This is a genomic window from Rhizobium croatiense, assembly GCF_019793465.1.
Classification (GTDB): domain Bacteria; phylum Pseudomonadota; class Alphaproteobacteria; order Rhizobiales; family Rhizobiaceae; genus Rhizobium; species Rhizobium croatiense.
Genome location: NZ_JAILYJ010000017.1, coordinates 1 through 55769 on the forward strand (window position 1 = coordinate 1; position 55769 = coordinate 55769).

Genomic DNA, 55769 nt, shown 5'->3' on the forward strand with positions numbered 1-55769 from the left:
CACGGGCTTGGGGTCCCAAAGGTGCAACGGTCTTCCATCCGCCACCGCAACAGGCAGTACTACGCCAATAGCGGGTAAAGGGAAGTTACAAAGGTGCCGGCAGGCGGATGAGGGGGCCGCTCGGCACAAGCCTCACATCAATCCCAAACTCCATACCGCGCCGCCCAGCGCGGTTGAAGCCGCGGGGCTATTAAGACCGGCATGACCGGCCCCCTCATCCGCCCTACGGGCCCCTTCTCCCCTCGGGGAGAAGGGGGAATCGAGAGCCTGAGCTTAAAGCCCGATCTCATGCGCCCAGGGCGGGTTGGCGCCGGCGCGGGAGACGGTGATGGCGGCGGCTTTGGCGCCGAGGGTCAGGGCGTTGCGTACCGCCTGTTCGTCGAGCGAGGCGACCTGCGCCTTGGTCAGCAGGCCATCCCTCTTCAGCGAGGCCAGAACGCCGGCATCGAAAGTGTCGCCGGCGCCGACCGTGTCGACAACCGTGACGCGCTGGCTCGGCACCGTCACCTTGCGCTCCCTTGTATAGCCGGAGGCGCCTTCGGCACCCTTGGTGATAACGACGAGCTTGGCGCCGTGGGCGAGCCAGTGGGCGGCGAGCGCGTCGTGGTCGCCCGAAAGGCCGAACCAGTCGAGATCCTCATCGGAGAATTTGACGATGTCGGATTTGGCGGCCATGCGCTCAATGCGGGCCATATGCGCCGGCTTGTCCTTGATGAAGCCGGGGCGGATGTTGGGATCGAGCGAGATGACGCGCTGTTCGGCTTCGCGGTCGAGCAGCGCCTCGTAGGTCTCACCGCAGGGGCTCGGGATCAGGCTGATCGCGCCGAAATGCAGTGCTTCGCAATCATCGCCGAGGACGGGCAGGTCGGCCTCGGTGATCATCCGGCCGGCCGTACCCTCGTCGTAGAAGGCATAGGTCGCCTGGCCGTTGACGAGCTTGACGAAGGCGATCGTCGACGGGCGCTGCGTGATGGCGCAGGGGCTGTAGTCGACATTGGCGGCCTTCAGCGTCGCAAGCAGGATTTCACCCATCATGTCGTCGGCAATGCCGGTGAAGAAGGCCGTCGGTATGCCGAGGCGGCCGAGCGCGATCGCGGTGTTGAAGATCGCGCCGCCGGCATAGGGGGCAAAGCCCTTTTCGCCAAGGGTCGTGTCCCTCGGCAGCATGTCGATCAAGGCTTCGCCGCAACACAAAATCATCGGATTCCTCCCAACAGGACTTACGCGTTCTTCAATCGATTAAGCGAGCTTTTGTCAAAAGGCTAGAGCGAAAGCTCACTGACGCCACCATTCCTTCCCGACCAGGCGAGCGGCGCATCGAGGAAGGCCTCGACTTCTTCGAGCGTCTTGTCGTCGAACAGCTTCTGCGCCTTGGCGACCGCCAGAACATTGCGCCAGGTGGCGATATGATGCAGCCGGACCTTGCCGTCGGTAAAGCGCTGCTGGCCGAAGATGTCGTAGAAGAACAGCGCGATGCCGTGATCGACGATGCCGCCGGCGGCGCGGACCGCATCGATGAACTTGAACATGCTGCCGCCGGCCGTGGTCAGGTCCTCGATGACGAGCACACGTGAACCTTCCGGCATGTTGCCTTCGATCTGGGCATTGCGGCCATGCCCCTTCGGCTGCTTGCGGACATAGATCATCGGCAGGCCGAGGCGGTCGGCGAGCAGGGCGGCGAAGGGAATGCCGGCGGTCTCGCCGCCGGCGATGCAGTCGAATTGCTCGAAACCGGCGTCACGCATCAGCGTGCTGGCGGCGAAATCCATCACCGTCGAACGGATGCGCGGGTAGGAGAGCAGCTTGCGGCAATCGATATAGACCGGGCTCGCCATGCCGGAGGAGAGTTTATAGGGCTGAGCGGCATTGAAATGCACCGCCTTGATCTCCCAGAGCATCTTGGCCAGCAATTCGGCCATCGCGTCGCGGTCGGGAAATGTGGTCTGGATCATGCGGCTCTCCTTCGGCTTGGATCCCTGCGGGAATAGCAGCAAGAGCCCGCCGTTTCCAGACGAAAGGCGGGCTATTGCTGCAGCAGGCGGCCGATATCAACGATCTGCATCTTCTTGAAGAGAGCGACTGCCTGAGCGCCCTCCTCCGCATCCAGCGAAACGGCATAACGCACGGCGGCGGTAAGCAGCTGCATCGACAGCCGGGCAATCGCGAGAAGCTCCTTCCGGTCGCGATCCGGCCATAGGCGGATAAGCACCGCGAGAAATGCCTGGGCATGGAATTCCATATCCTCGGCATCGACCTGTTGCAGCAGCTTGTCGGTATGGGTCGCATGCCAGATGTCGCGCATGACGGGCTCGCGGCGGAAAAAGGCGTAATATTCGTCGACGATATTGGCGAGTGCGCCCTGCAGGGCCGCAGCGTCGGTCACCTTCGCCAGTTCCTCTTCAACGCACCGCCTGCCCTCTTCGTTGAAGCGCTCAGCCAATGTGCGGATGATTGAGGTCTTGTCCGAGAAATACTGGTAGAGAGCGCCGAAGGAGAGACCGGCCTTTTCGACGATCTCGCTCATCTTCAAGCCGTCGCTGCCATGGCTTTCGATCAGCTCGGCGGCCACGGTGAGGATCTTTTCGAAGCGCTCCCGGCCGCGCTGCTGGCTGGGAATGCGGCGCAGCTGGCCGGTAGCCTCCTGCTGGCGTCTGCGCGTTGCGACCGGCTGTTCCGACATGCTCTCTCCTTTTCCACATTGACAAACAAAATAAGAGAGATTATCGCATTTTGCAAATAAGAGAGTTTCTCTTGTTTGCGAAGTTTGGGAGGAGCTTTGACATGCAGACTTCCGAAATCGTCCTCGTCGGGGGATCGGGAAAGACCGGCGGCCGCATCATCAAGCGCCTGGAAGAGCGCGGCCTCACCATTCGTGCGGCATCACGCTCAAGCGCACGGCCCTTCGACTGGGAGGACAGGTCGACCTGGCACGGCGCGCTTGAGGGGGCATCGAGCGCCTATGTCGCCTTCCAGCCGGACCTTGCCGTCGCCTGGGCGGCGGAAGCGATCGAAGCGCTTGCGAAGGTCGCTGTGGAATGCAGCCTCGACCATATCGTGCTGCTTTCTGGCCGCGGAGAAGAAGGCGCGCAGCGGAGCGAGGCGGCGCTGAAAGCTTCCGGCATTAACACCACCATCCTGCGTGCCTCCTGGTTCTGCCAAAATTTCAGCGAGGGCGCCTTTGTCGAGCAGATCATTGGCGGCCGGCTGCAATTGCCGGCGGGCGAGATCGGGGAACCTTTCATCGATGCCGACGACATTGCCGATGCAGCGGTCGCCGCTTTGACCGATCCCGGCCACCGCAACAATATTTACGAACTGACCGGCCCGCGAGCGCTGACATTCCGCCAGGCGGTCGCCGAAATCGCCGCGGCCACTGGGCGGCCGATCGAATATGAGCAGGTGTCGATGGCGGATTTCACCGGCGGGCTTGCGGCTGCCGGCCTGCCGCAGGGCCTGATCGGTCTTCTGGAGGAGCTCTTCGGCCAGGTGCTCGATGGGCGCAACTCCGGCACCGCGGGCGGTGTCGCCGAAATTCTTGGCCGCCCCGCCACCGATTTCAGCGAATATGCCCGCCGGACCGCGGCAACCGGAATATGGAGCGTCTGACCATGCAGATCATTCTCATCATCTCCCTCGTGGCCGCGGCGATCGGCAGCGGTCTCGTCGCCGGCATCTTCTTCGCCTTCTCGACCTTCATCATGACTGCCTTCTCGCGGATCCCGGCGGAGCAAGGCATTGCGGCGATGAACTCGATCAACGTGACGATCGTCCGCTCGCCCTTCATGGGCCTCTTCGTGCCGACGGCGATCCTCTGCCTCGTCATCGCCGTGCTCGCCCTGATCGACTGGCGCGGCGCGGCATCCTTTCTAATGCTGGCGGGTGCGGCCCTCTATATCTTCGCCGCCTTCCTCTCGACCATCATCTTCAACGTGCCGATGAACGATGCGCTGGCAAAGATCGGCGGCAACGGGACGGAAGCGGTTCAGCTCTGGACCGCCTATCACAGGGACTGGACGTGGTGGAACCATGTGAGAACGATCGCCTCGCTGCTTGCCTCGGTGGCCTTCGTGCGGGCGTTGATGATCAGTTGAGAAGCAAGCGGAAGAGCTGGCCGCTCCAGCTTATTTGCCAGCATCCCGGTTCCGGAAAGCGCGCCAGGCGGAGATCACCGCGAGCAGCAAGAACAAGCCTGCCAAACCCGCCCACAGAGAACCGCCTTGCGTCAGGTTGTCACCGTCGGGAGTGAGGCAGCTGGATAGGGCCTGCGATATGCAATCTCGGAACTTCCAGTACCTTTCATAGAATAACCATCCGAAGACAATCGACAGAAGCGTTAGGACGAAGGCTGGAAGGTATTTCATTTTGTTCCTCTCGGCAGGCATGCCCCGCGACCTCATGGCACCCACGCCAACCGCCCCAGGGCGCCGGCATTCAAGAGAGCCTCATCCTGAGGTGCCCCGCAAGGGGCCTCGAAGGACGAGGCGGGCGTTCCGGCGTTGGATCTATGCGGGAAGCAGCGTTGCGGCGTGTCCTTCGAGGCTTCGCCCTGCGGGCTGCGCACCTCAGGATGAGGTACGTTGGAGGGAGCCGTGGCTTGGCTTTCTCTCGGGAACGGCGCTCACCCCACCCTCATTCCTGTGCCTGTCACAGGAATCCAGTGCGCCCAAGTCCTTGGGCGCGTGAGACTCTTTTGACGGCCGCAGAGAGTCACTCACCGCGCCGACGCGCGGTGGCTGGATTCCTGTGACGAGCACAGGAATGAGGGTGGGGATATGGCGGCGCCTCGCGGCAGCGGCGGCGTGCGTCGCCACAAATCCATTCAGCAACGCTCAGCCTTGAAACAAATTGGAACATGAAGAAAAGAGTTTGCCGGCTTTGTCAGCGGTCGGAGGCAGAGGAGCAATTTCCCCCGCCCTCTTCCGCTATCTCTGCTCGCAAAAGGCGATGCGGTTGCTGAAGGGGTCGGTGACGGTCATCTCCAGCCCCCAGGGCGCTTCCTCGACGCCGGGCTTCATGTAGCGGTAGTCCTTGCCTGAGAGTTCGGCGTGATAGGCCCGGACATTGGCGACTCGGACGAAGGCCTTGGCGCCGGGGCTGGCGTCGCCGGAATGTTCGCTCAGGTGCAGCGTCATGCCGTCGCGCGAGACCTGGCAATAGAGCGGGAAATTCTCGCCGAAGCGGTGCTCCCAATCGAGATGGAAGCCGAGAAAGCCGCAATAGAAGTCCATGGCCTTTTCCACGGAGAAGATGCGGAAGATCGGCGTCGGCGGCTCGATGCCGACCGCGGAGCGTGCGGCATCCGCCGCATCGATCTTCGCCGAGAGGATATTCCATTGCTCGAGCCCGAATTGCCGGGCGACGATTTCGAGGGTTTCACTGTGGGTGAGGGAAACGTCGCGGTCGGCAAGGGCCTGCCGTAATGTCTTTGCCATGAGCTTGGCATCGCGAAAATCGCGCATGATGTCATCCTTTCGTTGGCGGCAAACAGGAAGATCAGTGCCCGCGTCTGCTGACCCGTTCGCCATCGATCGCCAAACGGCAAGGGATGTGAAGGATGGCATCTGGATGCGTTCACCATAACGCCGAAACGTCGCGGGGCGGCTGGCCGCATCCGGCCGAAGGCGAGGTTAGGAGAGGATGCATCCGGAATCAAGACGCCGCGCGCTACCTCGGCCGGAACCGCTCTGAGGTAGGCAGCAAGCTCGACGCGATTGCGGCCGCCGCGCTTGGCAGCGTAGAGTGCCTTGTCGGCAGCACTTAGCATGGTGTCGAAATCCAGCATCTGCGCGCGGCCGGGCGCGACGCCGATGCTGACCGTGCATTTCAGAATCTGGCCGTCGATATCGATCTCGCGCGCCTCGAAGGCCCTGCGGATGCGCTCGGCGGTCAGTTCGGCCCGGCCGGGCATGATCTCTTTCAGCACCAACGCGAACTCTTCGCCACCGAGCCGGGCGGCGGTGTCGCCGGCGTGGCAACTGGCCTGGAGTTGCTCGGCGAAGACCGTGAGCACGCGGTCGCCGGCGGCCTGGCCGAAGCGGTCGTTGACGGATTTGAAATGGTCGATATCGAAGACGATGACTGCGGTGGTCGAACCCATGGGGCGCGTGCCGTATTGGTCGAAGATGGCGCGGCGGTTGAGCAGGCCCGTCAGCGGATCGGTGATCGCCTCGAGACGATGGCGCGCGGCAAGCCGCCATTGATGCAGCGCCAGCGACAGGGCGCCGATCCCGGTCATGCCGACGATGCAGACGGCGAGGCTCAGATCTTCGGCCCAATTGTTGGGTGCTGCGCCGAGCACCAGCTTGCCGTCGGAGATCAGCACCCCGGCACAGAGCACGAAAGAGATCGCCGTCAGCGTATAGAGAGCGGCGATGCCGAGGATCGGCGCCAGCGCCTCGGCGCGGGCGAGCCAATATTGCCGGGCGGTGGCAAAGAGCAGGAGGGCAATGGCAAGATTATCGGCGATGAAGGCCAGGCCGTCATAACCTGCCAGCATCGGCACGACGGAAAAGATCGTCGCGGCCAGCGCGCGGATGGCAATGGCCGGGATCGACAGCCGACTGGTGAGGAACTGCTTGCCGGCGCCCCAGATGGTGGCGAAACCGGCGTGGAAAAGGCCAAAGCTGGCGATGCCAAGCCATTTCTCCGGCGTGTTCACATAGGCGCTGTAGACGAAGATGCCGCTGACGACCAGGACGAGGCCGATGGTGGCGGTCAGCAGCACGGTTTCGGCCCGACGGACCAGCCAGCTTCCCATCAGGGTCACGGCAAGGCATGCCGCGGAAACACCGAGCGCCAGCAGGAGGGAGTTATAGTCAAGCGTCATGCTTTTCAGTCTCCGCAGCTGTTGCCGCGCCGGAATGTTGGCAGCTTATGGGGCCGCGACGAGGACTGTCTTATGCATCCGTTAACAAATGATGCACCGCACAATGCAAATGTTACGCGTTTAACCTCGCGCCGAAATTTAAAATGAATTTTCGATTTAAAATTGAAAACCTGAGCGCTTACGCCTCAGGCATCAACCTGCCAATGCAGGGGAAACATCGGGTCGAAGACGGTCACCGGTCCGGCGCCCGTTTCAATCCTGGCGGGAAAGACGACCGGCTCGGCCTGCCTTGAGAGCGTGATGCGCTCTTCGTTTGACTGAAGCCCGTACCAGGCGGGACCGTTCAGCGACGCGAAGGCTTCGAGCTTGGCCAGCGCGCCCTCCTCCTCGAAGACATGGGCGAGGCAGCTCATCGTGTTGATCGAGGTATAGATGCCGGCGCAGCCGCAGGCGCATTCCTTCAGGGGATCGACATGCGGGGCGGAATCCGTGCCGAGGAAGAAGCGGGCGTCGCCGCTGACGGCGGCGGCGCGCAAAGCCAGGCGGTGGTTCTCGCGCTTGGCGACCGGCAGGCAGTAATAATGCGGCCGGATGCCGCCGACGAGGATGGCGTTGCGGTTGATGATCAGATGGTGGGTGGTAATCGAGCCGGCGAGATTGCCCTTGGCGGCCTTGATGTAATCGATGCCATCCGATGTCGTCACATGCTCCATCGTCACCTTCAGCTCCGGCAGGCGCCGGCGCAGCGGATCGAGCACGGTGTCGATGAAGACGGCCTCGCGATCGAAAATATCGACGTCAGGCGTCGTCACCTCGCCGTGGACGCAAAGCGGCATGCCAATCTTCGCCATGCGCTCCAGCACCGGCATCGCCTTTTCCATGTCGCGCACGCCACCATGCGAATTGGTGGTGGCGCCGGCCGGATAAAGCTTGACGGCGGTGACGAGGCCGCTTTCGGCGCCGGCTTCGACATCGTCGGGGCTGGTGTGCTCGGTGAGATAAAGCGTCATCAGCGGCTGGAATCGATGGCCGTCCGGCAGGGCCTTGAGGATGCGCTCGCGATAGGCCGCCGCATCCGATGTGGTGACAACAGGCGGCACCAGATTGGGCATGATGATGGCGCGGGCGAAGGTGCGGCTCGTATCGGCGATCACGCCTTCCAGCATGGCGCCGTCGCGCAGATGCAGGTGCCAGTCGTCGGGACGGCGGATGGTGATCGATTGCATGGCAGACCTCCGAAGCGATGCGTCTGCGGCCTCGATAGCACTAAAGCGGGCCGCATTGAAATCGATTCATGCGCCGCGGCATTACGCCAGCGCGATCTCCAGCGTCACATCGGCCGGGCGGCGGTTTTCGAGGATCAGCCTTCCGTTCGGCAGGTCGTTGCCGTAGACCTTGGCGCTGGCCGCTTCTTCGCTGAGATTATAGCCGCGCCAGCGTTCCCAGAGGCGCTCCTCGAGCACTTCGATCGGCGGCGCCAGCATGATGGTGAAATCGAAGATGCCGTCGAGTTCGGCCCATTTGCCCTGGGTGAACAGCAGATAATTGCCTTCGACGATGATGAAGCGATCCTTGGGATCGATCGGCCGGGCCGAGGCAATGGCGAGTTCGCGCGCGCGGTCGAAGACCGGCACCAGCACCTCCTGATCGGCCGGCCTGACGGCGCGGACGATGTCGAGGAAGCCGCGGACATCGAAGGTTTCGGGAATGCCCTTGCGGGCCAGCAGGCCGCGTTCGATCAGGATGGCATTGTCCATGTGGAAGCCATCCATCGGCAGGACCGCAGCACTTTCGCCCTTGGCTTTCAGCGCCGTCGCCAGATTGTCGGCCATGGTCGATTTGCCCGAACCCGGCGGCCCGGCAATGCCGATCAGGAATCTTCTAGCATCGCCGGCGCGGTTAAGAACCTCGCCGGCGATTTCGTCGATGCGTGCACTCATGCAGCAACGGGCTCCGTCGGCACCGCCTTGGCGCCGGTCATGAAGGCGACCGCGTCCGACATGGTGTATTCCTTCGGATTGATCACCGTCAGGCGCCGGCCGAGGCGGTGAATATGGATCCGGTCGGCCACTTCGAAGACATGCGGCATGTTGTGCGAGATCAGCACGATCGGCAGGCCGCGGGCGCGCACATCGAGGATCAGCTCCAGCACCTTGCGGCTTTCCTTGACGCCGAGCGCCGCGGTCGGCTCGTCCATGATGATGACCTTCGAGCCGAAGGCGGCGGCGCGGGCGACGGCGACACCCTGGCGCTGGCCGCCCGACAGCGTCTCCACCGCCTGGTTGATGTTCTGGATGGTCATCAGGCCGAGTTCGGAAAGCTTGTTGCGCGCCAGCCTTTCCATCGCCGGCCGGTCGAGCATGCGGAACAGCGAACCGAGCGGGCCCTTTTTGCGGATCTCGCGGCCGAGGAACATGTTGTCGGCGATCGAGAGCGCCGGCGACAGAGCGAGGTTCTGGTAGACAGTCTCGATGCCGGCCTCACGCGCTTCCATCGGCGAGCGGAAATGCACCTGCCGCCCTTCGAGCGTGATCACCCCCTCATCGGGCGTGACAGCGCCTGAAATCGCCTTGATCAGCGAGGACTTGCCGGCGCCGTTATCGCCGATGACGGCGAGGATTTCACCCGGGTAGAGGTCGAAATCGGCATTGTCGAGCGCGGTCACGCGTCCATAGCGCTTGACGAGACCGCGGGCGGTGAGAATGGGTTCGACAGTCATGATCACACCGAAACCTTTCTGATCCACTGATCGATAGCGACGGCGGCGATGATCAGCACGCCCGTCAACAGGACTTTCCATTGCGGATCGGCGCCGAGCATGTTGAGGCCCATCGACACGACGCCGACGATCATGGCGCCGAAGAGGGTGCCGAGAATGGAGCCGCGGCCGCCGAAGAGCGAGATGCCTCCGATCACGGTCGCGGTGATCGCCTGGAGGTTATAATCGGTGACCGCCGAGGACGGCGAGATCGAGCCATTGCGGCCGATCGAAACCCAGGCGGCGAAGGCGGCGATGACGCCCGATATGGTGTAGACGGTGAGCAGCACCTTCTTGGTCTGAATGCCGGAGAGCTTGGCCGCCTCCGGATCGTCGCCCACCGCATAGACATGCCGGCCCCAGGCGGTGTGATTGAGCACATACCAGAGCAGCAGGACGAGCAACACCATGGCGATGACGCCGAGGGTGAGCACAGCGGTTCCGAGCCTGAAGCTCATGGCGAAAAGATGCAGCAGCGGCGCCTGTGCGTCGACATCGGCGTCGCGGATCGTCTCATTGGCGGAATAGATAAAATTCGTCGCCATGACGATATTCCAGGTGCCGAGCGTGACGATGAACGGCGGCAGCTTCATGAAGGCGACGAGGAAGCCGTTCAGCAAGCCGCAGAGACCGCCGACAAGCATGCCGGCTGCGACCGCGATCGGCGTCGGGATGCCATAGGTGATGGCGACATTGCCCATGATGACGGCCGAGATCACCATGATGACGCCGATCGAAAGATCGATGCCGGCCGTCAGGATGACCAGCGTCTGGGCGGCACCCAGAATGCCAACGATGGCGATCTGCTGCAGGATCAGTGTCAGGGTGTAGGACGAGAAGAAGCGTCCGCCGATCGTTGCCCCGAAGATGATGATCGCCAGCACCAGCACGATCAGCGGCACGGCGGCCGGCGTCGAGTGCAGAAAATGCTGGGCGCGCTTGATCAGCGGGACGTTCTGGTGCTCGAAGGAGGCGACGTTCTTGTCGCTGCCGTCGAGAACGCGTTCGAATTCCTGTGCTCCGGTCATGGTTCCTCCTCCGCATCCGCGCGCCGAACCCGCGCGGAGGCCGTCACTCCTGTTCATCCGTTCGTTGCTTAGCCGGCGGAGTAACGGCACATCGTCCGTCCAAAACGGCCGGGGATCAAGCCCCGGCCGTTTTCCGATTCAAAAGCGCGGGCTTAGCCCCAGCACTTGTCCGTGCCTTCCTTGGTGTCGATCGACTTGACGCCTGAAACCGGCTTGTCGGTGACGAGCGAGACGCCGGTGTCGAAGAAGGACTTGCCTTCCGTCGGCTTCGGCTTCTCACCGCTATCGGCGAACTTCTTGATCGCCTCGATGCCGAGCGACGCCATCAGCAGCGGGTATTGCTGCGAGGTGGCGCCGATGACGCCTTCCTGGACCGACTTGACGCCCGGGCAGCCGCCGTCAACCGAGACGATCAGCACGTTCTTTTCCATGCCGACAGCCTTCAGCGCCTGATAGGCGCCGACAGCGGCCGGCTCGTTGATCGTGTGGATGACGTTGATGCCAGGATCCTTCTGCAGAAGGTTTTCCATGGCCTTGCGGCCGCCTTCCTCGTTGCCGTTGGTCACGTCATGGCCGACGATGCGCGTGTCGTCTTCGTCGCCGATCTTGTCCGGGTTCTTCGGGTCGATCCCGAAGCCCATCATGAAGCCCTGGTCGCGCAGGACGTCGACCGTCGGCTGCGACGGCGTCAGGTCGAGGAAGCCGACCTTGGCGTCCTTGGCCTTGTCGCCTAGCGTTTCCTTGGCCCACTGGCCGATCAGCTTGCCGGCGAGCAGGTTGTCGGTGGCGAAGGTGGCGTCGGCGGCATCGGCCGGCTCGAGCGGCGTGTCGAGCGCGATGACCAGCACGCCGGCATCACGCGCCTTCTTGACCGAAGAGACGATACCCTTGGTGTCCGAGGCGGTCAGCAGAATGCCCTTGGCGCCGTCGGCGATGCAGCTTTCGATCGCCGCAACCTGGCTTTCGCTGTCACCGTCGACCTTGCCGGCATAGGACTTCAGCGAAACGCCGAGTTCCTTGGCCTTGGCCGTCGCACCTTCCTTCATCTTGACGAAGAAGGGATTGGTGTCGGTCTTGGTGATGAGGCAGGCGGAAACGTCGGCGGCCATGGCCGGCGCGGAAAAGGCGACGCCGACTGCGAGCGCGCCGAAAGCGAGAACTGATTTCTTCATGAACTCCTCCCAGAGTTTGCCGGCGCCGCCCGTGCGGGCCGGAATTTTCGAGATGTGACACTTCGCTTCGGTCGCTGCCGCTTCCGAAGCCGCCTCGTGCCCTTGACGAGGGCAATTAAGAGCGAAAGAAATCGGCTTGTCAATAAATAAATCCAATTGAATTATTAATTCGATGTGGCATGCTCAATCGCATTAGGATGTACGGCATTGCGCCTTTTCAAACGCAGAGAAGGCCGCCGTACCGCTTTCAGCTGCTGCGTAATCCCCCTTGGATCGCTTCCGATCCGGGGGAACCATGCAAGAGGCCAACGCTCGGGAGGAGCGGCCATGTCGTCTTTGGATGGGCCGGAACACACACCGGTCCCGCCGCCCATTCTCAATCCGGCCGGGGGCGCGAACCAGGTCAGGGTGCGCGCCTATAACGAACGGCTCGTGCTGTCGCTGGTGCGCCTCTACGGCGCGTTGTCGAAGGCCGATATCGCGCGCCGCAGCGGGCTGTCGGCGCAGACCGTCTCGGTCATCATGCGGGTGCTGGAAAAAGAAGGGCTGCTGTCGCGCGGGGCGCCGGTGCGCGGCCGGGTCGGCCAGCCGTCGATCCCGATGCATCTCAACCCCGACGCCGTCTATTCCTTCGGCCTCAAGATGGGCCGGCGCAGCGCCGATCTGGTACTGATGGATTTCGTCGGCCGCATCCGCATGCAGCTGCACCAGACCTATGCCTATCCGCTGCCGCACGAAATCCTCGCCTTCGTCACGGCTGGCATCGAGGAGATCGAAAGCCGGCTCGACGACAAGCAGCGCGGCCGCATTGCCGGCCTCGGCATCGCCGCCCCGTTCGAGCTGTGGAACTGGGCCGAGGAAGTCGGCGCACCGCCCGGTGCCATGGAGGTCTGGCGGGATGTCGACCTGCAGGCCGATATCGCCGCGCGTGTCTCCCATCCTGTTTTTCTGCAGAACGATGCGACCAGCGCCTGCGGCGCCGAGCTCGTCTTCGGCGTCGGCCCCTCCTATCCCGACTTCGTCTATTTCTTCATCGGCTCCTTCATCGGCGGCGGCATCGTGTTGAATTCGGCGATCTTTTCCGGCCGTACCGGCACGGCGGGCGCCATCGGACCGCTGCCCGTGCGCGACAGGAACGGCGAAACCAAGCAGCTGCTCGAGATCGCCTCGATCTTCGTATTGGAAAACATGCTGCGCGAACGCGGCATCGATCCCGAGCCGCTGTGGTATTCCGCCGACGACTGGGTGGATTTCGGCGAGCCGATGGAGATCTGGATCCAGGATAGCGCCAAGGCGCTGGCCCAGGCGATCGTCGCGGCCGCCTCGATCGTCGATTTCAGCGCTGCCGTCATCGACGGCGGCTTTCCCCATTGGGTGCGCAGCCGCGTCGTGCAGGCGACGATCGACGAAGCCGCCAAGCTCGACCTGCAGGGCGTCGTCATGCCGGAGATCATTGAGGGCGCTGTCGGCGCGCAGGCCCGCGCCATCGGCGGCGCCAGCCTGCCGATCTTTGCGCGTTACCTCACAGACCAGAACGTACTCTTCAAGGAGGTAGACCATGCTGAAGGGACTTGATCCGCTGTTGAGCCCGGAGTTGCTTTTCACGCTTCGGGCGATGGGCCACGGCGACGAGATCGCCATCGTCGACGGCAATTATCCCGGTGTCGAACATGCCCGCCGGCTGATCCGGCTCGACGGCCACCGTCTCATTCCGGTGCTCAACGCCGTGCTCAGCGTGCTGCCGATCGACGATTTCGTGCCCGAGGCGATTTTCCGCTCGACCGTCAAGGCCGAGCGCGACAAGCTCGATCCGGTGCATGAGGAGATGATCGACTGCTGTGCGCTGCACGAGCCGCACCGGCAGGTGGTGCCGCTCGTCGGCCAGGATTTCTACGGCCGGGTGCGGGCCGCCCATGCGCTGATCCAGACCAGCGAGCCCAGGCTCTATGCCAACATCATCCTGCGCAAGGGCGTGATCTATCCGAAAGAGCCGGGCGCACAGTCGGCGGCCGGGGTGGATCCGTTCGTCTACTAGCCAAGAGTCTGGTTCCTGCCGTGCAAGCCACGATAGCCTTCGCTGCGCGGCTGAGTAGGCGCGTGGCGCTCCCCAACCCGTGCTGATCCCGCCACGCCGGAGATGCTAAAGCTGCCGATCCGGCCAGCCGCGGCCGTCCGCATTCCCACACCCTAGTGGCCGCGCCAGTATCGATGATCTCGTTGAAGAGGCGACCATGTGATGGGCTCCTGATCGATGGGTACGTCTGGCACGGGCCGGTGTGAGCTGATGTCGAACGCCAATCCGATGCGCCAGCAGCAGCCACGGATGGGGAACATTCCCGCGATAAGTCGGTTAGTCGGCATCCAACCAGGAGGATGCGCAATGTATCACCATGTAAAGAAGCTCATGTATACCGTTCGGGTTGACGAACCTGATCCAAAATTCGGCAATATGCTGCTTGAGCAGTTTGGTGGCGCAAACGGTGAACTTGCGGCGGCCATGCAATACTCTGTTCAAGGTTTGAATTGTGAGGATCCCGGTCGGAAGGATCTCCTGATGGACATCGGGACCGAAGAACTCAGTCACCTCGAGATCGTCGGGACTCTTGCGCGGATGCACCTCAAGCCGCTGAAGTCAGTCAGAGAGGAGGCGGAAGCCGACCCGTTGATCGCCATTGCAGGCGGCGGTGGCGTGAACCTTTTCAATTCGATGGGAAACCCCTGGACTGCCGATTATCTCAAAATAACGGGCGAGTTGGATGTGGATCTGCGAAGCAACATAGCCGCGGAGGCACGCGCCAAGATCGTCTACGAACGCCTGATCGACTTCTGCCGCGATCCCGGGACCAAGGATGCGCTGCAGTTCCTGATGACCAGAGAGATTACCCACATGCGTGCTTTCGCCCTGGCTCTCGAAAGCATGGGCAAGCCGCCGCTGAGCGTCGGCAGGATTGCGCCGACCGCAGGACTGGTCGATCAGTTCTTCAACGATTCCACGGGTGAAGGGTATTTAGGTGAGGTTGACACTCGCGGTCCATGGAATGAAGGAGAACCCTGGGAATTTGTCGAGGCGCCGGCCTTCCAGGATCTCCCGGGAGTCGAAAACGGGGGAATTGCAATCCGCGCTCAAAGCGCCCCCCCTGAAGGGGCAGAAGCGATTCAGGAAGTCCTTGTGGATGAGCTCCGTGACCTCCTGCATGCGGAAAAGCAGCTGTTGAAGGCGCTCCCCAAGATGCAGAAAGCCGCACGCACTCAGCAGCTCCAGACCTTGCTGCGGAACCATCTTGTCGAGACAGAGGGGCAGGTCGAGCGCTTGAACGAATGCCTGCGCATCCTTGGCACGTCGGCTCGTGCAAAGCCATGCAAGGGCATGGCCGGCCTGGTAGAGGAAGGCGAGGAAGTGATGGCGGAGGGCAAGAAAAAGAAAGACGCTCCCGCTGATCTGGCTTTGATCGGAGCGGCGTTGCGGGTGGAGCACTACGAGATTGCCGCTTACACCACCGCTCGCAATCTGGCACTCCAACTTGCGCAGCCGGCGGTCGCTCAATTGCTAACACTTTCGCTGGGTGAAGAGCAGAATGCGGGCCAATTGCTGGATCAGGTTGCCCAACCCCTGATGTCGGCGGCGAGAATGCCAATTAGCGTCCTCTGACAGTTTAGTCCGCGGAGCAAGAAACGCGTGGCGGCCCCCTACGGGGTGGCAACGATCTAAAGCCGATGTCCAGGGGCGCCTGCTTCGCGTCAATGATGCGCTGTGTGAGATGTTGTGCCGCCTGCGTGCAAGCGCATCTCCGCCACAGGGCCTGCTTTTGTTGACCGGCAATATTAATGATACACATCATCAATAACTTGAGCTATAATGACGGCTGACATCATAGTTTCAAATGGCCGTCGAAAGGATCGTGACGTGCGGATCACGAAGGAAAAGAAGCAGGAAAACTACGACCGGATTATCGCAACGGCGTCAGAGCTGTTTCGCGAGCGCGGTTTCGATGGCGTCGGGGTGGCGGAATTGATGGAGCGCGCGGGGCTCACCCATGGCGGCTTCTACAATCACTTCCGCTCCAAGGAGGAGTTGATCGCGGAATCGACCGAGAATGGTTTGAGCGAGACCTTGCAGCGCTATGCCGGTTATGACGTCCTCGATGTCATGGAGCTTTATCTTGCACGCGAACACCGGGATGGGCGCGGCCAAGGGTGCACGGCCGCGGCACTGAGTTGCGATGCCGCTCGACAGCCTGAGGAAACCAAGGCCGTTTTCGCTGCCGGAATAGATAAGCTGGTGCGCGCGGTGGAGGGTGGCATTGCTCAACATCACGCTTCCGACGCCGGCGGGCGGGCGCAAGCCATCGCCATCCTCGCTCAGGCTGTTGGCGCAATCGTGCTTTCGAGGGCATGCCCGGACGATTCCCCGCTGGCGGACGAACTGCTCGACGCCTGCCGGACGGATTGTCGCGACGCGATCGAAAATCGGTCGCGCAAGCAATGAGGGCCGCGTATGCGCGGCCCTTATTGTCTTCAGGCCACGGCCGGCGCCAAGGTGGGATAGTCCGTATAGCCCGCCGTGCCTCCGCCATAGAGCGTCGACATATCGAGGTTGGCCAGCGGCGCACCGACCTTCAGGCGCTCGACGAAATCCGGGTTGGCGATGAATGGCCTGCCGAAGGCGAACAGATCCGCCAGCCCATGCTCCAGCCTGGTCGTCGCGAGTTCCAGATCGTAGCCGTTGTTGGCAATGTAGGTGCTCCTGAATCTGCGGCGAAGCGCTTCATAATCGAAGGGTGCAACGTCCCGCGGCCCGCCAGTGGCGCCTTCCACGACATGGAGATAGGCAATTCCCATCTCATCGAGCTTCTCGACGATGTAGTTGAACTGCGCCTGCGGATCGCTTGCCGATATGCCGTTGGCCGGCGATACCGGTGAAATCCGAACGCCGGTTCGTTCCGCTCCCACCTCCTCTGCGACCGCGGCGGTCACTTCGAGCGTCAGCCGCGCGCGATTTTCGATCGAACCGCCATAGGCGTCGCTGCGGCAGTTGGCCCCGTCCCTGGCGAACTGGTCCAGCAGGTAGCCGTTTGCGCCATGCACTTCGACACCATCGAAACCAGCGGCAATCGCATTGGCGGCGGCGCGACGAAAATCTTCGATGATGCCGGCAATCTCACGCAGTTCGAGCGCTCGTGGGGCCGAAACGTCAACGAAAGCATTATTCACAAACGTCTTTGTTTCAGCCCTGATGGCCGAGGGCGCCACTGGGCGCTGTCCATCCGGCTGCAGGTCGACATGCGAAACCCGACCCACGTGCCAAAGCTGCAGGAAGATATGGCCGCCCTTGGCATGCACCGCGTTGGTGACCTTGCGCCAGCCGTCGATCTGCGCCTCTGTGTAAATGCCGGGCGTGTCTTGATAGCCTTGGCCCTGCTGCGAAATCTGGGTCGCCTCCGAGATGATCAGGCCTGCCGAGGCCCGTTGCGCATAATATTCGGCAACGAGGTCGCCCGGCACGAAGCCGACGCCTGCTCTGTTGCGCGTCAATGGGGCCATGACGACGCGGTTGGATAGCGTGAGAGAGCCGAGTGCGGAGGGCTCAAAGAGTGTCTTGCTGGTCATTTGTCACTTTCACTTGGGGGTTAAAAATATTCCCGGGGTTCGTCTCGCAACAAACGCCACTCAGGTCAGGTCGACCTCCGTCTAGACTTGCATGTGGTTGATATCGCTGGGATCGGGGCTAGTCTGCGACTGCGATGACCACCTTGCCCTTGGCACGCCCGGTCTCGAGATAGGCCAGCGCATCCCCGGTCTTCTCAAACGGGAACACCTTGTCGACGACCGGCCGGATCACGCCTTGCTCGATCAGGCGGGCAATCTCACCCAGCTGCCGCCCCTCGGCGCGCATGAACAGGAATGAATAAGCGATGCCGAGACGCTTTGCCTTTTTGCGAACTCCTCGGCTGAGCAGCCGCAGCACCAGTTTCAGGAACAGGTTCAGGCCGAGTTCTTTGGCGAATGCAGGATCGGGCGGACCGGAAATAGAGATGAGCCGGCCACCCGGTTTCAGCACGCCCAGCGATTTTTCGAGTGTCTTCGGATCCTGGCTGTTCAGCACGAGATCGTAGCCCGACAGGATCTTTTCGAAGTCCTGCGTCTTGTAGTCGATGACCACATCCGCCCCGAGACTTCTCGCCAGCTCGACATTTTTAGCGCTCGTCGTCGTCGCAACCGTCGCGCCGAGGTGTTTGGCGAGCTGAATGGCGAACGTGCCGACACCACCGGAACCGGCCTGAATGAAGACCTTCTGGCCCGGCTTTACCTTGCCCACCTCGACCAGCGCCTGCCACGCGGTCAGCCCCACCAGCGGGATGGACGCCGCTTCGCTCATGCTGAGGTTGCTCGGCTTCAACGCCACATCGGCTTCATCGATGGCAATATATTCGGCGAATGTCCCAACCCGATGATCGCGCGGTCGTGCATAGACCTCGTCACCCACCCTGAACCGCTTCACCCTGGATCCGACTTTGGCAACCGTCCCGGCAAGGTCATGCCCGAGGACGAAGGGCGGACGATAGGGAAGAATAAGCTTGAACTCCCCCTCCCGGACCTTGGAGTCCAGCTGGTTCACGGCCGTGGCCTGAATCCGCACGAGGATATCATTGTCCTTCAATTGCGGTTCCGGCAGGTTGGCCAGGCGCAGAGCGCCTTTCTTCTTGTACTTATCAACGACAAATGCCTTCACGGGGCTTTCTCCTGTTGCGCCGTCAGGTGTCAAGGAAACGATAAAGCCATAGGCACAAATCGGCGGGCAATGTGGTAGAGGAGGCCCCAGTTCCGTCAGCGGCTTTTTAATGACGTTTATCATTATAAATGATTAATGATACTGTCATCAAAGTTGTCAAGGGTTTCTGAACCAGCGCCTCATCCGATTTGCGGCAAAGCTATCCGTTGTGCGCAGCGAAACGCCAGCACCCTTGTCAGGTCAACTCACCGTTAACCTTCCACGCGCAAAAGTCTTTCGACTTGTCTGCGCGCTTGGTCGGCGACCGCAAGCCGGCCCCTTTCAATGCCGCCCGAATGATTTGTGGCGGTCTTCGATTACCGCCAAGGACGATGCGGTCCTGCGAACTGGCCATGATGGCTCTTCACACAACGGGAGCCTGTTCATATGCCTCGCATCCGACCAACCAGACCCCAGATGGAGATAGTGGGCTGGCTCGCGATCTTCCTGCTTCTCTTCGGCCTCTCCTGGCGCTTCGATTGGCATGAGGGGCTGGATGACTTTGTCGACCAGCATCACGACTATCCGCTGGACCACGCGCTGCTTGCCCTGAATATCTCCGGGTTTCTCGGGCTCATTTATTCCGCGCTAAGGATCCGGGACCTTTCGCGGGAGGTTCATCGCAGGCTGCAGGCCGAAAAGCACGTCGACTGGATTGCCTGTCATGACACGCTGACCGAGCTCCCGAACCGCAGATTCCTGGATTCCATATGTGCGCAGGCGATGACCGATCAAAGGGCACAAGATACCTATGCCGTGTTCAGCATCGATCTCGACGGTTTCAAGAAGGTCAATGATCTCCTGGGGCACGATCACGGTGATGCGGTGCTGAAGACCGTTGCTCAGCGGCTCTCCTCGCTCTTTCCCCGTGAGCATGTGTTCCGCCTTGGTGGAGACGAGTTTGTGGTTCTGGCGCGGCGCATCGGAAATCCCGATCTTGTCGCATTGGGAAACCGCATCGTCAGCACGATCGGCAAGCCGTTCACATTCAATGGTGTCGCCGTCGACCTCGGCGCCAGCGTCGGCTTCGCACTTTATCCGGAGGACGGCGATGAGCTCGGTCAGGTCATCCGGTATTCGGACTGTGCGATGTATGTGGCGAAGAAGCAGGGGCGCAATCTGGTGAAGCCCTTCGTGCCGTCGATGCAGGACGAGCTGGCGAAACGGGTCAGAATGGAAGGGGATCTGCGCGCGGCCATCCGGAAGGCCGAGATTATTCCCTATTATCAACCGCTCGTGGACCTGAAGGCGAACAAGATCATCGGCTTCGAGGCGCTGGCGCGCTGGAAAACGGCGGCCGGCGAATTCATCCCGCCGAGCGAATTTATTCCAGTGGCGGAGGAAGCCGGTCTGATCGTCGAATTGACGGACCAACTGCTGCGCTGCGCCTGCACCGATGCGCTTTCCTGGCCGAGCGAGCTCGTCCTGTCGTTCAACCTTTCTCCGATCCAACTGAGCGACCGGCTGCTGGGCCTCAGAATTCTCAAGATATTGGGCGATGTCGGCCTGCCCGCGCAAAGGGTCGAGCTAGAGGTAACGGAGAGCGCCATCATTCAAGACGCCGTCACGGCCCGCATTGTCCTCGACGATCTGGTGAATGCTGGGGTCAGGATCGCGCTCGACGATTTTGGGACAGGCTATTCCAGCCTCTCGCAACTGTCCAACTACCGGTTCGACAAGATCAAGATCGACAGGAGTTTCGTCGCTTCCTTCGAGACCAATGACAAGCAGGACAAGGTGATCAAGGCCATCATCGCCCTCGGCGCCGGGCTTGGTGTGACGATAACGGCCGAAGGCATCGAAGAGGAGAGCCAACTTCAGCGGCTTCAGGATCTGGGTTGCGACATCGGTCAAGGATATCTGCTGGGCAGACCGGCGCCGATCGAGGAGATCGCAGCAGATCAGGTCAGCAACAGGATTCGGCAGCGCCGTTGATGGGACGGGCGCCCTGCCCTGCCTCCGACCTCGTCCTTCGCGGCTCCGGCCCGCGGCCTGCGCACCTCAGGACGAGGGCTGATCGATGTGCCTCACGCGGCTCGTCGGTCTACCGGCCGCCCCTTGCGCTGATCCAGACCAGCGAGCCCAGGCTTTATGCCAGCATCATCCTGCGCAAGGGCGTGATCTATCCCAGGGAGGGCACCAGGCCGAGGTCGATCCCTTCGTCCATGAGGAATCAGCCGTCAATTTCGACTTCCGCTTCGCAGTTTACGGGCGCATTCAATGGGATGGCCATGCCGATGGACGAGCGGGCGTGCGCGCCGATGTCGGGACCATACAGTTCCAGGATCAGATCGGAATAGCCGTTTGTGACCAGGGGCGTCTCATTGAAACCTGGAGCAACATTCACCATGGCGAAGACGCGCAGCCAGGCCGTGACCCGATCGAGGTCTCCGAGAGCTCGCTTGAGGCTGGCGAGATGGGCGAGGGCAACCAGCCGCGCCGACGCGTAACCCTGCTGCGGCGAAACCTCGGCGCCGACCTTGCCAAGAGGGTTGGCCAATGTGCCATCGCGGTTGCACGCGACGTGACCTGAGATATAGGCGCGGGCGCCGCGCACCCGAACCCAGACAAAGGGCAGCAGCAGGCCGCCGCGAACCTTTAAAGGCTCGGGCAATTCGAGGCCCATTTCGGCGAGACGTTGTTCGATGATGGCCATGATGCACCTCCCGACGTGTTTGGAGCGTGGATAAAAGCAAAGACTTCGTGCGCACCATGCGAACAAGGATCGCGCCTTACGGCACGATGTGGTCAAGCTCCGGCATCAGAATGACGCTCTCGTTCGCCGCGGGATCGTTGCGGGCCCCGAGGAATTCGGCGTCTTCCTGGCTGCGATTGACGGCCACGTGCGGAACGCCGGCCGGAATGAACAGGTAGTCACCGGGGCGGACCATTTCGCAGCGTTCGAGCTTCGGCCCTGACCAGATCTCGATCTCCTGGCCTGCAGTCATGAGAAGGGCGGTTTCGTGTCCCTCATGGCGATGAGCGCCGGTTCGTCTGCCTGCGGGCAGCGAAATCGCCCCGAGCCACAGCATATTTGATCCGACGCTCTGTGCGGAGACGCCCGACCGATACACAGATCCCTGCTTGGCAAGCTGGCTGCCGCTCCCGCTTACGACTTTCGCGGTTAATGCAGGAGGGTTTTTCGGCTGCGCTGCTTCGTTCTTCATGGCTCTCACCATTTCCATTTCTGCGATGAAACAGACTCTGCGCGCCCGGCCGGCGCAAGTCCTGAAGAGAGACCGAAAAGTTCCGAAAAACTGCGAAATCGGCGTATCATGGCCGGCCATGAACACTCCGCACCTTGCATTCGGCCACTTCGAGTTCATTGCCGATAACGGATGCCTGCTTCGTGACGATCGGCCTGTCGCCATTGGCGCCCGCGGCGCTTCGCTGCTTGCCACTCTGCTTGCGGCACAAGGGGGCGTCGTTTCCAAATCGGCCCTGATGGATGCCGTTTGGCCGGGACTGGCCGTCGAGGAGAGTAATCTTTCCGTTCAGATTGCGGCCCTTCGCAAGCTGCTCGGCCCCGCATCCGACGGCGGCGAATGGATCGTCACCGTCCCACGGGTCGGCTACAGGTTTTCCGGCCGGGTGGAGAGCTTGACCGACGGAGCCGACAGCGGGTGGCATGCGCGAGCCGAAGCCAACCCCGGTATTGCAGTCCTGCCGTTTGAAAATCTGGGCGGCGATGCCGAGAAACAATATCTGGCCGACGGTATCGCCGACGACCTGATCGTCGCGCTCACCCGGTTCAGATGGCTGCGCGTCGCGTCACGCGGAGCGAGTTTCGCACGATGGAATAGCTCCAGGGACCCGCGCGCCGTCGGGCTCGAACTCGGTGTCAATTTTCTGGTGGATGGGGCTATCCGGTATACCGGCGACCGGATCCGGATCTCGGTGCACCTCGCCGACGCGGCCAAGGGCGCGACCGTCTGGTCGGAGCATTACGACCTTCAGCTGGCCGAGATATTCGCGGTGCAAGACGCTATCGCCGAGCGGATCGCCGCGGCGGTCGAACCGGAGCTGCTGTTGCGCCACGGGCTTGCGGTCGCTCCCCACACCGGCAACATCACGGCCTGGGACCTTGTCCGGCAAGGCACATTCAATTTCCACAAGGTCTCACAGCCAACCCACCTTCTGGCAAGACGATTTTTCCGCGAGGCCGCCGAGCTCGACCCGATGCTTCCAGAGGCGCAGATCTGGCGGGCGCGGGTCAATGCCGGCCTCATCGCCTATGGCTGGACGGACGATCCCGCCGCGGATGGTCAGGAAGGGCTAACTGCCGCCTTGCGGGCGATCTATCTCGACCCGCGAAACCCGTATTCGCATTATGCGCTGGCGATCGTGTCGGCCTACACAGGCCGAGCCGACCAGGCGATCCTCGCCGCGGAACGGTCGATCGAGCTCGGTTCGAGCTTCGCCCTGGGGCATCTCGTCCTTGGCATGGCGCGGCTCTTTTCGGGCGATGCCGCCGGCGCACGCAAACCTTTGTCTCGCGGCCTCGAACTCAATCCGCATGATCCGCAGAATGGGGTCTGGTTCAGTCTCATGATGCTCGCGCGGTTCTTTTCGGACGATGTCGAGGGCGCCCTCGACATCGGGCACACGGCATTAAAGGCGCGGCCCGACCGGCCGGCGCTCATGCGCATTCAGGCCTGCTGCCACATGGCCGCGGGGAATATCCAGCAGGCTCGCCGCCTCGCTGCTGCTGCCAACGGTCTTCCGGAATCTGCGGGAGATGCGCTTGGGCCCTTCAGAGATGGCAATCAGGAATGGGCGACCCGCCTCGAGGGGTTGCTGCGGGAGGCGGAAGATTAACACCGTCGCTCCGACCATCGGTTGCCGCCAAACACTTCCACCAGTTAACCAGAATTACCGTTGCCACGCTGGGTTGCCCGGAAGGCTCAGATCTCCCCCGCCGACGGCCCCCAGACATCCGTCAGCGCGAAGCCTGCGGGATGCGGGTCGAAGGGGTCAAGCGCCACCTGGGTGAGGCCGAAGGTGAAGCCGCGGCCGGTGATGGTGGGGATGACCGCCGGGCGGCCGGCCACTTCGGTCACCGCCTGCAGGCCGACCTCGAACTGCGAGCCGATGATTGATTTCGAGGTGAAGACGTCGCCGACTTTCGCCTTGCCGCGGGCATGGAGCGCGGCGAGATTGGCGGAATTGCCGGTTCCGCAGGGCGAGCGGTCGGCCCGGCCCGGCCACATGGTGGTGCAGGTGCGCACCGTGCCGTCGGCCTCGGTATCGCGGAACATGACATAGGCGACACCTGAAATTGCCGGGATTTGGGGATGGACGACCTCGATGTCGCGGTTGATCAGCTCCTTGAGAATCATGCCGGCCTGAACGAGGCCGGCGGCATTGGCCTTCTCGATCGTCAGATTGATCTGGCCGACATCGACGAGGGCATAGAAGATGCCGCCATAGCATAGATCGGCTTTGATCTTCCCCCAATGCGGCGTGTCGATCTCGACGTCGAGTTCATGCACGAAGGACGGCACCATGGTGAGCTTGACCTTCTCGCAGCGCCCGTCGCGGCAAGTCGCCGTCGCCTTGACGAGGCCGGCTGCGGTTTCCAGCGTCACGATCGTCTCCGGCTCCTGCATCTCGACGATGCCGGCTTCGAGCAGCGCCGTCGTCACGCAGATCGAGTTCGAGCCGGAGCTCGCATGCGCCTGGTCGGGCTGCAGGATGATGAAGGCAGCGTCCGCTTCCGGATGACGCGGCGGCAGCAGCAGATTGACCGAGCCGATCGGGGCGCCGCGCGGCTCCAGGCACAGGAAGCGGCGCAGCTCGTCGCCCTTCGGATCGGTGTTCAGCCAATGCAGCTGGGCGGCGATGGTCTCGCCCGGGATCTTCGGCACGCCGCCGATCGCGACGCGGCCGATCTCGCCTTCGGCATGGACATCCAGCAGCTGGATCGTGCGCTTCCATCTCATATCGAAAACTCCGGTTCCAAGGTAACGGTTCTCATTCAGTATCGGTCGATGCGGAACGGGGTCAGGTCGACCGGCGGCTTAGTGCCGCTCACCATATCGCCGATCAGCCGCGCTGTCGTCGCGGCATAGGTCAGGCCGAGATGGCCGTGGCCGGTCGCATAGAAAACACCCGGCATCTTCGACGACGGCGAAATGATCGGGATCGTATCGGGCAGCGCCGGGCGATGGCCCATCCAGTCCGTCGCCTCCTCGAGTTTCAGCCCGGGCACCGCGCGCTGGGCGTGGCGCACCAGCACGCGCGGGCGGCGGAAGTCCGGTGCGGCATCGAGACCGGCGAGTTCGACATTGCCGCCGACGCGGATGCCGCCGGCCGTCGGCGTCACCATGAAGGCGCGCGCCGGCCAGATTACCGAATAGCGCATGGAGATGCCCGGCTTCATGATCTGCGTGTGATAGCCGCGCTCGGTTTCGAGCGGGATCGGCTCACCGAGCTTTTCGGCCAGAAAACGGGTGTGGACGCCGGCGGCGAGCACGACGGAATCGGCCTCGAGACGGCGGCCATCGTCCAGGAGGACGACGACGGCGCCATCGCCCCTGCGCTCGATGTTCCTGACGGCGCCGGAGACAAAGGCCGCGCCCGCGGCCTTGGCCGCCTCGGCCAGTTTGACCACCAGCCTATAGGGATCGCGGATCGACTTGTTGTCGGGCAGCAGAACGGCCTTGGCGATGACAGGCGAAAGAGCCGGCTCATAATATTGGATGGCGCCGTTGCTCAACACCTCGAATTCGAAGCCGTAACGCTGCATCATGGCGAGATGGCCGCGGTCGGCGGCAAATTCGGCCTCGGTCTCATAGATCGCCAGGCACCCCTCCTCCGTCATCAGTTCGGAGGCGCCGATCGCTTGCAGCATCTCCCTGAAATCGTCGAGCGCGCGCTGCGACAGGCTCATGCCGGCATCTTCGATTTCTCTGAGGCGCGACGGGCGGCCGGCGGCGAGGAAACGCAGGAACCAGGGCAGGATTCTCGCTGCATAGGAGGGCCGCAACCAGACCGGGCCTTCGGGATCGATGAGCCAGCCGGGGATCTTCTTCCAGGTCGAAGGGCCGGAACCGGCAGCAAAATCGAGCGCGATGCTCGCCATATTGCCGAAAGAGGTGCCGCGTCCCGGCTCACCCTTGTCGACCAGCGTCACATGAAAGCCACGTCGCTGCAAGTCGAAAGCAATGGAGGCGCCGATCACCCCCGCGCCGACGACAACAACCCTCTTCTTGGTATCTTCAGCCATGCCATCAACCCAACCGCACGGCAGACAAGACCGCCGCTTCGCCAGCCTGATATATCAGATCAGCGGCGATTGCCTACGAAATTTTCACTGGCTTGCGGGCAGGCCGGCGCCGACGCTGTCGCCGACCGAGCCGACGGTATTGTTCATCGACTGGCCGAGACGTTTCAGCTGGGCATCGTAATTTCGGCGGGTGCGCGGATCGAAGATCGCAATCGGCGTGCTGACGGCGACGCCGACGGCACTTCCGGCGGTCTGGGCAGCGCCCATCGCCACGGCGCCGACCGCTTCGCCAAGACCGACATTGGAATCGGTGATCGTCTGACCGGCAATCAGCCGGTCGCCGATCAGCTTCACCACTTCGGGGCTTTCGGCGAATTTGCCATGGTTCAGCCGGTCGCCGCCCTTGAGCTTGGTGAGATCGAGAACGGTGATGCCGGCCGCTTCGAGCTTGCTGCGATAGGGCTCGGCCGACGGGTCGATCTGGCCGAGCCGATCGATATTCCCCGAGATGCGCCGCGACAATGCGAGCGCCCGGTCGTCCTGCGAGACGAAGATGGTGAAATGCGGCCTGTCCTTGCCGAGGCTTGCGAACTGGCGGCCGAAGACGTCGACATCGAGATCGGGCGAAGCGAGGATGACATTGTTGATCTTGGAGGCCACGTGACCGTTGCGGATCGCCATCTGCCTGAGCGCTTCGACGGTGAGCCAGGTGCCCATCGAATGCGCCATGATGGTGACATCGCTGACGGCGGGATTGGCGGCGGTTCGGGTGAGCAGCTCCTCCAGCGCGTCGCGGGAATAGTTGGTGCTTTCCTTGTCGTAATTGTAATCGAAGATACTGGCGCGTGAGGGCCAGGTGAAGACGACGGGGGCGACGTCGGCATGGGAATCATGGACGATCTGGGCGAAGCGGTAGACGGCATCCTCATAACGATTGTTGAAGCCGTGCACGAAGACCAGCACGCGGCGGCTCTTCGGCATATGGGTTTTCAGCCAGGTCTCGCCCGCCCGCTCGCCCTCGAGCGGATCGACGGACACGGTGACGAAATCGCGTAAGGGGTCGGCCGGCAGCCGCCTTGGCCATTGCACCTGGCCGATCTTGCGATTGGCATCCGGCGGGATGGAGACATCGACGGCATTGACCGTGAGCCCGGTGCCGCGTTCGCCGGAGAAAAGCACGGCGGGATTGTCATCGGCAGCCCGCGTCGTCGCCACCAGCAGATCGACCTTCGAGGTCCCAGGCGGCACCGTGCCGGCCGCCTGCATGACGCCGACCGGTCTGCCGCCGCAGCCGGCGAGCACCAGCGCTACCAGAAGACCTGTCAGGGCCGCATGCGGGGCGCGCCATCTGCCGATCATGATCAAACTCCAACCGGTGCGCGCACCGGACAGGGGCGCCCGTTCAAATAGTCCGTCGACGCCTGCCGAGTCAAACCGCGGTGAAAACTTGGGGGGGGGAAAAAGAAAAGAGCCTGGCGCGGGAGGAGGTGCGCCAGGCTCTTGATCCTGACTGACAACTGGGAGGAGGAGTGTTGTCAGTCCGATGTAAGAGCGCTGGGAGGAGGAGTGCGCTGCTTACGAAGATATTGATAACCCATTCATTTGATCGGGAATAGCGAAAATACCGCAATGCAGCAATGCATCCAGCGCAATGCTCGCCCTTAAAATAACAGATCAGCGCCTCATTTTGCGGCATGTTTGACCAAATGGTCAAATTCCGCTGAAAAATGAGGCCCCGCTGATCGCGGATGGCTCGCCCAGTCCAAGACCCCTCCCCAAACCCCTCCCCACAAGGGGGAGGGGTTAAGCTGCGGCACCCTGCGGCGACCCAAACAAGTATTGCCGGATGTTCCCGTTCTACGGATTGGCTTGATGGAGGTATGTGAACGGTGCGGCATCCTAGCCCTCCCCCTTGTGGGGAGGGGTTGGGGAGGGGTCTTGGACTGGGCGCATCGGCGGCAGTCGCCCCCTCAAGCCGCCTTGAACACCCTCCGGCCCTCAGCATCCAGCGCCGAAAACTCCTCGTCCGACAGGGTGATGTCGACGGCCGCGACGTTTTCTTCCAGATGCTTGACCTTCGACGTGCCGGGGATCGGCAGCATGACAGGGCTGCGCTTCAGCACCCAGGCGAGTGCGATCTGGCTCGGCGCGGCATCGTGCTTCCTGGCGATCGTATCGAGCAACGAGCCGGGCTTGGCGAGATCGCCGGCGGCGAGCGGATACCAGGGGATGAAGCCGATATTGTGCTTGGCGCAATAATCGAGCACATCCTCGCTGGTGCGATCGACGAGATTGTAGCGGTTCTGGACGGTGGCGACCTTGAAGTGCTTCGAGGCCGCCTCGATATCGGCGACGGAGACCTCGCTCAAGCCGGCATGGCGGATGAGGCCGGCATCGAGCAGCGATCTGATCGCATCGAACTGTTCCCTGGCCGGCAATTTCGGATCGATCCGGTGAAGCTGCCAGAGATCGATGCACTCGACACCGAGATTGCGCAGGCTCTTATGCGCCTGCTGGATCAGATATTCGGGCCGGCCCACCGGCAGCCAGATGTCGGGGCCGTGGCGGGTCAGGCCGCCCTTGGTGGCGACGACGGACTTGCCGCCATAGGGATGCAGCGCCTCCTTGATCAGCCATTCGGAGACGTCGGGACCGTAGGAATCGGCCGTATCGATGAAATTGACGCCAAGCTCCGGCAGGCGCTTCAGGGTGCGGACGGATTCGGCGTGATCTTCGGGCTCGCCCCAGATGCCCTTGCCGGTGACGCGCATGGCGCCGAAACCGAGACGATTGACCTCGATCTCGCCGCCGATCTTGAAGGTGCCTGACTTGGCTGCGTTGTAACTGGCCATGATCTTTCCTCTCTTGGTCAATGAAATGGTTTGAAGTCTGCGGGACGGCGGAAAGCCGCCCCGGTCGCCGCGGCTGGTGGCGGCGGCGTTTGAAACGCGAATGTCTGCCCGCTCTGGCGATGCCGCTGAGCCGCCCGTCGCCGCGGCATCGGGAAGCAGCCACCGCGACGCTTGAGATATAGGATGGTGCCACTGACATAACAGGGATGGCGCCGGAAACATGGCGTCAAAGCGATGCCGGCGTTCCTATGTTAACGCCTGCTGTTCAGCCGCCCGTTTCGCCGGAAAAGGCGGCGACGTCGACTTCGGCGTCGCTGCCGCGGTATCGCAGGCGCTCGCGGGAAAGCTCGAGCGGCTTGCGGCGGGAAATCCGGTAGACGGAGGCCGGCGGCAGGTTGCGCACCGTGCCGCCGATGCGCACGGCCTTCAGGCCGAGGCGATCGAGGATCGGCCGCGGCACCGGACAGCGCGGGCCGTAGGTGAACTGATAGATCGCCCCGCCCGGCCGCATATAGGTGAAGACGCCGGCAAGGATCGAGGCGATCTTGCGCGGCGACATGGACAGAAGCGGCAGGCCGCTGATGACGGCGCCGACCGGTTCGTCCTCGAAAATATCGGCCTGGGCAAGGTGGGCGGCATCCATCTGCAATACGCGCGCCGCCGGGAAACGCGCCTGCAGCGCATCGATAAATTCGGGCCCATATTCGATCAGGGTGAGATCCGCCTCGCTGACGCCGCGGGCAAGCAGCGCCCGGGTGAACACGCCGGTGCCCGGGCCGAGCTCGATGATCGGCCCATCAAGTGCGGCAATTTCGCTGGTCATGATTCTGGCCAGGGAATCCCCCGACGGCGCGATGGCCGCCACCCGAAGCGGATTGCTGATCCAGGAGCGGAAAAAATGCAGGAAATCGGAGCGTGCAGCCTTTGCGGTCATGACTGTTCCACCTGTCTGAAATTCAATTGAGTATCAATGCGACCATCGCGGCCAGCATGGCAATTCCAAGGCAGAGACGTCAATCGCCTGTGTGAGCCGGCGTTTGCGACGATTTTTTAATCGGCGTCCGGCCTGTTTGCGCATCCATGGCTGGTGCTCGCGCGAATCGCTGGCGCCGTTGCGGCCACCGTCCACATGGAAAGGGCGGCCCGGAAGCCGCCCCTCAGCCCGATCGCGAAGCCTCAATAGTTGCAGCTGGAGCTGCTTGTCGGGTTGAAGCCGAGCTTGCAACCCATGTTCAGCGGCTTCTTCGGGTTCATCATGTAGGGTGAAGCCATGGTATTAGGGCCGCGCTCGCCGATCGAACCAGTGGTGCGCCTGTCGTGCTGCCCCTGGGTTTTTTCCTGGGCAACCGGCTGCTTGACCGCGCCCTGCTCCGTCACACTCGACTGGAGGGGAGCCGCTTCGGCCGAGAACGCGGAAAGGCCGAGCATTGCGCCGAGGGCCGCGGCCGCCAGGCCTCTCTTGAATGTCGTGATCATGATCGTCTCCTTGGGAGGATTTCAGGGAATTTACGCCGAGGAGTTAGGAAGCGGATCTGTCACATACTACCGCAGCGCAACAGGGGTCACGAACATGTGAGCGGCGCCCCGAGCGAGAAAAAGGCGGCTCGTCGCCGCCTCTTTCCTTCGCCGGCTCAATAGCCGTTATCGCAGCATGCTGCCGGGACCAATCGATCCCGAGAACGGAGGGTTGCACATTGTCGGAGTCGCCGACCTGTTACAGGCTGGCGGATGATCGAAGCGGTCGTGCCGGCTTCGACGCCGAATGCGGCCAGCGGACACCAATAACCATCGGAATGGCGGCGGGTGCCGGCACGTTCCGTGGCAAAGCCCTGATAGCCGTGCCAGGTGCCGGCATGTGCCTTATATTGCACTGCTTTCACCTCCGAGACGATTGGCCGGCCGAAGCGTGGGAAGGGGTTCGGCCTCAGCCGGAACGATCGCCCCCATGGCGACAAGGGTGCCAGGGGCGCTGGTCAAAGGGATAGGACTGAATATCTTCACGATAAACCCTCCTTCGTGGATTTACCCTGCGTAAATGCCTTTACGACCGGCGGGGTTCCGCGATCACGTGCGACTTCCAAAACTCTTGGTTGCAGGCGATCGGGCGTGACCTTCTCGCGAAAAATTGTGAAAAGTCGCAATCCGGCGAAGGGCGCCGGCAGCGCCGGCCAGGAAACATGAATTCTCTGTTCTCAATTCGCGTATAATGTGCGGTAGCCTTGGCCGGAGAGGCAGGCGACATATTGCCGATGGGCGGCGGCGCGAGCAATCGTTTCCGCTTCCAAGGCATCGGCCTGCGCGTATCCGGTCAGCTGCGCGCGCAGCTCATACTGGCGCTTCGCCTCGTCATACATGGCATTGCCGTCGGTCATGCAGAGGCCGTGTGCAACGGCCGGCGGATTGACTGGCACGCCGACGGCAAGCAGCATCGGGTCGTTCGCATGATCGACGCAGCCGGAAAGAACCGCCATCATCGCCGCCGCGCCCAGAGCCCGAAAAATTCCCATCGCCATGCATTCCTCCGGCCGAAAGCGCGTCAAACATCGTCACGCTCGCGAATACACGAGCAAGGTTGCGCGAAACTAGGCGTCCACGAGATCGTGGCTCCATCTTGCGGACTCATGAGGAATTCCCCACCAAAATCTATATAGCACTGCGGAATCCCGAAATTGGTTGCGGCATTGAAATCATTGCCCCTTCCCTCGCTCCGACCGCTCACGAGGCGCGGCGAATTTCGGGATCCCGAAGCGGGGGGATTTCGGGATCCCGAAGTGGCGGTTTTTTCTTCCTGCCGACTCGCCCGCGTTTGTCGGCGGCAAGCTTGCGGTCGATCTCCGACCACTTCCGGCACCTCTCCGCCGTGCATCGCCGCCAATCCTGCGTGGGCGGCGCGCCTTCATGGTCACCGACAAACGTCAGCGTGAAGATGTTCGGATGCGCGACACCGCTGCCCGCCCGGCCGCGGCGAACCTTGATAAGGCCCTTATATTCCAGCTCGTCGAGGGCATCGGCCACATATTCGCCGGTGACGCCGTAAGAGACAAACTGCGGATGGGTCACGATAAGCCTGCCATTCGCCAGGGCGGCGTGCGCGGTGTGCTCGATGATGATGCGAAAGAAAGCGCGGCTGGCATTTGCGCTGAGTGACGTGAACGCCGGCGATTCCAGCAGCTGGATCGTCAACCATTGCCAGCGAAGGCTGCCGTCATCACTCCCGCTCGGCGGCGCGGTATGTTTGCGCACGAGCGACTGCGTCTTGCCGGCACTGGTGCGGCTCTTGTCACGAGGGTTGAATTCCGCCATCAGACCAGCACCTCGGCTGCCGGCACGCCCTCGCAATTGACGGCAGAAGAATTCGTTTTTTCACGCCTGCTGAGGGGAAGACGGGCCAACTCGCCCACATCGCCAATCACAAAAATATTCTTCGACATTCAACATTCCATGGTTGCAGCGGCCGGCAATCTAGCGTAAGAACGTTTCATGAACTAGGAAAATAATCTTAGTCATTTCGATATCACCTGATCCCGTTAGAAGGTGATGGTAGTTGCACACGGTTGGAGGCCAGGATGCGAAAGTTCGGCACGAGGGAGAAGGGCGCGATGATCTATGGCCAGCGCTGTTGGTACTGGTTTCAATCTTGCTGGGAAGCGCCGCCCAGACTTTTGCCTGCGATCAGCCGATCGTGATTTCCAACTGGTCGCTCTGTGCGACCGGCAATGTTAGCGCTGGGGGCGGCGACGCTGATTGGAAAGTCGTTCCTGCATGGACTCGCCAGAAAGCCATAAGCGCTTATTTCGGAAACGAGCCGCGGCTCTTGGCAAACCACGGCCTTTGCAACGAAAAATTCCAGCGAGTCGTAACCTGCCTGCCGGGGTGGCAAATGGGCAATCCGGATGAGTGCTCTTATCTGATCTGCAGTGGCTATTACTCATCCGCGTTCGGGAAGAGAGAAAGGGAAGCCTTTGAGAGAGACTTCCCGACCGCTCAATAGTTTCGCTTCACTGCCTTGGGGCCGTCACTGGGGTTCCCGTCGCGGCAAGTTTGTTATCCGCACGTATTCCTGAACACGAGGCACTGGGTGAATCGGCTGCCGCTTTGCCGTTCACAAGAAACGCGACAGGGAGTGGAGTCGCGAGCCGCACGGTCGAGCATTCGAATTCGAATGCGCCCAAAAGAGCCTCGTCATTTTGTAATGGACGTGTATAACACGCCAACACAACCATCAGTTCAACGGAATTCACCAATGCTCAATCGCAAACATTATCGCGGAACTCTGACTGCAGGCGTGGCAGTCGCACTGTTGCAAGTCGGCGGTGCCATGGCAACACCATCCAATCGCATCTTTTATGACGCCGCGCTTTGCAATCCACCCTATTCCTTGACAGCGGCGTCCACGGTCTACGACGCCGCTGAAGAGCTCGCAAAGCCGGAGACGTCGTCACTTGGTGCCGCAATTTACAAGGTCCCGCAACAGATCGGCGAAGACGGGTTTCAAAGCAACGAAGTGTTTTTCGCCAACTCCGCCGTCGGCATATTGATCGAGGGTCTCCACGCCGATGAGCTGGCAGCGAAATACGACCTGAAGCCAGAGACATCGGACCTACTGGGCACTTCCAACAAGGGATATTCCCGACAGCTTTCGGAAGAACGACAGCCTGCTCCGGGTCTAGCCGGCCCGGGAAAGGTTTCGATCGTGGCACGTGAAGGTGATGGCCTGCCGGGGAAGACCTTGCTGGCCTGTGAATTTGTTGCGGATTGAACTGCTGTTCTACCGAGCCCGCGTGGCCCTGTGGCGCACCAGGGTCCTGTTGAGGCGGGGCGATACAGCTTGGCCGATGGGGGTGGAAGTGTCGCATCACATCGATGCATCTGAGCCTGACGTTGAGGGGTTTTACGATTACCATTACGAATACGACGTGTTTGAATTCTCAGACGGGGTGGTGACTTTTCTGGCGCGTGCATACAGCGACGAACCTGAACGAGCGGCAATGATGACGCGGACCGAAGGGAAAGGGTATCATCATCTGACAAAGCGGGATCTGCGCCACCCGCTGTTTCTCAAGGCCGCAGCCTATCTCCGCACTGTCGGCAAATCTCACCTCGATTGGCTGGACAGACGCAGCGGTGCCTATGTCCCGTTGCCGCCGGATAGAGGAGAGAGACAATAATTCTATTCGGTGCGGCTCTAGAAAAGAAAGCCAGCGACGAGCAGCTACGCGACGCCCTCGCGATCGTTTTTTCCGTTGTGCATGATGCTGTGAAGATCATTCATAGCATAACGGAAATCAAAGATGACCTGATTACATGTTGCGTCTACGAACAATCGGAAGGCGCTTTCTCACAATACTTCGAGGTCTACCACGTCGATCCACCATCCAATGTGAGCATTTCGAAAATCACCATCTCGTTAGCGACGGTGCTCGCAACGCCGTTGCTGATCGCGAACGATGAAACGGCCAACCCCTATTCTCTCATCCTCGTCTCCCCAACCGGCTCTATGTCGGTCGTTAACGTTGACCCAGATGAACTGGATGAGAATGAGCGCTACATAATCGTTGGCGGATGAATGTTTCCAAGAGCGCGCGTACGGGCGGAGGCGCGGGGGTCGGACCTCCTAAAGTGCCGGCTGCCCCGAACCGCATACCGCAGTCGAATGGGCAGGGTCACAGGGCATCACACACGGGGTTTTCCGAGATGGGGTTGGATTGCGGCTGGGGCAACTCCAGATATAGCTACGCACGACATGCATCTGGGAAAGGTCAATGTTATTGCAGGTTGTTATCGCCGCGGTCTTCCTTCTCACTTTGCTCGGGCTGCTCTTGTTTATTTGGCCGCGTCGGGAGCGTCTCCGCAGGATTTTGGCTGGCGGCGCAGCTTCGTATATCGGCGGCGAGTATATCGGTGGCGACGGCTATTCCCCACATGATAGCGGGGGTGATGGCGGTGGTGCCGACGGGGGAAGTGGCGGCTGCTGATGACACAGCTCTATTATGTCGGAACCTGCCCGCGATGCGGCCATCAGGGTCGCCTCTACCTTCAAAAGGACCTGACCGATCAGACGCTCTACGCTCATTGCGAGGAATGCGAGAGTGGCTTCCGGAAACCCGAAGACCTTAAGTCTCCTCACGGCGGGTTTCTGACGCTGCTGGAGGACTATGAAACCGAAAACCCGTCCATGGAGGAAATCTCCCGTTCGGTCTGGGCCGGCCTCGTCGTCCGAGCCTAGGGATTGACGGTGGAGAGGACCGCAGCCCGGCGATGCCGGAGCAAAGCGAAACTTTGTACTGGCAACTATTGGAGGTTGCGCCGGAAGAGGTCGGACATTATGACATCAAAGTCCGGACAGTTTGACGAGGTTGGTCCTCGGCAGCCTGGTTACTATCAGGGTTGATTGATTTCGCCGTTTTCTGCAGCCGTTGCCCGACGCCAGATCATGCCGACTGTAGAGCATCGATCGCACAAGGGCTTGACCAATCGCGCTGAGAACTCGCATTTGCCTTTGCGAAAACGAAAGCGGGCCATGCAGGGATTTCGATCGCCGGGCGGGCTGCAACGCTTCCTGTCCGTCTTTTCGGCTGTCCGAAATCTCTTCGTGCCGCCTCACTCGAAACACTCAGCCATCGCCATCCATCTGCATCGCCTTGGAGCGAGCGCACATTGGAAGGCCGTTGCAGGCGTGGCCGCCTGATCCCGGTATCTGCCCAAAAATGTGCCTGGCGAATTTAACCTGACATCACCCATGGTAGCCGTTGTTCTCGGTGCACCCGCAATGTCGGAAAGATTCATCACTTTCGTTTCCTCGAAAGATCTTAGTTCCGGCCATGAAACTCCCCATCTTCAAGACGAATTCGTTCAATCAGATCAGCGACAGGCAGGAGATCGGGCGCGTCCGCTAGGGCCTGCCCCATGGTTTCGTTCTCGGGATCGCGGCAGCCAAAATTAAAACTGAGGTGATCGACACGCCCTCCACCTTCCCAGGTCACTGACACTGACGGATGGTCCGTAGCCATCTGCTTGCACTGAGGATGACCGAGGACGATCTGCTGGGTGCCCACGGGGCGATAGGGCGCCAAGGCCGATTGAAAGGCCGCCCACGCCTCAGGGGTGACCATAAAGCCGTGCTTCCCAAGGGCAGTAGTGAACTTACGCCCTTCAAACAGGCCGGTCCCATCAACGCTGACGCTGAAGCGGTAAACGGGACATGTCCCAAGGCACGGCCCGCGCTCTATGTTGATGCTCTGGACCGGGGCCTGAGCATACGCCGATGTCGTGGCAACAAATATCATCGCTGTCAGGAGGCAGAGGATTGTCGCCGTTTTCATCAGAGTTACTGCTCGCGGGTTGCCGACTTGGATAGGTCCAAACGGTCTCGAGCGCCAAGGGTAATTTACTTTGGCAAAAAAGGTAAGCTTCTGACCAAAAAGGTAAGTTATCGTGGCCAATGACAATGATGAAAAAAATGGCGCACCCGAAGAGATTCGAACTCCTGACCCCCAGATTCGTAGTCTGGTGCTCTATCCAGCTGAGCTACGGGTGCGTGGCAGAAGCGGCGGTGCCGCTTGCGTGGGCGATCCTCTAAAGGGTCCTTTCGGACAATGCAAGAGCATTTCTGAAAAAATCGCGCGTTTGCCTGTTTGCGTCCGCGGCGGGCGAAATTCGTTCACTTCTCGCTGTGCGTCCGGTTGCGGTAATCGTCAAGCGAGACCGGGCGATCGGGGATTTCGATGCGGAACTGGGTGCCGACCGTTGATTTTTCCACAAGCGCGATGGTGCCGCCATGGGCAAGCACCAGCTCGCGGGCAATGGTGAGACCGAGGCCGGTGCCGCCGGAACGGGCCGAGCCACGGAAGGCGGCAAACAAGTTCTGGCGCGCCTTCAGCGGCATGCCGGGGCCGGTATCGTCCACCGTGATGCTGACGACGCTGCCGACACGCTGGGCGGAAACGGTGATGCGCCTGACAGCGCCCGGGCCGCCCTCGCCCGGCGCGGTCAGCGCCTGCAGGGCGTTGCGCGAGAGGTTGTGAATGACCCGGAAAAGCTGTTCGGCATCGGCATCGACCTCGAGATCGGCAGCGAACTGCTCGATGAATTCGATGCCGCTTTGCGGATCGATCGCCAGCATGTCCTTGACGTCCTGGGTCAGCTCCAGCAGCTGGACATGGCGGCGGCGTGGGGCGGATTCGCTCGCCTTGCCGTAGGACAGCACCTCGGTGGTATAACCGACCGCCCGGTCGATGGTGCGCAGCAGCTTCGGCGCGAAGCTCTTGACCATCGGATCATCGACATCGACCAGCCGGTCCGACATGAGCTGCGCAGAAGCCAGGATATTGCGCATGTCGTGATTGATCTTGGAAACGGCAAGCCCGAGCGCTGCCAGGTTTTTCTGCTGTTTCAGCGTCTTCTGCAGCTCCATCTGCATCGATGTCAGATTGCGGCCGGCCACCGCCAGTTCGTCGCGGCCGCCGTCGCCGATATAGATATGGGCGGGGTTTTCGGGATCGGAGGAGAATTGCTGCATGCTGCCGGTCAGCCGGCGGATCGGGCCGATAAGGAGGCGGTTGATCGCAAAGAAGATCAGCGTCGCCGTGAACAGCGAGATCAGCACCGACAGCAGCAGCACGTTGCGTGAATAGGCGAACATCGCCGTGCGCAACGGCCGGTCCTTCATCACCACCTCGACGCCGACCTTGGTTTCGCCGACAGGACCATAGACACGGATAATGCGGCTGCCGCCGAAGATCAGGGTGTCGAGCGCGTCGCGGATCGCCGTCAGCGGCGGCACGTCGGTCAGATCATAGGATTCGTCGACCGAGGCCGGCATGTCTGTTGTCGCCAGGAGCCGTGAGGTGCCTTCCTTGCGCAGCACGATCGCCTTGGTGCCGGTCGCCTCGAGCGTCTCCTTCTGCAGCGCACGCGGCAGCTCGATCGGCTGCAGCCCATCGATGACGATGGCGGCGGCGGCGGCCGTGTTCAGCCTGTCCTGCAGCCAGCGCATGCGCATGCTGGCGACCGAGGGAAAGAAGATCAGGATTTCGGCGAGCATGATGAAGAAGACGGTGAGCCAGAGCAGCTTACCTGACAATCCGCCGAACATGCCGACAGACGGGCACCGTCCCTTGGCGGCCTCGCCGGCCGCCGGGATGTCTGCCGAAGGATCGTTGCCCTGGTTTCGAACCGGCATGCGAGTCTCGCCCGATTAGCGGCATGCGGCCGCCCTCATCCGCTAGAGCATGATGTCGTCCGAAAACCGCTTACACTTTTCGGCATCATGCTCCGGAGCCTTATATTAGACTAACAGGCTCCGCTTTCAAATCTTTGCGATCAGCGTCACGTCGTCACAAAGAAAACGCCGCCCGGAGGCGGCGCTCGAAGACGCGTGAAGGGTCGGAGATCAGAACTCTTCCCAGCTCTGTTCGGCTGCGGCCGCATTGCCGCCGCCGAACGCGCGGGCGACCTTGGCGATCGCCCGGCGGGCGGGGGAGGCGACCGGCTGCCGGTGCGGTTCGTTGCGAACGAGCGCCACGGGTGCTGCCCCATCCGACAGCTTGAAGCGGGCGATGAGGTGCACCAGCCCGTTGGCTTCGGCCGAAAGCCTGTGGGTGGCGGCGGACGTTTCCTCCACCATCGCGGCATTCTGCTGCGTCACCTGATCCATCTGGTTGACGGCGGTGTTGACCTCCTTGAGGCCGGTCGACTGCTCGACCGCGGCGGTGGCGATCGAATGGATGTGATCATTGATGGCGATGACGCGGGTGCCGATTTCCGAAAGCGCCTCACCGGTCGCCTGGACGAGCTTGACGCCGACCTGCACCTCGTCACCCGACTTGGTAATCAGCGCCTTGATGTCCTTGGCGGCCGTTGCCGAGCGCTGGGCAAGTTCCCGCACTTCCTGGGCGACCACGGCAAAACCCTTGCCGGCCTCACCGGCGCGCGCCGCTTCGACACCGGCATTCAGCGCCAGAAGATTGGTCTGGAAGGCGATCTCGTCGATGACGTTGATGATCTGGCTGATCTCGCGCGAGGCCTGCTCGATGCGGCCCATGGCCTCGACGGCGTTGCGCACGACGACGCCGGAGCGGCCGGCATTTTCCTTGGCTTCGGACACCATGACGGTGGCTTCATGCGCCCGCTCGGTGGAATTCTGCACGACCGCGGTGATTTCGTCGAGCGCGGCGGAGGTCTGTTCGAGGGCGGCCGCCTGCTGTTCGGTGCGCTTCGACAGGTCATCGCTGGCATTGCGCAGCTCGGCGGTGTTGCCGTTCATCGCTTCCGTCGTCTCGCGCACTTCGCGCATCGTCGCCTGCAGGGTGATGAAGCTGTTGTTGACATTCTGCTGCAGCTCGGCGAAGGCGCCCTGGAAGCTGCCGTTCATCGTCTGGGTGAGATCGCCTTCGGCAAGGCTTGCGATGACGCGTCGGGTCTCGCCGATGCCGGCATCGACGCTCGACAGCAGCGTGTTGATGTTGCCGGCGAACTGGTTGAGGTTCTCGTCCTGATAATCCTTGTCGATGCGATGGCTGAAATCGCCTGCCGCAGCCGCGGCGACGACGACCGACATGCTGGACTGCAGATCGTCGCTCTTGGCGCGCATCGCCGCTTCCTGGGCGTTCAGGCGCTTGACGGCAAGGCCGTTCTCCTTGAAGACCGCGACCGCGGCGGCCATCTCGCCGATTTCGTCCTGGCGGCCGGCAAAGGGAACCTCGGCCTCGAAATTGCCGTCGGCGACCTCCTTGATCGCATGGGTGACGCGCTTGATCGGACGGCTGAGATGGCTGGTGCCGATATAAAAGCCCATGCCGATGCCGACCGCGATACCGATGCCGGTAATCCCGAGGACGAGCATCAGCACCCAGGAACGGAAGCTCTCGATCTCATCACTGACGGCCTGAAGCGCTGCCTTGTCGATGGCGACGACCACGTCGATCTCGGCCTGGAATGCCTTGCGGTTGGCGCGATTCGCCTCGTTGTTGCCCTGGGCGTTGGCGGCCTCGGGGCCGACCTCGGTGCCGAGGCGGGCCGTTTCCGTGCGGAAGGTGCGGAATTCGGCGGCGCGCGCGACCAGCTTGGCGAAACTCTCCTTTTCGGCCTCGGGCACGAGCGGCGCCCAGCCGGCGATGACCTTGTCGATTTCGTCGAGGCCGGCCATCAGGCCCTTGGCGAAGTTCGGCGTATCCTTGATCGACTTGGCCGCGTAAATACCGCGCGATTCCATGACGACGGCCGTGACGAAACGGTTGAGGCGTTCGCCGGAATAGGCGCGGGCGGCGGCGTGCTCGTACGCCGTGAGATTGCGGCTGTATTCATGCATGGCGGACAGTGCCGTTGCGCCGATCAGAAGCGCCACCGCGCCCATCACGCAAACCAGCAGATTAATTTTCCCGCGGATCTTCAATGCAATGCCTCCTAGCTACACCACAGCCTGGAAAGCAACTCCCCAGCCGATGCGCTGAATATCGGCGAAATTGATTAAAGTTAGATTTCCAGTATTTACGATTATGCGCAGGAAATATTGCCGATCCAGTCATCCCATGCGGCTTCAACATATTGAAAACTCTGGGGATCGAGCTGATCTGGGAGCGAAGTACAACTTCTCGGAGCGGAGCGGATTTATTAACACCACAATGCGAAAACCGCAGTCGGCGCCGGCTGCGCAAGTGAAATCCTCCGGTATAATTGACTTTGCCCGGCTTCATCCGTATAAGCCGCCGCACGTCCGGTCATTCAAGCCTTTCATGGCCCGCCCGTTCGAAAAACAACGCTCCTTGCATCATGCAAATTCAAGAAGGGCCGCACTCCGCGGTGTTTAAATAAATGAAGCGTACCTACCAACCATCCAAGCTTGTTCGCAAGCGTCGCCACGGCTTCCGTGCGCGCATGTCCACGAAGGGTGGCCGCAAGGTCATCGCTGCCCGCCGCGCGCAGGGCCGCAAGCGTCTTTCGGCTTAAGGCCGGGTTGCCCGAGAAGAGATGGCGGGCGAATTGACGACCAAAGAACAGAAACACACTGTCGGGCGGCTGAAAAGCCGCCCGCAGTTTCTTGCTGTCCGCGAAGGCGAAAAACGCCGCGGCGGCCTCTTCCTCCTCGAAGTTCTCGACCGGAGGGAACCCGACAGCCAAGCCCGCGTCGGTTTTACAGTCACCAAAAAACATGGCAACGCGGTCGAACGGAACCGCATGCGCCGCCGCCTGAAAGAGGCGGTGCGGCTTCATGCGGGGTTTGCAATGCAGCCCGGACACGACTATGTGGTTGTCGCGCGCAGGGACGTGCTTAAGGCGTCCTTCCAGGAATTGGCCGCGGAGCTGAAGCTTCGCGTGGAAACCAGGCCGAAACACCGGCGCTCCGGAGACGGACGCCCCAGGAACGTATGATGGAAAACAACCGCAATTACTTCATTGCGATCGCTCTCTCGGTGCTGATCGTCCTCGGCTGGCAGTTTCTCTATATGAATCCGCGCATCGAGGCCCAGCGCAAGGCACAGGAAGCCCAGAAGGCGCAGCAGCAGACCGAGCAGGTGCAGCAGCCCGCAGGCGGCCGGGCCCCGGCCCAGACAAGCGGTTCGGCACCTTCCGGCCAGGCGGCCGCGACGGCGACGCTCGAGCAGGCGCTGGCTAAAACGCCGCGCGTTGCCATCGATACTCCTGCGCTTTCCGGCTCGATCAACCTTGCCGGCGCCCGCCTCGACGACCTGAAGCTCAAGGGCTATCACGAGACCGTCGACGACTCGAGCCCGATCATCACGCTGTTCAGCCCGGCGGAAACCAAGGACGGCTATTTCACCGAACTCGGCTATATCGGCGGCGACGCGACGGGCGCAGTTCCGGGTCCGACGACGCTTTGGACGGCACCTGAGGGCGCCAAGCTCACCGAAAAGACGCCGGTGACGCTCTCCTACACCAATGACAAGGGCCTGACCTTTACCCGCACCATCTCCGTCGACGACCGCTATATGTTCAGCGTCACCGACAAGATCGAGAATGCCGGCCAGGCGCCCGCCTCGCTTTCCTCCTACGGCCGGGTCACGCGCTACAACAAGCCGACGACGCCGTCGGTCTACGTTCTCCATGAAGGCTTCATCGGCGTCATCGGCGATGACGGCCTCATCGAAACCAAATACAGCGCCGTCGAGGAGGAAGCCGTGCAGCCGGCCAAGTCCACCGGCGGCTGGCTCGGCATCACCGACAAATACTGGGCGGCGACGATCGTTCCGCCGCAGACGTCGGCCTATGAAGCGCGCTTCTCGCATTTCGCCGACGGCCAGCCGCGCTATCAGGCCGACTACAAGGACGATGCCTTCACCGTCGCGCCGGGCCAGTCGGTCGAGGTCAAGAACCTCGTCTTCGCCGGCGCCAAGGAAGTGCCCGTCATCGACGGCTACGAAGCGTCCTATTCGATCCCGAAGTTCGACCGCCTGATCGACTGGGGCTGGTTCTATTTCATCACCAAGCCGATGTTCAAGCTGATGGACTTCTTCTTCCGCTTCTTCGGCAATTTCGGCGTGGCGATCCTGTGCACGACCATCGTCGTCAAGCTGGTATTCTTCCCGCTCGCCAGCAAGCAATATGCGTCGATGGCGAACATGAAGCGCGTGCAGCCGAAGATGGAAGAGCTGAAGACGAAATTCGGCGACGACCGCATGGGGCTCCAGCAGGCGATGATGCAGCTCTACAAGGAAGAGAAGATTAACCCGATCGCCGGCTGCTGGCCGGTGGCGCTGCAGATCCCGATCTTCTTCTCGCTCTACAAGGTGATCTACATCACCATCGAGATGCGGCATGCACCGTTCTTCGGCTGGATCCAGGACCTCTCGGCGCCGGATCCGACGACGATCGTCAATCTGTTCGGCCTGCTGCCCTTCGAAGCGCCGGCACTGCTGCATCTCGGCGTCTGGCCGCTGATCATGGGCGTCACGATGTTCGTGCAGATGCGCATGAACCCGACGCCGCCCGATCCGACGCAGGCGATGATCTTCAACTGGATGCCGCTGGTATTCACCTTCATGCTGGCAAGCTTCCCGGCCGGCCTCGTCATCTACTGGGCCTGGAACAACACGCTCTCGGTGCTGCAGCAGTCGGTGATCATGAGGCGCCATGGCGTCAGGATCGAACTCTTCGACAATCTCAAGGGCCTGTTCCGACGAAAAACGGCGCCATCGAAATGATGCTCTCAAGCCCCGCTCCGGCGGGGCTTTTCATTTCCGACCGGCCCGCGAAGCGCGACGCGGGCCGCCTGAACGCTTGACATCCGTCCGTAAAACCACGAAGCCGACAGAAGACCGAACCCGAGATTGCCGAGCCCGCATGCCCGAAACCGAAAAGCCGCTCTTCGGCCACCCCTGGATATTCATCCGCGGTGTCCCGTCGCTCACCTTCCTGCCGCCGGAGGGACCGTCGGAAGTGGCCTTTGCCGGCCGTTCGAATGTCGGCAAATCGTCGCTGATCAATGCGCTGGTCGGCCAGAAGGGCCTGGCGCGCACCTCGAACACGCCGGGGCGCACGCAGGAGCTCAACTATTTCGTCCCGGACGGCTATTCCGGTGAAGGCGGCGACCTGCCGCCGATGGCGATCGTCGACATGCCGGGTTATGGTTACGCGCAGGCACCGAAGGAGCAGGTCGACAAGTGGACCAAACTTGTCTTCGATTACCTGCGCGGCCGCGCGACGCTGAAGCGCGTCTACGTGCTGATCGACAGCCGCCACGGCATCAAGAAGAATGACGAGGACGTGCTCACCCTGCTCGACAAGGCCGCCGTCTCCTATCAGCTGGTGCTGACCAAGACCGACAAGATCAAGGCGCCGGCCGTGCCGAAGCTGCTGGCCGAGACGGCCGACAAGATCCGCAAACGCCCGGCCGCCTATCCCTTCGTGCTTTCCACCTCGTCCGAGAAGGGCGACGGGCTCGACGATCTACGCCAGGCGATCGCCGAAACGGTCGGAATCGCAAACTGGAAATAATGACCCGACCTCTATTGTACTCACCAAAACAGCTAAAAGTTTATTTCCCGGTCAAACGGAAAACTAAGGGTTGACGAGCCGGATTGGGTGGCCTATATCGTGCTTACCGAATTTTGCTTGCTGGCTTGGTTATCGCGCGATTGGCACCGCGGCCTGAACGAACTTCCTTTCAAAAATCGTTATCACCATCCGCATCGCCTTAACGCCTTGCGGTTTCTCAATATTGCTATGAAAGGGTTCATCATGACCACTGGCACAGTTAAATGGTTCAACTCCACCAAGGGCTTCGGCTTCATTCAGCCGGACAACGGCGGCGCTGACGCCTTCGTTCATATCTCCGCCGTCGAGCGCGCCGGAATGCGCGATCTCGTCGAAGGCCAGAAGATCGGCTTCGATCTCGAGCGAGACCACAAGTCGGGCAAGATGTCCGCTTGCAATCTCCAGAAGGCTTAAATCGGTATCTGCTTCCCCTTTGACCACGGATGTACTGGCACTGCCGGAAGCACCGATTTATTCAAGGCCGGGCAATCTGCCTGGCCTTTTTGTTTTCGCTCCCAGTCGAGCCTTCAATATCGGAGAAGAAATGACAGAAACATACAGCAAATCCCGCCAGCGGGCAGAGATCGCCTTCGGCAACGTCCAGTCCCAGTTTTTCGCGAAGAATAAAGCGATGGAAGAGCTGGACTCCAGCATCCAGTCGCAACAGGCAAAGACCTTGCGGTTGCGGGAAGCACGGCTTGCGAAGCAACGCGACGATCGCGCCTTGGCGACGTCTGCTCTTCTTGCAAAACGCGCCAAAGCCTGCTGATCACGGGCAAAAGGTCGCGGCCGAGCCCGATGCAGGTGACCCGGAGACGCGGCATGCCGAGCTGCGCCGAATATGTTCTCGTGCACGAACCGCGCCGCATCGCCCTCTCCCGACGCCACTTTCAAAAGGAAGCATTCGCGGGTTCAAAGGGGCGTCGACAGGCACGGGCAGAGCCGTGCTGACAGTTCACTCATACCAAAGGACGCCGCAATGGCAGAGGATACGAAGGAACTTCAGTCGATCAATACAGCATGGCAGATCGCCATCCAGGAGATTTTGCGCATGGTTATCCGAGATATGTATCATGGCGGCGGCGAGGCGTCGTTCAAGTCCCATATCAAGCGCATAGAAGAGGCCGCCGTGGACAGTATTTATACGGATTTGCGGCTGCGCGGGACGGATGAGTGGACCGAACTTCTGGTTAAAGAAAGGGCCAGCAATTTTGTCACCATGCTGCTCACCTCATTCACCTATGACCGGGCGTAAGCTCGCGACTAACGCTGACGCATGACCTTCCAGCGAACAGAGGCCTGCCGACAGTCATGTCGACCATCGCATTCACGGCAGCTTCGAGATCCCGCCAGCTGCCGTATTTGGACACCGGCTGTTTAGACATGCGACATCGATTGTGCTTGCGCCATCGCAGTTTTTGCAGCAACGCTTGATCTCATACTGTTGAAGAGCAGCGGCGTCCGCGAGAAATCATTCATGACTGACAGCAAAGACGAAGCCCTTTCGCCAGAAGGCGTCGGCAACCTGCCCCATCTTGCCGAAGCCCTCGACGACGTCCGGTTTCGACACTTCCTCGATCATGTTCCGTTTGCAGTGGCGGTCTCCGAGCTCGGCACCTGTGAGAAGCTAATTTACGTCAACCTCGAATTCGAACGGCTGACCGCGCTCACCGCCACACAGGTGGAGGGAAAGCGCTGGGCGGACATCGAGGTGAATTGCACTGCAGTCTCCGGCGAGGCAACGCTTACAGCCGCTGTGACCACGGCGGAGGAATATATTGGCGCCTTCTCGCTCGTGGCAGAACCCGAAAGCAATGTGATTATCGACGTGTGGTCGAACACGATCGTCAACGATGATGACATCCCGCTTTTTCGTCTGGTCGCCTTTGCTGCCCGCAATGAGGTGACGGGTGGCCAGAGCTTCAGCGAGCTGCTGGCCGAGAAGGATGTCCTTCTTCGAGAGCTTCAGCATCGCGTGAAAAACAATCTGCAGATGATAACGGCGCTGATCCGAATGGAAGCGCGTAATGCTCAAAAGAACGAGGAAAGCGAGCGGTTTGCTCGTCTTGCCGGGCGGATTGAAGCTTTGGCTCTCCTCTATCGCGCACTGTCGGACGAAGAGAAGGGCGCGATGATCGATCTCGGCAGCTATGTGAGCCAGATTGCCGCGTCGGTCATGGCCGCGCACGCTGTGGAAGGCATCCGGCTCGACATGAAGGTGGACACCTGGCCGGTTTCTGTGAACGTGGCGATGCCTGCCGGACTCGTCATTAACGAGCTGCTGACCAATACGTTCAAGCATGCCTTCGTAGGGCGGGATAGCGGAGAGATCACTCTGCGCTGTGTCGTCAGCCACACCGGATGCAGGATCACCGTCGCCGACAATGGGGTCGGTCTTCCTCAGGATGCAGCCTGGCCGAACCCCGGAAAACTGAGCGCAATGATCATCCAATCCCTGAAACAGAACGCCCGCGCCGAGATCGAAGTAAGCTCTTCCCCCGGCACTGGCATGAGTGTCTCGCTCGTTTTCCCAAGAGTCGAAGCGGCCCAATAGCCGTGTCAGTGGCGCCGGCGCCCATTCACGGAAACGCTAGACGCTGGGCATCATTCGCAATTGGTTTGGGGCGCGCCCGAAGAGCGCGCCTTCTGCCGATACACACACTTACATCTTCGGCAGCAACACCTTGTCCACGACGTGGATGACGCCGTTCGACTGTTTGACGTCGGCGATCGTCACATGCGCGACATCGCCGTTCTCGTCGGTCAGGGTGATCTTGCCCATATTTTCCCGGGCTTTGATCACACAGCCGCCGACGGTCTTGATGTCGTGTGCGCCGCCGTCAGCCTTGATCATCTTGGCGACGGTCTTGGCCATCGCATCGGCGGCCACGACGTGGCAGGTCAGGACCTTGGTCAGCGTCGCCTTGTTCTCCGGCTTCAACAGCGTCTCGACCGTGCCTTTCGGCAGGGCGGCGAAAGCTTCATTGGTCGGCGCAAAAACGGTGAAGGGGCCTTTGCCCTCGAGTGTGCCGACGAGGCCGGCGGCCTTGACGGCAGCAACCAGCGTCGTGTGATCCTTGGAATTCATGGCGTTTTCGATGATGTTCTTGCTGTCGAACATTGTCGCGCCGCCAACGATCGGGTTCTTGGCGGCGGCAAAGGCGGCAGCGGAAAGGACGGTGGCGAGCGCGAAACCGCGCAATAGGGACTTGATCATGATTTTCTCCTCACCGGACATCATCCGCGGGGCTTTATGCCTGAGCGTCGTCCGGATATTTCAAACTACGGAGGTCCGCGCCGAAGAGTTTCAGTCAGGAGAAATTGATTTGCGGTCGCGCGGGCCTATGGCCGGAGCACCTTGCCGCTTGCGACGATCGGGCCGGTCACCTGTCCGGTCGGCGAGCCGCCGAAGGGTTCGAGGCTGACGGCAAGGGTTGTGCCATCCGTGACATGGTTGCGCAGTTCGGCGGGAATGACGAGCTCACCGCTTTCGCCGGGATGGAAGACGCCGAGCGATTTTGCCAAGCCGCTGCCCGGCACGAGCCAGAGTTCCAGCGATTTCTCCTCCGGCTTGCCGGCAGCGACCGGCACGATCTTCAGCCGGCCGCTTTGCGGCTCGTAGGACGCGTGGAGATTGATCGTGCTGTTTTCACCGGAAAGCTCCGCTACCAAAGGTGTCGGCCCCTCCGGCTCAGGCACAACGCCGGAGGCGAAGATGACGGCGCTGACGGCGACGACGATGCAGGCGAAGGCCAGCGAGCGCCAGAAAACCGCAGAATTCCACAGTCCCTGCGAGAAGGATGCGGGCTTGCCGGCATCGCCGAACAGCCGGGACTCGATCTGCTTGAAGGTTTCGCGGTTCGGCGCGACGCCTTCATATTCGTCGTTGAAGGCGGAGAGATTGGCTTCCCAACGGCTGACGATCGCGGCAAATGTGCGATCGTGGCGCATGCGCTCTTCCACCACCCGTCGGTCCTGCAGCGACAGGACGCCCAACACGTACTCGCCGGCGAGAACTTCGTCTCGGGAGCGGTCTCCCTTGCTTTTGTCGGGCGATGTCATCGTTCCATGCACTCTCTCAGTTTCAAGAGGCTGCGCCTGAGCCAGGTCCGCATCGTGTTCAGCGGAACTCCGAACTGATCGGACAGTTCCTGATAGCTCAGCCCTTCGACATAAGCCCGTTTCACCGCGACCGCACGATCAGCTTCCAACTCTTCCATGCAGGTGTCAATCCGCCTTCCTTCATCCTTCGTCACTGTCTGCCTTTCCGGGTCGGGTGCGGAATCGGCAAGATCGTAAGCGCTGTCGAGTTCGTCGGCGATGGGCTTGCGCGCGCGCAGCAGATCGATCGACCGGTTGCGGGCAATGGCCGAAAGCCAGGCCGAGGATGAGCCCGAGGCCGCCTGGAAGCTGCGGGCGCGTTGCCAGATGCTGATATAGACGTCCTGCAGCGCTTCCTCGGCTTGCCCGCGGTCCTTCAAGATACGCAGGCAGATTGCCAAAAGTTTCGGTGCGGTCTGGTTGTAGAGGGCAGCGAATGCCATGCGGTCGCCGAGCGCGACGCGGCCGATCAGGTCCTTGATCTCATCGCCTTGCATGCCGTTCCTCATATCGTGCTTGTTCCGTGCGACCGAGCCGAACTCTCGGTCTCCGTGCCACATACGAAAAACTATTGCGTTCTGGATTATTCCCTCTGTCGGAAAGTTGCGATAAAAGGCCGCGATCAATTCCTGCGGGGTCCCCCATGAACGAGTCCGAAAGCGAAATCCAGGCACGTCTTCTCGCCCAGGCGCTGCCCTTCATGCAGCGTTATGAAAACAAGACGATCGTCGTGAAATACGGCGGTCACGCCATGGGCAATCCCGAACTCGGCAAGGCCTTTGCCAGTGATATCGCGCTTCTGAAACAGTCGGGCGTCAACCCGATCGTCGTTCACGGCGGCGGTCCGCAGATCGGCGCCATGCTGAACAAGATGGGCATCGAATCGAAATTCGAAGGCGGGCTGCGCGTCACCGACCAGAAGACGGTCGAGATCGTCGAGATGGTGCTCGCCGGCTCGATCAACAAGGAAATCGTCGCGCTGATCAACCAGACCGGCGAATGGGCGATCGGCCTTTGCGGCAAGGACGGCAACATGGTCTTCGCCGAAAAGGCGCGCAAGACCATCAAGGATCCGGATTCCAACATCGAGCGCGTGCTCGATCTCGGTTTCGTCGGCGAGGTGGTCGAGGTCGACCGCACGCTGCTCGATCTGCTTGCCCGCTCCGAAATGATCCCGGTCATCGCCCCGGTCGCCCCGGGCCGCGACGGCGCGACCTATAATATCAACGCCGACACCTTTGCCGGCGCCATTGCCGGGGCGCTGAACGCCACCCGCCTGCTGTTCCTGACCGACGTGCCCGGCGTTCTCGACAAGAACGGCCAGATGATCAAGGAGCTTTCCGTCGCCGAAGCGCATGCGCTGATCGCCGACGGCACGATCTCCGGCGGCATGATCCCGAAGGTCGAGACCTGCATCGACGCGATCAAGGCCGGCGTCCAGGGCGTCGTCATCCTGAACGGCAAGACCGCCCACTCCGTCCTGCTCGAGATCTTCACCGAGCACGGCATCGGAACGCTGATCGTTCCCTGATCGAGGTTGCGCTTTTCACCGCACGAAGGGCGCGTCCTCCTACGCGGAATAGTCAGGGCAGTTCTTTCTGGCGCGCACGCGCCTGGCTTTCCTTCTTGATCGGCCGGCCGACCGGGCAGACCTCCTGTACGAAGCCGTTGAGCGTATTGACGAGATTGTTCTCGATCAGGGAATAGTGCACAAACTGGCCCTGTTTTTCCCGCCTGATCAGTCCTGCAGTTTCCAGAATGGAAAGATGCTGCGAAACCGCTGGCTTCGACATGCTGAAGCGGTCGGCGATCTCACCCGCGGTCAGCCCCGATGCCGAGAGGTAAGCGAGGATTTTCCGCCGTGGGGCGCTGGAAAGTGCGTGGAATACCCGCTGGGCGGCGCCGACGGAGCTGCTTTCTGAACTGTCGTCGAAAGTCTCGTCTTCCAAGTTCCGTCTCCATGCCTGCTGCACCAAAGCGTCGCGGCGCATAATTAAGCAATTAGCTTATTGCTTAATTGCCTTCATTGGCGCAAGGTAATTAATTAATTGCTTAATTAATAGATTAGGGGGCGCTATTCAACTGGAGAATGCGCCCGATGGGAGGGGTCTTGCCATGCCCAGCATTTCCACCGGACGCATGATCGACAATGGCAGTGATCCCGTGAAGGGCCGCGTGGTCTGGATGCCCGCAAAGTCGATCTGGATCACCATCATGACCACGATTGCCATGGTGGGCGGACCACTGACCTTTAGCTGGAGCGCTGTGACCGTCTTCGTTCTATCGACCGCCATCACGATCTGCCTTGGTCATTCGGTCGGCATGCATCGGCTGCTCATTCACCGTTCATTCAGCGCTCCGATCTGGCTCGAGCATTTGCTCGTCTATCTCGGCACGCTGGTCGGCATGGCCGGTCCCTTCGGCATGATCTACGCCCACGACATTCGCGACTGGGCGCAACGGCAACGAGACTGCCATGACCTCTATGCCCATCGGCGATCGTTCTTCGTCGACGCCTTCTGGCAGATGCATTGCGCCGTGGCGCTCGACCGGCCGCCACGTTTCGTCCTTGAAGAGCGTGAGCGGGGCGACCGCTTCTATCGCCTCCTGGAGGCGACATGGATGGCGCAGCAAATTCCCTTGGGACTGCTGCTCTTCACTCTCGGCGGGCTGCCGTGGCTGGTCTGGGGGATTGCCGTGCGGATTTCGGTGTCGCTGACCGGCCACTGGCTGGTCGGCCATTTCGCCCATCGCGACGGCCATCAAGGCTGGAGCGTCGATGACGTCGCGGTGCAGGGATATAATTTGCCGCGTTTCGGGCTGGTGACCTTCGGCGAGAGCTTCCACGGCAACCATCATGCCTTTCCGGAGTCAGCCCGGCTCGGCATCGAGCCGGGACAGCTGGACCTCGGTTGGCATTTCATCCGGCTGCTGGCAGGGCTCGGCCTTGCTTCGGCGATCAAGCTCCCTCACACGATCGTGCAGAGGAAGGGCCTGAAGCGCATTGAAATCTCCGAAGAAGCTGGTGGGGCTCATCCTGTCGCACAGCATTGAGCGGTACCGCAGAATATAGCGTGGCGTTCAAGAGAGCCTCACCCTGAGGCGCCCCGGAGGGGCCTCGAAGGGCGGGGCGGGTGCGCTGGCGGTCGATGCATGCAAGGAGCATCGCTGCGGCGTGTCCTTCGAGGCTTCGCCCTGTGGGCTACGCACCTCAGGATGAGGGAGGTCGGAGAATGCCGCGCCGAGGCGCGGCCGGGGTGAGACGGCACAGCCTCTGCATGAGACACGTCGGAGGCCACAGCAGATCATCGTCCGCCTGCAGACCCACCCAAGCAGCGATATCGTATCCAACAGGTCGCAAATTGCACGATCTAGCCTTGGCAAGGTTTCGAATCGTGCTTTAGGTTGCGGCCCGAAAACTTAACGGGTCGAGCAAACAGATGCGCCTTACAGACTGCTATAATTTTCACGATTTCCGGCGCATGGCCAAACGGCGGCTTCCCGGGCCGATCTTCGATTATATCGATGGTGCGGCCGATGACGAGGTGACGTATCGGCGCAATACCGCGGCCTTCGAGGCTTGCGATCTGGTGCCCAACGTTTTGCGCGGGGTGGCCGACATCGATATGTCGGTGACCGTCATGGGGCAGAAGCTGGCGATGCCGGTCTATTGTTCGCCGACGGCGCTGCAGCGGCTGTTTCACCATCAGGGGGAGCGGGCGGTCGCGGCGGCGGCGGCCAAACACGGCACGATGTTCGGCGTCTCGTCGCTCGGCACGATCAGCCTGGAGGAAGCCCGGCAGATCAGCGCCGGACCGCAGGTCTATCAGTTCTACTTCCACAAGGACCGCGGTCTCAACCACGAGATGATGGCGCGGGCGAAAAATGCCGGCGTGCAGGCAATGATGCTGACGGTCGACAGCATTACCGGCGGCAACCGCGAGCGCGACAAGCGCACCGGTTTTGCCATTCCCTTCAAGCTCAATCTTGCCGGCATGACCCAGTTCGCCATCAAGCCCTCCTGGGCGATCAACTGGCTGACGCATGAGCGCTTCCGGCTGCCGCAGCTCGAAAACCACGTCAAGATGGATGGCGGCGCGCTGTCGATCAGCCGCTATTTCACCGAGATGCTCGACCCCTCGATGTCGTGGGACGACGTGGCGGAGATGGTGCGCGCCTGGGGCGGGCATTTCTGCCTGAAGGGCATCATGTCGGTCGAAGACGCCAAACGCGCCGTCGAGATCGGCTGCACCGGCATCGTGCTGTCCAATCACGGCGGGCGCCAGCTCGACGGCTCGCGCAGCGCCTTCGATCAGCTCGCCGAGATCGTCGATGCCGTCGGCGACCGGATCGACGTGATGATGGATGGCGGCGTGCAGCGGGGCACGCATGTTCTCAAGGCCTTGTCGCTGGGGGCAAAGGCCGTCGGCCTCGGCCGCTACTATCTCTTCCCGCTTGCCGCGGCCGGACGGCCCGGCGTCGAACGGGCGCTGGAGACGATGCGCACCGAGATCGAACGCGGCATGAAGCTGATGGGCTGCACCTCGGTCGACCAGCTGACGCGGCGCAATCTGCGCTTCCGGTCCTGATGTTATTTTCGGGCCGCAGCCTTTCATGCGGATGCGGCCCGAAAATTTCTCAGAGCAGGCTGTAAATCGCCGCCGCCTCCTGCTTCAGCTTTTCCATCATCGACCGGTAAGGCCCCGGCCCATAGCTGATGCGGCCGACACCGAGCCGTGCCAGGGTTTTCACATCGGGGGCGCCCGCCCGCATCATGACATTGACCGGCAGCGACGATGCCGCGCAGATCTTTTCGATCAAGCCAGGATCGATCAGGCCGGGGACGAAGAAGCCGTTGCCGCCGGCGGCCGCATAGGCCCTGCCCCGCTCGATCGCCTCGTCCACCAGACCGGCATGTTTTGCAAGATCGCTCTCGGCCAGGAAGAGGTCGGTGCGGGCGTTGATGAAGAAGGGGATGTCCTTGCCGTCGGCCATACCACGAATGGCGCGGATGCGGGCCGCCTGGCTCTCGACGGGATAGAGCCCCTCGCCGGCAACCACCCGATCTTCGAAATTGATGCCGACGGCGCCGGCCTCGACCAGCCTGGCGACGTTGGCCGCCGCCCCCGCGGGCTCCGCCGAATAGGCGCCTTCGAAATCGACCGAAAGCGGCAGGTCGACGAAATCGGCGATGGATTTCGCCGTCTCCACAAGCACCGACATCGGCAGCTTCTCGCCATCGGCATACCCGTGGGCTGCGGCGACCGACCAGCTTCCGGTCGCAAGCGCCTTGGCGCCGGCTTCCGCTAACGCCTTCGCCGTGCCGGCATCCCAGATGTTGTAAAGGACGATCGGATTGCCCTTCTGGTGAAGCGCGTGGAATGCCTTGGCCTTTTCAGTCTGGTTCATGCTGTCTCCTCCGTCTTTGCTTGCGTGCTGATCTTTTCTTCATGGCGCAGCAGCCATTGCTTGCGCCAGAGCCCGCCGCCATAGCCGGTCAGCGACCCGTCCGCGCCCAGGATACGATGGCAGGGCACGACGATGGCCAGCTGGTTGGCGCCATTGGCGCGGCCGACGGCCCGCACCACCTCCGGCCTTTGCATCTCCCTGGCGAGATCGCCATAGGCGCGCGTCTGACCAATCGGAACCTCCATCAGCTTTGCCCAGACATGCTTTTCGAAGGGCGTGCCGCCAAGCGCCAAGGGCGTCCAGAAGACCCTGAGCCGGCCCTCGAAATAATCCCGGATCTCCACCTCGATCTGATCGATGACTGGGGTGCGGCCGATCGCGACCGAGGAGCGGACGCGTTTCTGCAGCGCTTCGAGCTCGGCCGGCAGCGCCTTGCGATCGTGAAATTCGAGAAGATGCAGATGCGTCTTGTCGGCAACTGCGATCATCGGCCCGAGCGGAGTATCGAACCAATCGGCAAAGAGCAGTTCGCGGTTCTGCGAAAGCGCCGGCGCCTTGCCGACGAGCCGCTGGAATGCTGAGCGAAAGCCGCTTGGCGATTCGTATCCGGCGTCGATCTGGACATCGATGACACGCGCCCCATCGGCGAGCTGCCGGGCCGCTTCGCCGAGCCTGCGGTAACGGACGATATCATGGAAGGTCATGCCGAGCGCCCGTTTGAAGGCGCGGCGCACGGTCGAGGGATCATGGCCGCGGCGCACGAGCTCGTCCTCGCTCCAGCGGACCTCCGGCTCGGCCTCGAGCCGCGCCAGCAAGGCGTCGACGATCGGCTCCCGGCCCGGCTGCTCCAGCGGCTTGCAGCGCCGGCAGGGGCGAAAGCCGGAATGCATGCAGGCGGCGATCGTCTCGAAGAACAGGGTGTTTTCCCGCTTCGGCTTGCGCGCCGGGCAGGTCAGACGGCAGAAGACGCCGGTCGTCGTCACGCAGACATAGGCCTGACCCTCATAATCGGCGCTGCGCGCGATCAAGGCTTCATAAAGCGTATCGTCGTCGGGGCGTTCGAACAGCATGTCCGCTTTCTACCATCCCGTGCCGGCCGCGTCCGCCGAAAATCGGGCGTCTATTTTATTCCGCCGCGTCGAGGCTTTTGATATGCCGCTGCGGGCGCAGCATCGACTCCTCTTCGGCATCCTGCGGCGCGCCCCAGAAATTCTCGAGCGTCGGGCCATTCTTCAGGTGGCGGCGGCGGAAAAGAAATTCGAGAACCTCATGAAACCAGACGCGGCGGCCCATCTGCGTGTACCAGCGCATGGAATGGCGCTGCTCGCGGTCGCGATGGAAGAGGATGCGCATCAGCGCCTTCGGCCGCGCCTGGACCGCAACCTCGATGAGCTTGACGCAGGCGATCAACACGAACGGGTGGAGATACCGCATCTTCAAGACCTGATGTTTGTAATCCCATTTGCGGATATCGGTCTCAATCACCTGTCGGTCACGGGCGATACGGAAGAAGGGTGTCCAGCGATGCGGGGTGACGTAGAGCGCCTGGATCTGGTCGGGATCGTAGGAGAGCAATTGCCGGAAGCCGCGCCAGAGATCGCTGAGCTTCTCTTCTTCAAAACCGACGACCCAGGTCGCCATCGAGAGAATATCGTGCTGGCGCAGGAGCCGGATTGCCTCCCTGTCGGTTGCCTCGGATCCGCCCTTCTTGATCAGCGCCAGGGTTGCCTCATCGGTGTTTTCCATGCCGAGCAGCCAGCGCACGACACCGGCCTTGCGATAGAGATCCAGGATATCGGCGTCACGGACGATATCATCCGCACGCGTCGAGCCGACGATCTGCACCGGCACATTCTCGGCGATCATCGCTTCGAGGAAGACCAGCCAGGCTTTGCGCGACGAGGTCGGGTTCTCGTCGGCAAGATTGATGAGTTCGACTCCCTGTTCGCGATAGAGCCGGGCGATCTCGCGGGCAAACAGCTCCGGCGAGCGGTGACGCCAGCGGGTCCAGAAGCCGCGTTGACCGCAATAGTTGCAAAGATGCGGACAGCCGCGGGAGAACTGCATTACCACTGCCCGCTTGCCACCCCAATAGCTGTAGCTGGCATGGTTGATCAGCTCCCAGCCGATGCGATAGGCATCGAGATCGGCGATTGCCTGCGCCGGCCGGGTTGCCTGGATTTTGCCGTGACCGTCGCGGTAGGCAATGCCGGGAACGGCGTCAAGCGGACGGTTGGCGGCCAGGGCATCGGCGAGGCGCCGCATCGTTTCCTCGCCCTCGCCGCGGACGAGAATGTCGAGTGCCTCGGTCTCGGCCAGCACCTCCCGCCAATGGTATGTGGGAAACACGCCGCCATAGACGATGCGGATCGCGGGATCGCTGCGCTTCACCGCTTCGGCGATCGCGCGGGCCGTGGGATGGGCCGAAGTCGAGCCGGAATGGCCGATCAGCATCAGATCCGGGCTGTTTGCCGTGATCCGGTCGATGATTTCCACCATCATCATCGGTCCGAACTCCGCATCGATGAGGCTGACATCATGACCGTCATCGATCAGCGGGCCTGCGACCGAGAGAAGGCCGAGCGGTGGAAGATGATCATCGGGAATACGGCTGCCGATCGCCCTGTGCGGCGGA

Annotated in this window: 56 protein-coding genes, 1 tRNA gene and 5 pseudogenes (1 of these 62 running past the window's edge); 27 read left to right on the forward strand and 35 right to left on the reverse strand. The window is 61.6% G+C overall.

All coding sequences use genetic code 11. From position 1 onward, the window contains the following. Positions 1 to 273 precede the first annotated feature (273 nt). From K6M89_RS24065 to K6M89_RS24075, 3 genes are all read right to left on the reverse strand, one after another. On the reverse strand, positions 274 to 1200 hold the full coding sequence (locus tag K6M89_RS24065) for a carbohydrate kinase family protein (protein ID WP_222141245.1): 927 nt from the start codon (positions 1198 to 1200) through the stop codon (positions 274 to 276). Between the two features lie 62 nt (positions 1201 to 1262). Further along, the gene (locus tag K6M89_RS24070) at positions 1263 to 1952 is read right to left on the reverse strand and encodes an orotate phosphoribosyltransferase (protein ID WP_097579589.1); all 690 of its coding nucleotides are present in this window, start codon (positions 1950 to 1952) and stop codon (positions 1263 to 1265) included. A gap of 71 nt (positions 1953 to 2023) precedes the next feature. Continuing rightward, a complete protein-coding gene (locus K6M89_RS24075) occupies positions 2024 to 2680 on the reverse strand; it encodes a TetR/AcrR family transcriptional regulator (RefSeq protein ID WP_222141246.1) in 657 nt (218 codons plus the stop codon). Between the two features lie 101 nt (positions 2681 to 2781). On the opposite strand from K6M89_RS24075, the gene K6M89_RS24080 reads away from it, so the two are divergent. Beyond that, positions 2782 to 3606 carry an NmrA family NAD(P)-binding protein gene (locus tag K6M89_RS24080; protein ID WP_222141247.1) on the forward strand — a complete coding sequence of 275 codons (825 nt, stop codon included), beginning with the start codon at positions 2782 to 2784 and terminating at the stop codon, positions 3604 to 3606. Next, positions 3594 to 4091, forward strand: coding sequence for an anthrone oxygenase family protein (locus K6M89_RS24085; RefSeq protein ID WP_222141248.1), 498 nt, complete (start codon positions 3594 to 3596; stop codon positions 4089 to 4091). The genes K6M89_RS24080 and K6M89_RS24085 overlap by 13 nt, the downstream gene beginning before the upstream one ends. Before the next feature lie 831 nt (positions 4092 to 4922). Here K6M89_RS24085 and K6M89_RS24090 read toward each other — a convergent pair. The 7 genes and pseudogenes from K6M89_RS24090 to K6M89_RS24120 form a co-directional block, all read right to left on the reverse strand. Continuing rightward, a complete protein-coding gene (locus K6M89_RS24090; RefSeq protein ID WP_222141249.1) occupies positions 4923 to 5459 on the reverse strand; it encodes a glyoxalase superfamily protein in 537 nt (178 codons plus the stop codon). Positions 5460 to 5659: 200 nt separating this feature from the next. Then, positions 5660 to 6826 (reverse strand): annotated as a pseudogene (locus tag K6M89_RS24095) (GGDEF domain-containing protein); the annotation flags it as partial. Between the two features lie 185 nt (positions 6827 to 7011). Next, complete coding sequence (gene pyrC / locus K6M89_RS24100) at positions 7012 to 8052, reverse strand: dihydroorotase (RefSeq protein WP_222141250.1); 1041 nt, start codon at positions 8050 to 8052, stop codon at positions 7012 to 7014. 81 nt (positions 8053 to 8133) lie between these two features. Continuing rightward, the gene (locus K6M89_RS24105) at positions 8134 to 8766 is read right to left on the reverse strand and encodes a nucleoside triphosphate hydrolase (protein WP_222141251.1); all 633 of its coding nucleotides are present in this window, start codon (positions 8764 to 8766) and stop codon (positions 8134 to 8136) included. Further along, positions 8763 to 9545 carry an ATP-binding cassette domain-containing protein gene (locus tag K6M89_RS24110; protein ID WP_097579582.1) on the reverse strand — a complete coding sequence of 261 codons (783 nt, stop codon included), beginning with the start codon at positions 9543 to 9545 and terminating at the stop codon, positions 8763 to 8765. The genes K6M89_RS24105 and K6M89_RS24110 overlap by 4 nt, the downstream gene beginning before the upstream one ends. Before the next feature lie 2 nt (positions 9546 to 9547). After that, positions 9548 to 10612, reverse strand: coding sequence for an ABC transporter permease (locus K6M89_RS24115; RefSeq protein WP_097579581.1), 1065 nt, complete (start codon positions 10610 to 10612; stop codon positions 9548 to 9550). Positions 10613 to 10764: 152 nt separating this feature from the next. Then, positions 10765 to 11784, reverse strand: coding sequence for a sugar ABC transporter substrate-binding protein (locus K6M89_RS24120; RefSeq protein ID WP_097579580.1), 1020 nt, complete (start codon positions 11782 to 11784; stop codon positions 10765 to 10767). 327 nt (positions 11785 to 12111) lie between these two features. Here K6M89_RS24120 and K6M89_RS24125 point away from each other — a divergent pair, with 327 nt between their 5' ends. The 4 genes from K6M89_RS24125 to K6M89_RS24140 all read left to right on the forward strand — a co-directional run bounded on the left by K6M89_RS24125 (position 12112) and on the right by K6M89_RS24140 (position 16270). Then, the gene (locus tag K6M89_RS24125) at positions 12112 to 13359 is read left to right on the forward strand and encodes an ROK family transcriptional regulator (RefSeq protein ID WP_097579579.1); all 1248 of its coding nucleotides are present in this window, start codon (positions 12112 to 12114) and stop codon (positions 13357 to 13359) included. Beyond that, positions 13343 to 13819: an RbsD/FucU family protein gene (locus tag K6M89_RS24130; RefSeq protein WP_097666423.1), complete on the forward strand. Its 477-nt coding sequence runs from the start codon at positions 13343 to 13345 to the stop codon at positions 13817 to 13819. The genes K6M89_RS24125 and K6M89_RS24130 overlap by 17 nt, the downstream gene beginning before the upstream one ends. 345 nt (positions 13820 to 14164) lie before the next feature. Continuing rightward, entirely contained in the window at positions 14165 to 15433 is a 1269-nt protein-coding gene (locus tag K6M89_RS24135) for a DUF892 family protein (protein WP_222141252.1), read from the forward strand. A gap of 255 nt (positions 15434 to 15688) precedes the next feature. Beyond that, positions 15689 to 16270, forward strand: coding sequence for a TetR/AcrR family transcriptional regulator (locus K6M89_RS24140; RefSeq protein ID WP_222141253.1), 582 nt, complete (start codon positions 15689 to 15691; stop codon positions 16268 to 16270). A gap of 29 nt (positions 16271 to 16299) precedes the next feature. On the opposite strand, the gene K6M89_RS24145 is transcribed toward K6M89_RS24140, so the two are convergent. Both K6M89_RS24145 and K6M89_RS24150 read right to left on the reverse strand, forming a co-directional pair. Continuing rightward, on the reverse strand, positions 16300 to 17391 hold the full coding sequence (locus K6M89_RS24145; RefSeq protein ID WP_222141254.1) for an alkene reductase: 1092 nt from the start codon (positions 17389 to 17391) through the stop codon (positions 16300 to 16302). Positions 17392 to 17509: 118 nt separating this feature from the next. After that, entirely contained in the window at positions 17510 to 18514 is a 1005-nt protein-coding gene (locus tag K6M89_RS24150; protein WP_222141255.1) for an NADP-dependent oxidoreductase, read from the reverse strand. A 426-nt stretch (positions 18515 to 18940) separates the two neighbouring features. Between K6M89_RS24150 and K6M89_RS24155 the strand changes: the two genes are divergently transcribed. Together K6M89_RS24155 and K6M89_RS24160 are read left to right on the forward strand one after the other, a co-directional pair. Next, complete coding sequence (locus tag K6M89_RS24155; RefSeq protein WP_222141256.1) at positions 18941 to 20488, forward strand: putative bifunctional diguanylate cyclase/phosphodiesterase; 1548 nt, start codon at positions 18941 to 18943, stop codon at positions 20486 to 20488. Positions 20489 to 20613: 125 nt separating this feature from the next. Continuing rightward, positions 20614 to 20720 (forward strand): annotated as a pseudogene (locus K6M89_RS24160) (transporter); the annotation flags it as partial. A 6-nt stretch (positions 20721 to 20726) separates the two neighbouring features. On the opposite strand, the gene K6M89_RS24165 reads toward K6M89_RS24160, so the two are convergent. Both K6M89_RS24165 and K6M89_RS24170 read right to left on the reverse strand, forming a co-directional pair. Next, positions 20727 to 21209, reverse strand: coding sequence for a RidA family protein (locus tag K6M89_RS24165; protein WP_222141257.1), 483 nt, complete (start codon positions 21207 to 21209; stop codon positions 20727 to 20729). A 76-nt stretch (positions 21210 to 21285) separates the two neighbouring features. Further along, positions 21286 to 21720: a cupin domain-containing protein gene (locus K6M89_RS24170; protein ID WP_222141258.1), complete on the reverse strand. Its 435-nt coding sequence runs from the start codon at positions 21718 to 21720 to the stop codon at positions 21286 to 21288. A 118-nt stretch (positions 21721 to 21838) separates the two neighbouring features. Here K6M89_RS24170 and K6M89_RS24175 point away from each other — a divergent pair, with 118 nt between their 5' ends. Continuing rightward, complete coding sequence (locus K6M89_RS24175) at positions 21839 to 23371, forward strand: winged helix-turn-helix domain-containing tetratricopeptide repeat protein (RefSeq protein WP_222141259.1); 1533 nt, start codon at positions 21839 to 21841, stop codon at positions 23369 to 23371. A gap of 86 nt (positions 23372 to 23457) precedes the next feature. Here K6M89_RS24175 and K6M89_RS24180 read toward each other — a convergent pair whose 3' ends face one another. The 10 genes and pseudogenes from K6M89_RS24180 to K6M89_RS31515 all read right to left on the reverse strand — a co-directional run bounded on the left by K6M89_RS24180 (position 23458) and on the right by K6M89_RS31515 (position 32064). Continuing rightward, the gene (locus K6M89_RS24180) at positions 23458 to 24495 is read right to left on the reverse strand and encodes a 4-hydroxyproline epimerase (protein WP_222141260.1); all 1038 of its coding nucleotides are present in this window, start codon (positions 24493 to 24495) and stop codon (positions 23458 to 23460) included. A 35-nt stretch (positions 24496 to 24530) separates the two neighbouring features. Further along, entirely contained in the window at positions 24531 to 25781 is a 1251-nt protein-coding gene (locus K6M89_RS24185) for an NAD(P)/FAD-dependent oxidoreductase (protein ID WP_222141261.1), read from the reverse strand. An 84-nt stretch (positions 25782 to 25865) separates the two neighbouring features. Continuing rightward, the gene (locus K6M89_RS24190; RefSeq protein ID WP_222141262.1) at positions 25866 to 27140 is read right to left on the reverse strand and encodes an alpha/beta hydrolase; all 1275 of its coding nucleotides are present in this window, start codon (positions 27138 to 27140) and stop codon (positions 25866 to 25868) included. 611 nt (positions 27141 to 27751) lie between these two features. Continuing rightward, complete coding sequence (locus K6M89_RS24195) at positions 27752 to 28633, reverse strand: aldo/keto reductase (protein ID WP_222141263.1); 882 nt, start codon at positions 28631 to 28633, stop codon at positions 27752 to 27754. 265 nt (positions 28634 to 28898) lie between these two features. After that, the gene (locus tag K6M89_RS24200; RefSeq protein WP_222141264.1) at positions 28899 to 29567 is read right to left on the reverse strand and encodes a class I SAM-dependent methyltransferase; all 669 of its coding nucleotides are present in this window, start codon (positions 29565 to 29567) and stop codon (positions 28899 to 28901) included. A 242-nt stretch (positions 29568 to 29809) separates the two neighbouring features. After that, entirely contained in the window at positions 29810 to 30109 is a 300-nt protein-coding gene (locus K6M89_RS24205) for a hypothetical protein (protein WP_222141265.1), read from the reverse strand. Positions 30110 to 30264: 155 nt separating this feature from the next. Further along, positions 30265 to 30634: pseudogene (locus K6M89_RS31170) on the reverse strand (cell surface protein). 191 nt (positions 30635 to 30825) lie between these two features. Beyond that, positions 30826 to 31146, reverse strand: coding sequence for a hypothetical protein (locus K6M89_RS24210; RefSeq protein ID WP_097579563.1), 321 nt, complete (start codon positions 31144 to 31146; stop codon positions 30826 to 30828). A 202-nt stretch (positions 31147 to 31348) separates the two neighbouring features. Continuing rightward, positions 31349 to 31936 (reverse strand): hypothetical protein, encoded by a 588-nt coding sequence (locus K6M89_RS24215; protein ID WP_222141266.1) that lies wholly within the window; start codon positions 31934 to 31936, stop codon positions 31349 to 31351. Then, on the reverse strand, positions 31936 to 32064 hold the full coding sequence (locus K6M89_RS31515) for a hypothetical protein (protein ID WP_281428485.1): 129 nt from the start codon (positions 32062 to 32064) through the stop codon (positions 31936 to 31938). The genes K6M89_RS24215 and K6M89_RS31515 overlap by 1 nt, the downstream gene beginning before the upstream one ends. Positions 32065 to 32199: 135 nt before the next feature. On the opposite strand from K6M89_RS31515, the pseudogene K6M89_RS31175 reads away from it, so the two are divergent. The 7 genes and pseudogenes from K6M89_RS31175 to K6M89_RS24245 form a co-directional block, all read left to right on the forward strand. After that, positions 32200 to 32624 (forward strand): annotated as a pseudogene (locus K6M89_RS31175) (hypothetical protein). A gap of 252 nt (positions 32625 to 32876) precedes the next feature. After that, positions 32877 to 33392 (forward strand): hypothetical protein, encoded by a 516-nt coding sequence (locus K6M89_RS24220; RefSeq protein ID WP_222141267.1) that lies wholly within the window; start codon positions 32877 to 32879, stop codon positions 33390 to 33392. A gap of 88 nt (positions 33393 to 33480) precedes the next feature. Beyond that, a complete protein-coding gene (locus K6M89_RS24225) occupies positions 33481 to 33801 on the forward strand; it encodes a hypothetical protein (protein WP_222141268.1) in 321 nt (106 codons plus the stop codon). A gap of 89 nt (positions 33802 to 33890) precedes the next feature. Beyond that, a complete protein-coding gene (locus K6M89_RS24230; RefSeq protein WP_222141269.1) occupies positions 33891 to 34199 on the forward strand; it encodes a hypothetical protein in 309 nt (102 codons plus the stop codon). Positions 34200 to 34395: 196 nt separating this feature from the next. Continuing rightward, the gene (locus tag K6M89_RS24235; protein ID WP_222141270.1) at positions 34396 to 34608 is read left to right on the forward strand and encodes a hypothetical protein; all 213 of its coding nucleotides are present in this window, start codon (positions 34396 to 34398) and stop codon (positions 34606 to 34608) included. Beyond that, positions 34608 to 34859, forward strand: coding sequence for a hypothetical protein (locus K6M89_RS24240; protein WP_222141271.1), 252 nt, complete (start codon positions 34608 to 34610; stop codon positions 34857 to 34859). The genes K6M89_RS24235 and K6M89_RS24240 overlap by 1 nt, the downstream gene beginning before the upstream one ends. A gap of 180 nt (positions 34860 to 35039) precedes the next feature. Beyond that, a pseudogene (locus tag K6M89_RS24245) lies at positions 35040 to 35321 on the forward strand (DDE-type integrase/transposase/recombinase); the annotation flags it as partial. A gap of 121 nt (positions 35322 to 35442) precedes the next feature. Here K6M89_RS24245 and K6M89_RS24250 read toward each other — a convergent pair. From K6M89_RS24250 to K6M89_RS24265, 4 genes are all read right to left on the reverse strand, one after another. After that, on the reverse strand, positions 35443 to 35955 hold the full coding sequence (locus K6M89_RS24250) for a DUF6438 domain-containing protein (protein ID WP_246642667.1): 513 nt from the start codon (positions 35953 to 35955) through the stop codon (positions 35443 to 35445). A gap of 138 nt (positions 35956 to 36093) precedes the next feature. After that, positions 36094 to 36170: transfer RNA gene (locus K6M89_RS24255), tRNA-Arg, on the reverse strand. 123 nt (positions 36171 to 36293) lie between these two features. Beyond that, on the reverse strand, positions 36294 to 37814 hold the full coding sequence (locus tag K6M89_RS24260; RefSeq protein WP_222141272.1) for an ATP-binding protein: 1521 nt from the start codon (positions 37812 to 37814) through the stop codon (positions 36294 to 36296). Positions 37815 to 38024: 210 nt separating this feature from the next. After that, a complete protein-coding gene (locus K6M89_RS24265) occupies positions 38025 to 40025 on the reverse strand; it encodes a methyl-accepting chemotaxis protein (protein WP_222141273.1) in 2001 nt (666 codons plus the stop codon). A gap of 419 nt (positions 40026 to 40444) precedes the next feature. Here K6M89_RS24265 and rpmH point away from each other — a divergent pair, with 419 nt between their 5' ends. From rpmH to K6M89_RS24305, 8 genes are all read left to right on the forward strand, one after another. Beyond that, positions 40445 to 40579, forward strand: coding sequence for a 50S ribosomal protein L34 (rpmH, locus tag K6M89_RS24270; RefSeq protein WP_008524438.1), 135 nt, complete (start codon positions 40445 to 40447; stop codon positions 40577 to 40579). Between the two features lie 21 nt (positions 40580 to 40600). Then, positions 40601 to 41002 (forward strand): ribonuclease P protein component, encoded by a 402-nt coding sequence (gene rnpA, locus K6M89_RS24275; RefSeq protein WP_097579561.1) that lies wholly within the window; start codon positions 40601 to 40603, stop codon positions 41000 to 41002. After that, the gene (gene yidC, locus K6M89_RS24280) at positions 41002 to 42792 is read left to right on the forward strand and encodes a membrane protein insertase YidC (protein WP_222141274.1); all 1791 of its coding nucleotides are present in this window, start codon (positions 41002 to 41004) and stop codon (positions 42790 to 42792) included. The genes rnpA and yidC overlap by 1 nt, the downstream gene beginning before the upstream one ends. A 139-nt stretch (positions 42793 to 42931) precedes the next feature. Continuing rightward, entirely contained in the window at positions 42932 to 43585 is a 654-nt protein-coding gene (yihA, locus tag K6M89_RS24285) for a ribosome biogenesis GTP-binding protein YihA/YsxC (protein ID WP_009991862.1), read from the forward strand. 243 nt (positions 43586 to 43828) lie between these two features. Beyond that, a complete protein-coding gene (locus K6M89_RS24290) occupies positions 43829 to 44038 on the forward strand; it encodes a cold-shock protein (protein WP_039617611.1) in 210 nt (69 codons plus the stop codon). Between the two features lie 130 nt (positions 44039 to 44168). Continuing rightward, entirely contained in the window at positions 44169 to 44393 is a 225-nt protein-coding gene (locus K6M89_RS24295; protein ID WP_222141275.1) for a hypothetical protein, read from the forward strand. A 210-nt stretch (positions 44394 to 44603) separates the two neighbouring features. Beyond that, the gene (locus K6M89_RS24300) at positions 44604 to 44879 is read left to right on the forward strand and encodes a hypothetical protein (RefSeq protein WP_097579649.1); all 276 of its coding nucleotides are present in this window, start codon (positions 44604 to 44606) and stop codon (positions 44877 to 44879) included. A gap of 222 nt (positions 44880 to 45101) precedes the next feature. Then, complete coding sequence (locus K6M89_RS24305; protein WP_222141276.1) at positions 45102 to 46178, forward strand: sensor histidine kinase; 1077 nt, start codon at positions 45102 to 45104, stop codon at positions 46176 to 46178. Positions 46179 to 46286: 108 nt separating this feature from the next. On the opposite strand, the gene K6M89_RS24310 is transcribed toward K6M89_RS24305, so the two are convergent. From K6M89_RS24310 to K6M89_RS24320, 3 genes are all read right to left on the reverse strand, one after another. Beyond that, positions 46287 to 46841 carry a fasciclin domain-containing protein gene (locus K6M89_RS24310; RefSeq protein ID WP_222141277.1) on the reverse strand — a complete coding sequence of 185 codons (555 nt, stop codon included), beginning with the start codon at positions 46839 to 46841 and terminating at the stop codon, positions 46287 to 46289. 125 nt (positions 46842 to 46966) lie between these two features. After that, complete coding sequence (locus tag K6M89_RS24315) at positions 46967 to 47686, reverse strand: anti-sigma factor (protein ID WP_222141278.1); 720 nt, start codon at positions 47684 to 47686, stop codon at positions 46967 to 46969. After that, positions 47683 to 48222, reverse strand: a complete 540-nt coding sequence (locus tag K6M89_RS24320) for a sigma-70 family RNA polymerase sigma factor (protein ID WP_097579648.1) — start codon at positions 48220 to 48222, stop codon at positions 47683 to 47685. The genes K6M89_RS24315 and K6M89_RS24320 overlap by 4 nt, the downstream gene beginning before the upstream one ends. 146 nt (positions 48223 to 48368) lie before the next feature. On the opposite strand from K6M89_RS24320, the gene argB reads away from it, so the two are divergent. Then, positions 48369 to 49256, forward strand: a complete 888-nt coding sequence (gene argB, locus K6M89_RS24325; RefSeq protein WP_064681328.1) for an acetylglutamate kinase — start codon at positions 48369 to 48371, stop codon at positions 49254 to 49256. Between the two features lie 52 nt (positions 49257 to 49308). Here the strand turns inward: argB and K6M89_RS24330 are convergent, their stop codons facing one another. Beyond that, positions 49309 to 49674: a metalloregulator ArsR/SmtB family transcription factor gene (locus tag K6M89_RS24330; RefSeq protein WP_097579554.1), complete on the reverse strand. Its 366-nt coding sequence runs from the start codon at positions 49672 to 49674 to the stop codon at positions 49309 to 49311. A 166-nt stretch (positions 49675 to 49840) separates the two neighbouring features. Here K6M89_RS24330 and K6M89_RS24335 point away from each other — a divergent pair, with 166 nt between their 5' ends. Both K6M89_RS24335 and K6M89_RS24340 read left to right on the forward strand, forming a co-directional pair. Further along, positions 49841 to 50779 (forward strand): acyl-CoA desaturase, encoded by a 939-nt coding sequence (locus K6M89_RS24335; RefSeq protein WP_222141279.1) that lies wholly within the window; start codon positions 49841 to 49843, stop codon positions 50777 to 50779. Positions 50780 to 51165: 386 nt separating this feature from the next. Then, positions 51166 to 52314, forward strand: a complete 1149-nt coding sequence (locus K6M89_RS24340) for an alpha-hydroxy acid oxidase (RefSeq protein ID WP_222141280.1) — start codon at positions 51166 to 51168, stop codon at positions 52312 to 52314. A gap of 49 nt (positions 52315 to 52363) precedes the next feature. Here K6M89_RS24340 and K6M89_RS24345 read toward each other — a convergent pair whose 3' ends face one another. The 3 genes in view from K6M89_RS24345 to bchE are tightly spaced (at most 55 nt apart) and all read right to left on the reverse strand, a layout consistent with a single transcriptional unit that may run on beyond the window. Continuing rightward, positions 52364 to 53134, reverse strand: a complete 771-nt coding sequence (locus tag K6M89_RS24345; RefSeq protein ID WP_222141281.1) for an isocitrate lyase/PEP mutase family protein — start codon at positions 53132 to 53134, stop codon at positions 52364 to 52366. Then, on the reverse strand, positions 53131 to 54204 hold the full coding sequence (locus K6M89_RS24350) for a bifunctional transcriptional activator/DNA repair enzyme AdaA (protein WP_222141282.1): 1074 nt from the start codon (positions 54202 to 54204) through the stop codon (positions 53131 to 53133). Before K6M89_RS24350 ends, K6M89_RS24345 begins: the two co-directional genes overlap by 4 nt. 55 nt (positions 54205 to 54259) lie before the next feature. Then, positions 54260 to 55769, reverse strand: partial view of a magnesium-protoporphyrin IX monomethyl ester anaerobic oxidative cyclase gene (bchE, locus tag K6M89_RS24355; protein ID WP_222141283.1) — the 3' portion only. It continues 20 nt past the right edge of the window; the window shows 1510 of its 1530 coding nt (coding positions 21-1530); its start codon lies beyond the right edge, outside the window — the gene reads right to left on this strand; the stop codon is at positions 54260 to 54262.

Coding starts and splice junctions, on each gene's coding strand:
- K6M89_RS24345 (WP_222141281.1), bottom strand. CDS start 53,134: ATGAACCAGACTGAAAAGGCCAAGGCATTCCACGCGCTTCACCAGAAG.
- K6M89_RS24195 (WP_222141263.1), bottom strand. CDS start 28,633: ATGGCCAGTTACAACGCAGCCAAGTCAGGCACCTTCAAGATCGGCGGC.
- K6M89_RS24350 (WP_222141282.1), bottom strand. CDS start 54,204: ATGCTGTTCGAACGCCCCGACGACGATACGCTTTATGAAGCCTTGATC.
- K6M89_RS24180 (WP_222141260.1), bottom strand. CDS start 24,495: ATGAGATGGAAGCGCACGATCCAGCTGCTGGATGTCCATGCCGAAGGC.
- K6M89_RS24085 (WP_222141248.1), top strand. CDS start 3,594: ATGGAGCGTCTGACCATGCAGATCATTCTCATCATCTCCCTCGTGGCC.
- rnpA (WP_097579561.1), top strand. CDS start 40,601: ATGGCGGGCGAATTGACGACCAAAGAACAGAAACACACTGTCGGGCGG.
- K6M89_RS24310 (WP_222141277.1), bottom strand. CDS start 46,841: ATGATCAAGTCCCTATTGCGCGGTTTCGCGCTCGCCACCGTCCTTTCC.
- K6M89_RS24170 (WP_222141258.1), bottom strand. CDS start 21,720: ATGAAGAACGAAGCAGCGCAGCCGAAAAACCCTCCTGCATTAACCGCG.
- K6M89_RS24220 (WP_222141267.1), top strand. CDS start 32,877: ATGCTCAATCGCAAACATTATCGCGGAACTCTGACTGCAGGCGTGGCA.
- K6M89_RS24200 (WP_222141264.1), bottom strand. CDS start 29,567: ATGACCGCAAAGGCTGCACGCTCCGATTTCCTGCATTTTTTCCGCTCC.
- pyrC (WP_222141250.1), bottom strand. CDS start 8,052: ATGCAATCGATCACCATCCGCCGTCCCGACGACTGGCACCTGCATCTG.
- K6M89_RS24110 (WP_097579582.1), bottom strand. CDS start 9,545: ATGACTGTCGAACCCATTCTCACCGCCCGCGGTCTCGTCAAGCGCTAT.
- K6M89_RS24320 (WP_097579648.1), bottom strand. CDS start 48,222: ATGCAAGGCGATGAGATCAAGGACCTGATCGGCCGCGTCGCGCTCGGC.
- K6M89_RS24240 (WP_222141271.1), top strand. CDS start 34,608: ATGACACAGCTCTATTATGTCGGAACCTGCCCGCGATGCGGCCATCAG.
- K6M89_RS24190 (WP_222141262.1), bottom strand. CDS start 27,140: ATGATCGGCAGATGGCGCGCCCCGCATGCGGCCCTGACAGGTCTTCTG.
- K6M89_RS24250 (WP_246642667.1), bottom strand. CDS start 35,955: ATGAAAACGGCGACAATCCTCTGCCTCCTGACAGCGATGATATTTGTT.
- K6M89_RS24175 (WP_222141259.1), top strand. CDS start 21,839: ATGAACACTCCGCACCTTGCATTCGGCCACTTCGAGTTCATTGCCGAT.
- K6M89_RS24075 (WP_222141246.1), bottom strand. CDS start 2,680: ATGTCGGAACAGCCGGTCGCAACGCGCAGACGCCAGCAGGAGGCTACC.
- K6M89_RS24260 (WP_222141272.1), bottom strand. CDS start 37,814: ATGCCGGTTCGAAACCAGGGCAACGATCCTTCGGCAGACATCCCGGCG.
- K6M89_RS24120 (WP_097579580.1), bottom strand. CDS start 11,784: ATGAAGAAATCAGTTCTCGCTTTCGGCGCGCTCGCAGTCGGCGTCGCC.
- K6M89_RS24210 (WP_097579563.1), bottom strand. CDS start 31,146: ATGGCGATGGGAATTTTTCGGGCTCTGGGCGCGGCGGCGATGATGGCG.
- yidC (WP_222141274.1), top strand. CDS start 41,002: ATGGAAAACAACCGCAATTACTTCATTGCGATCGCTCTCTCGGTGCTG.
- K6M89_RS24155 (WP_222141256.1), top strand. CDS start 18,941: ATGCCTCGCATCCGACCAACCAGACCCCAGATGGAGATAGTGGGCTGG.
- K6M89_RS24185 (WP_222141261.1), bottom strand. CDS start 25,781: ATGGCTGAAGATACCAAGAAGAGGGTTGTTGTCGTCGGCGCGGGGGTG.
- yihA (WP_009991862.1), top strand. CDS start 42,932: ATGCCCGAAACCGAAAAGCCGCTCTTCGGCCACCCCTGGATATTCATC.
- K6M89_RS24090 (WP_222141249.1), bottom strand. CDS start 5,459: ATGCGCGATTTTCGCGATGCCAAGCTCATGGCAAAGACATTACGGCAG.
- K6M89_RS24105 (WP_222141251.1), bottom strand. CDS start 8,766: ATGAGTGCACGCATCGACGAAATCGCCGGCGAGGTTCTTAACCGCGCC.
- K6M89_RS24300 (WP_097579649.1), top strand. CDS start 44,604: ATGGCAGAGGATACGAAGGAACTTCAGTCGATCAATACAGCATGGCAG.
- K6M89_RS24335 (WP_222141279.1), top strand. CDS start 49,841: ATGCCCAGCATTTCCACCGGACGCATGATCGACAATGGCAGTGATCCC.
- argB (WP_064681328.1), top strand. CDS start 48,369: ATGAACGAGTCCGAAAGCGAAATCCAGGCACGTCTTCTCGCCCAGGCG.
- K6M89_RS24315 (WP_222141278.1), bottom strand. CDS start 47,686: ATGACATCGCCCGACAAAAGCAAGGGAGACCGCTCCCGAGACGAAGTT.
- K6M89_RS24295 (WP_222141275.1), top strand. CDS start 44,169: ATGACAGAAACATACAGCAAATCCCGCCAGCGGGCAGAGATCGCCTTC.
- K6M89_RS24145 (WP_222141254.1), bottom strand. CDS start 17,391: ATGACCAGCAAGACACTCTTTGAGCCCTCCGCACTCGGCTCTCTCACG.
- K6M89_RS24115 (WP_097579581.1), bottom strand. CDS start 10,612: ATGACCGGAGCACAGGAATTCGAACGCGTTCTCGACGGCAGCGACAAG.
- K6M89_RS24125 (WP_097579579.1), top strand. CDS start 12,112: ATGTCGTCTTTGGATGGGCCGGAACACACACCGGTCCCGCCGCCCATT.
- K6M89_RS31515 (WP_281428485.1), bottom strand. CDS start 32,064: ATGTCGAAGAATATTTTTGTGATTGGCGATGTGGGCGAGTTGGCCCGT.
- K6M89_RS24340 (WP_222141280.1), top strand. CDS start 51,166: ATGCGCCTTACAGACTGCTATAATTTTCACGATTTCCGGCGCATGGCC.
- K6M89_RS24235 (WP_222141270.1), top strand. CDS start 34,396: ATGTTATTGCAGGTTGTTATCGCCGCGGTCTTCCTTCTCACTTTGCTC.
- K6M89_RS24135 (WP_222141252.1), top strand. CDS start 14,165: ATGTATCACCATGTAAAGAAGCTCATGTATACCGTTCGGGTTGACGAA.
- K6M89_RS24305 (WP_222141276.1), top strand. CDS start 45,102: ATGACTGACAGCAAAGACGAAGCCCTTTCGCCAGAAGGCGTCGGCAAC.
- K6M89_RS24165 (WP_222141257.1), bottom strand. CDS start 21,209: ATGGCCATCATCGAACAACGTCTCGCCGAAATGGGCCTCGAATTGCCC.
- K6M89_RS24070 (WP_097579589.1), bottom strand. CDS start 1,952: ATGATCCAGACCACATTTCCCGACCGCGACGCGATGGCCGAATTGCTG.
- rpmH (WP_008524438.1), top strand. CDS start 40,445: ATGAAGCGTACCTACCAACCATCCAAGCTTGTTCGCAAGCGTCGCCAC.
- K6M89_RS24215 (WP_222141266.1), bottom strand. CDS start 31,936: ATGGCGGAATTCAACCCTCGTGACAAGAGCCGCACCAGTGCCGGCAAG.
- K6M89_RS24080 (WP_222141247.1), top strand. CDS start 2,782: ATGCAGACTTCCGAAATCGTCCTCGTCGGGGGATCGGGAAAGACCGGC.
- K6M89_RS24290 (WP_039617611.1), top strand. CDS start 43,829: ATGACCACTGGCACAGTTAAATGGTTCAACTCCACCAAGGGCTTCGGC.
- K6M89_RS24065 (WP_222141245.1), bottom strand. CDS start 1,200: ATGATTTTGTGTTGCGGCGAAGCCTTGATCGACATGCTGCCGAGGGAC.
- K6M89_RS24130 (WP_097666423.1), top strand. CDS start 13,343: ATGCTGAAGGGACTTGATCCGCTGTTGAGCCCGGAGTTGCTTTTCACG.
- K6M89_RS24205 (WP_222141265.1), bottom strand. CDS start 30,109: ATGATCACGACATTCAAGAGAGGCCTGGCGGCCGCGGCCCTCGGCGCA.